General features: G+C 71.2%; 50 protein-coding genes, 1 tRNA gene, 1 pseudogene and 1 riboswitch (1 of these 53 cut by a window edge). Of the genes and pseudogenes, 26 read left to right on the plus strand and 26 right to left on the minus strand.

Annotation, left to right across the window (positions count from 1 at the left end; translation table 11 throughout):
• The 3 genes from EAO73_RS24045 to EAO73_RS24055 all read left to right on the plus strand — a co-directional run.
• Nucleotides 1-1745: the 3' portion of an ATP-binding protein gene (locus EAO73_RS24045; RefSeq protein WP_147973658.1), read on the plus strand. 889 nt of this gene lie to the left of the window's left edge; 1745 of the gene's 2634 nt are visible here — the last part of the coding sequence; the start codon falls outside the window, past its left edge; the stop codon is at nt 1743-1745.
• 52 nt (nt 1746-1797) lie between these two features.
• Nucleotides 1798-1871 (plus strand) — tRNA-Pro (locus EAO73_RS24050).
• Nucleotides 1872-1974: 103 nt separating this feature from the next.
• Nucleotides 1975-2607: a DUF2461 family protein gene (locus tag EAO73_RS24055; protein WP_147973659.1), complete on the plus strand. Its 633-nt coding sequence runs from the start codon at nt 1975-1977 to the stop codon at nt 2605-2607.
• 97 nt (nt 2608-2704) lie between these two features.
• Here EAO73_RS24055 and EAO73_RS24060 read toward each other — a convergent pair whose 3' ends face one another.
• The 5 genes from EAO73_RS24060 to EAO73_RS24080 form a co-directional block, all read right to left on the minus strand.
• Entirely contained in the window at nt 2705-3313 is a 609-nt protein-coding gene (locus tag EAO73_RS24060; RefSeq protein WP_147973660.1) for a hypothetical protein, read from the minus strand.
• Nucleotides 3314-3751: 438 nt separating this feature from the next.
• On the minus strand, nt 3752-5449 hold the full coding sequence (locus tag EAO73_RS24065; protein ID WP_224756425.1) for an ABC transporter family substrate-binding protein: 1698 nt from the start codon (nt 5447-5449) through the stop codon (nt 3752-3754).
• A gap of 25 nt (nt 5450-5474) precedes the next feature.
• Entirely contained in the window at nt 5475-7601 is a 2127-nt protein-coding gene (locus EAO73_RS24070) for an ABC transporter ATP-binding protein (RefSeq protein WP_147973661.1), read from the minus strand.
• Nucleotides 7598-8545, minus strand: a complete 948-nt coding sequence (locus EAO73_RS24075; RefSeq protein ID WP_147973662.1) for an ABC transporter permease — start codon at nt 8543-8545, stop codon at nt 7598-7600. The genes EAO73_RS24070 and EAO73_RS24075 overlap by 4 nt, the downstream gene beginning before the upstream one ends.
• Nucleotide 8546: 1 nt before the next feature.
• The gene (locus EAO73_RS24080) at nt 8547-9530 is read right to left on the minus strand and encodes an ABC transporter permease (protein WP_147973663.1); all 984 of its coding nucleotides are present in this window, start codon (nt 9528-9530) and stop codon (nt 8547-8549) included.
• A 774-nt stretch (nt 9531-10304) separates the two neighbouring features.
• Here EAO73_RS24080 and EAO73_RS24085 point away from each other — a divergent pair.
• Nucleotides 10305-11897 (plus strand): TROVE domain-containing protein, encoded by a 1593-nt coding sequence (locus EAO73_RS24085; protein ID WP_147973664.1) that lies wholly within the window; start codon nt 10305-10307, stop codon nt 11895-11897.
• Between the two features lies 1 nt (nt 11898).
• Here EAO73_RS24085 and EAO73_RS24090 read toward each other — a convergent pair whose 3' ends face one another.
• The 3 genes from EAO73_RS24090 to EAO73_RS24100 all read right to left on the minus strand — a co-directional run bounded on the left by EAO73_RS24090 (nt 11899) and on the right by EAO73_RS24100 (nt 15616).
• Entirely contained in the window at nt 11899-13281 is a 1383-nt protein-coding gene (locus EAO73_RS24090; RefSeq protein WP_147973665.1) for a purine-cytosine permease family protein, read from the minus strand.
• Nucleotides 13272-13366: riboswitch (TPP riboswitch) on the minus strand. (Overlaps the previous gene by 10 nt.)
• 55 nt (nt 13367-13421) lie before the next feature.
• Nucleotides 13422-14390, minus strand: a complete 969-nt coding sequence (locus EAO73_RS24095; protein ID WP_147973666.1) for a formylglycine-generating enzyme family protein — start codon at nt 14388-14390, stop codon at nt 13422-13424.
• Complete coding sequence (locus tag EAO73_RS24100; protein ID WP_147973667.1) at nt 14387-15616, minus strand: ROK family transcriptional regulator; 1230 nt, start codon at nt 15614-15616, stop codon at nt 14387-14389. The genes EAO73_RS24095 and EAO73_RS24100 overlap by 4 nt, the downstream gene beginning before the upstream one ends.
• Nucleotides 15617-15820: 204 nt before the next feature.
• On the opposite strand from EAO73_RS24100, the gene EAO73_RS24105 reads away from it, so the two are divergent.
• The 6 genes from EAO73_RS24105 (at nt 15821) to EAO73_RS24130 (ending at nt 25368) form a co-directional block, all read left to right on the plus strand.
• Nucleotides 15821-17308, plus strand: a complete 1488-nt coding sequence (locus tag EAO73_RS24105) for a sulfatase-like hydrolase/transferase (protein ID WP_147973668.1) — start codon at nt 15821-15823, stop codon at nt 17306-17308.
• A complete protein-coding gene (locus tag EAO73_RS24110) occupies nt 17305-18156 on the plus strand; it encodes an ABC transporter permease (RefSeq protein WP_147973669.1) in 852 nt (283 codons plus the stop codon). The genes EAO73_RS24105 and EAO73_RS24110 overlap by 4 nt, the downstream gene beginning before the upstream one ends.
• A gap of 3 nt (nt 18157-18159) precedes the next feature.
• The gene (locus tag EAO73_RS24115) at nt 18160-18942 is read left to right on the plus strand and encodes an ABC transporter ATP-binding protein (RefSeq protein ID WP_147973670.1); all 783 of its coding nucleotides are present in this window, start codon (nt 18160-18162) and stop codon (nt 18940-18942) included.
• Nucleotides 18939-19967 carry an aliphatic sulfonate ABC transporter substrate-binding protein gene (locus EAO73_RS24120; protein ID WP_147973671.1) on the plus strand — a complete coding sequence of 343 codons (1029 nt, stop codon included), beginning with the start codon at nt 18939-18941 and terminating at the stop codon, nt 19965-19967. Before EAO73_RS24115 ends, EAO73_RS24120 begins: the two co-directional genes overlap by 4 nt.
• Nucleotides 19964-22216 carry a DUF4838 domain-containing protein gene (locus EAO73_RS24125; RefSeq protein ID WP_147973672.1) on the plus strand — a complete coding sequence of 751 codons (2253 nt, stop codon included), beginning with the start codon at nt 19964-19966 and terminating at the stop codon, nt 22214-22216. Before EAO73_RS24120 ends, EAO73_RS24125 begins: the two co-directional genes overlap by 4 nt.
• Nucleotides 22217-22317: 101 nt before the next feature.
• The gene (locus tag EAO73_RS24130; RefSeq protein ID WP_147973673.1) at nt 22318-25368 is read left to right on the plus strand and encodes a beta-galactosidase; all 3051 of its coding nucleotides are present in this window, start codon (nt 22318-22320) and stop codon (nt 25366-25368) included.
• A gap of 46 nt (nt 25369-25414) precedes the next feature.
• On the opposite strand, the gene EAO73_RS24135 is transcribed toward EAO73_RS24130, so the two are convergent.
• From EAO73_RS24135 to EAO73_RS24155, 5 genes are all read right to left on the minus strand, one after another.
• Nucleotides 25415-25909: an FBP domain-containing protein gene (locus EAO73_RS24135; RefSeq protein ID WP_147973674.1), complete on the minus strand. Its 495-nt coding sequence runs from the start codon at nt 25907-25909 to the stop codon at nt 25415-25417.
• Nucleotides 25910-25959: 50 nt separating this feature from the next.
• On the minus strand, nt 25960-26466 hold the full coding sequence (locus EAO73_RS24140) for a nucleotide triphosphate diphosphatase NUDT15 (RefSeq protein WP_147973675.1): 507 nt from the start codon (nt 26464-26466) through the stop codon (nt 25960-25962).
• Nucleotides 26467-26574: 108 nt separating this feature from the next.
• Nucleotides 26575-27474 (minus strand): hypothetical protein, encoded by a 900-nt coding sequence (locus tag EAO73_RS24145; protein WP_147973676.1) that lies wholly within the window; start codon nt 27472-27474, stop codon nt 26575-26577.
• On the minus strand, nt 27471-28478 hold the full coding sequence (locus EAO73_RS24150) for an SPFH domain-containing protein (RefSeq protein ID WP_147973677.1): 1008 nt from the start codon (nt 28476-28478) through the stop codon (nt 27471-27473). Before EAO73_RS24150 ends, EAO73_RS24145 begins: the two co-directional genes overlap by 4 nt.
• Before the next feature lie 206 nt (nt 28479-28684).
• Nucleotides 28685-29314 carry a TetR/AcrR family transcriptional regulator gene (locus EAO73_RS24155; RefSeq protein WP_147973678.1) on the minus strand — a complete coding sequence of 210 codons (630 nt, stop codon included), beginning with the start codon at nt 29312-29314 and terminating at the stop codon, nt 28685-28687.
• A 153-nt stretch (nt 29315-29467) separates the two neighbouring features.
• Here EAO73_RS24155 and EAO73_RS24160 point away from each other — a divergent pair, with 153 nt between their 5' ends.
• A complete protein-coding gene (locus EAO73_RS24160; RefSeq protein WP_147973679.1) occupies nt 29468-30286 on the plus strand; it encodes a phosphatase PAP2 family protein in 819 nt (272 codons plus the stop codon).
• Nucleotides 30283-31218 carry a hypothetical protein gene (locus EAO73_RS24165; protein WP_147973680.1) on the plus strand — a complete coding sequence of 312 codons (936 nt, stop codon included), beginning with the start codon at nt 30283-30285 and terminating at the stop codon, nt 31216-31218. The genes EAO73_RS24160 and EAO73_RS24165 overlap by 4 nt, the downstream gene beginning before the upstream one ends.
• A gap of 10 nt (nt 31219-31228) precedes the next feature.
• Here EAO73_RS24165 and EAO73_RS24170 read toward each other — a convergent pair whose 3' ends face one another.
• Nucleotides 31229-31759 carry a PadR family transcriptional regulator gene (locus tag EAO73_RS24170; protein WP_147973681.1) on the minus strand — a complete coding sequence of 177 codons (531 nt, stop codon included), beginning with the start codon at nt 31757-31759 and terminating at the stop codon, nt 31229-31231.
• A 51-nt stretch (nt 31760-31810) separates the two neighbouring features.
• Entirely contained in the window at nt 31811-33826 is a 2016-nt protein-coding gene (locus tag EAO73_RS24175; RefSeq protein WP_147973682.1) for an NADPH-dependent 2,4-dienoyl-CoA reductase, read from the minus strand.
• Between the two features lie 237 nt (nt 33827-34063).
• On the opposite strand from EAO73_RS24175, the gene EAO73_RS24180 reads away from it, so the two are divergent.
• Complete coding sequence (locus tag EAO73_RS24180) at nt 34064-34588, plus strand: DoxX family protein (RefSeq protein ID WP_147973683.1); 525 nt, start codon at nt 34064-34066, stop codon at nt 34586-34588.
• A gap of 75 nt (nt 34589-34663) precedes the next feature.
• Here EAO73_RS24180 and EAO73_RS24185 read toward each other — a convergent pair whose 3' ends face one another.
• Entirely contained in the window at nt 34664-36298 is a 1635-nt protein-coding gene (locus EAO73_RS24185) for an FAD-dependent oxidoreductase (protein WP_147973684.1), read from the minus strand.
• 21 nt (nt 36299-36319) lie between these two features.
• Nucleotides 36320-37234, minus strand: coding sequence for an AurF N-oxygenase family protein (locus EAO73_RS24190; protein WP_132901436.1), 915 nt, complete (start codon nt 37232-37234; stop codon nt 36320-36322).
• A 432-nt stretch (nt 37235-37666) separates the two neighbouring features.
• Between EAO73_RS24190 and EAO73_RS24195 the strand changes: the two genes are divergently transcribed.
• From EAO73_RS24195 to EAO73_RS24215, 5 genes are all read left to right on the plus strand, one after another.
• Complete coding sequence (locus tag EAO73_RS24195; protein WP_147973685.1) at nt 37667-39214, plus strand: polysaccharide lyase family 1 protein; 1548 nt, start codon at nt 37667-37669, stop codon at nt 39212-39214.
• Nucleotides 39215-39435: 221 nt separating this feature from the next.
• Nucleotides 39436-39849 carry a phage holin family protein gene (locus EAO73_RS24200; protein ID WP_147973686.1) on the plus strand — a complete coding sequence of 138 codons (414 nt, stop codon included), beginning with the start codon at nt 39436-39438 and terminating at the stop codon, nt 39847-39849.
• Nucleotides 39846-40313, plus strand: coding sequence for a DUF3618 domain-containing protein (locus tag EAO73_RS24205; protein WP_147973687.1), 468 nt, complete (start codon nt 39846-39848; stop codon nt 40311-40313). The genes EAO73_RS24200 and EAO73_RS24205 overlap by 4 nt, the downstream gene beginning before the upstream one ends.
• Nucleotides 40310-40576 (plus strand): DUF4235 domain-containing protein, encoded by a 267-nt coding sequence (locus EAO73_RS24210; RefSeq protein ID WP_147973688.1) that lies wholly within the window; start codon nt 40310-40312, stop codon nt 40574-40576. Before EAO73_RS24205 ends, EAO73_RS24210 begins: the two co-directional genes overlap by 4 nt.
• 159 nt (nt 40577-40735) lie before the next feature.
• Nucleotides 40736-40981, plus strand: coding sequence for a DUF6480 family protein (locus EAO73_RS24215; protein WP_147973689.1), 246 nt, complete (start codon nt 40736-40738; stop codon nt 40979-40981).
• 55 nt (nt 40982-41036) lie between these two features.
• Here the strand turns inward: EAO73_RS24215 and EAO73_RS24220 are convergent, their stop codons facing one another.
• The 5 genes from EAO73_RS24220 to EAO73_RS24240 all read right to left on the minus strand — a co-directional run bounded on the left by EAO73_RS24220 (nt 41037) and on the right by EAO73_RS24240 (nt 44470).
• Nucleotides 41037-41693 carry a hypothetical protein gene (locus tag EAO73_RS24220; protein ID WP_224756427.1) on the minus strand — a complete coding sequence of 219 codons (657 nt, stop codon included), beginning with the start codon at nt 41691-41693 and terminating at the stop codon, nt 41037-41039.
• Nucleotides 41694-41871: 178 nt separating this feature from the next.
• Nucleotides 41872-42165 carry a DUF1330 domain-containing protein gene (locus tag EAO73_RS24225; RefSeq protein ID WP_147973691.1) on the minus strand — a complete coding sequence of 98 codons (294 nt, stop codon included), beginning with the start codon at nt 42163-42165 and terminating at the stop codon, nt 41872-41874.
• A gap of 35 nt (nt 42166-42200) precedes the next feature.
• The gene (locus tag EAO73_RS24230) at nt 42201-43634 is read right to left on the minus strand and encodes an MFS transporter (RefSeq protein WP_147973692.1); all 1434 of its coding nucleotides are present in this window, start codon (nt 43632-43634) and stop codon (nt 42201-42203) included.
• The gene (locus EAO73_RS24235; RefSeq protein ID WP_224756428.1) at nt 43631-44089 is read right to left on the minus strand and encodes a MarR family winged helix-turn-helix transcriptional regulator; all 459 of its coding nucleotides are present in this window, start codon (nt 44087-44089) and stop codon (nt 43631-43633) included. The genes EAO73_RS24230 and EAO73_RS24235 overlap by 4 nt, the downstream gene beginning before the upstream one ends.
• 66 nt (nt 44090-44155) lie before the next feature.
• On the minus strand, nt 44156-44470 hold the full coding sequence (locus tag EAO73_RS24240) for a hypothetical protein (protein WP_147973693.1): 315 nt from the start codon (nt 44468-44470) through the stop codon (nt 44156-44158).
• Nucleotides 44471-44691: 221 nt separating this feature from the next.
• On the opposite strand from EAO73_RS24240, the pseudogene EAO73_RS24245 reads away from it, so the two are divergent.
• Nucleotides 44692-44829 (plus strand): annotated as a pseudogene (locus tag EAO73_RS24245) (RICIN domain-containing protein); the annotation flags it as partial.
• Between the two features lie 90 nt (nt 44830-44919).
• Here EAO73_RS24245 and EAO73_RS24250 read toward each other — a convergent pair.
• Together EAO73_RS24250 and EAO73_RS24255 are read right to left on the minus strand one after the other, a co-directional pair.
• The gene (locus EAO73_RS24250) at nt 44920-46380 is read right to left on the minus strand and encodes a catalase (protein ID WP_147973694.1); all 1461 of its coding nucleotides are present in this window, start codon (nt 46378-46380) and stop codon (nt 44920-44922) included.
• A 507-nt stretch (nt 46381-46887) separates the two neighbouring features.
• Nucleotides 46888-48360, minus strand: a complete 1473-nt coding sequence (locus EAO73_RS24255) for a non-reducing end alpha-L-arabinofuranosidase family hydrolase (RefSeq protein WP_147973695.1) — start codon at nt 48358-48360, stop codon at nt 46888-46890.
• A gap of 303 nt (nt 48361-48663) precedes the next feature.
• Here EAO73_RS24255 and EAO73_RS24260 point away from each other — a divergent pair, with 303 nt between their 5' ends.
• Together EAO73_RS24260 and EAO73_RS24265 are read left to right on the plus strand one after the other, a co-directional pair.
• A complete protein-coding gene (locus EAO73_RS24260; RefSeq protein ID WP_147973696.1) occupies nt 48664-50109 on the plus strand; it encodes an endo-1,4-beta-xylanase in 1446 nt (481 codons plus the stop codon).
• A 317-nt stretch (nt 50110-50426) separates the two neighbouring features.
• Nucleotides 50427-50786: a fructosamine kinase family protein gene (locus EAO73_RS24265; protein ID WP_224756429.1), complete on the plus strand. Its 360-nt coding sequence runs from the start codon at nt 50427-50429 to the stop codon at nt 50784-50786.
• A 145-nt stretch (nt 50787-50931) separates the two neighbouring features.
• Here the strand turns inward: EAO73_RS24265 and EAO73_RS24270 are convergent, their stop codons facing one another.
• Nucleotides 50932-51882 carry a helix-turn-helix transcriptional regulator gene (locus tag EAO73_RS24270; RefSeq protein ID WP_147973697.1) on the minus strand — a complete coding sequence of 317 codons (951 nt, stop codon included), beginning with the start codon at nt 51880-51882 and terminating at the stop codon, nt 50932-50934.
• A gap of 283 nt (nt 51883-52165) precedes the next feature.
• Here EAO73_RS24270 and EAO73_RS24275 point away from each other — a divergent pair, with 283 nt between their 5' ends.
• On the plus strand, nt 52166-52516 hold the full coding sequence (locus EAO73_RS24275; protein WP_147973698.1) for an STAS domain-containing protein: 351 nt from the start codon (nt 52166-52168) through the stop codon (nt 52514-52516).
• 13 nt (nt 52517-52529) lie between these two features.
• Here EAO73_RS24275 and EAO73_RS24280 read toward each other — a convergent pair whose 3' ends face one another.
• Nucleotides 52530-52946, minus strand: a complete 417-nt coding sequence (locus EAO73_RS24280; RefSeq protein WP_147973699.1) for an ATP-binding protein — start codon at nt 52944-52946, stop codon at nt 52530-52532.
• 401 nt (nt 52947-53347) lie between these two features.
• Between EAO73_RS24280 and EAO73_RS37150 the strand changes: the two genes are divergently transcribed.
• From EAO73_RS37150 to EAO73_RS24300, 4 genes are all read left to right on the plus strand, one after another.
• On the plus strand, nt 53348-54169 hold the full coding sequence (locus tag EAO73_RS37150; RefSeq protein ID WP_147973700.1) for an SAVMC3_10250 family protein: 822 nt from the start codon (nt 53348-53350) through the stop codon (nt 54167-54169).
• A gap of 790 nt (nt 54170-54959) precedes the next feature.
• Nucleotides 54960-55385, plus strand: coding sequence for an aspartate 1-decarboxylase (gene panD, locus EAO73_RS24290; protein ID WP_147973701.1), 426 nt, complete (start codon nt 54960-54962; stop codon nt 55383-55385).
• Between the two features lie 30 nt (nt 55386-55415).
• Nucleotides 55416-55769: a GNAT family N-acetyltransferase gene (locus tag EAO73_RS24295; protein WP_147973702.1), complete on the plus strand. Its 354-nt coding sequence runs from the start codon at nt 55416-55418 to the stop codon at nt 55767-55769.
• Nucleotides 55770-55789: 20 nt separating this feature from the next.
• A complete protein-coding gene (locus tag EAO73_RS24300) occupies nt 55790-56428 on the plus strand; it encodes an aspartate/glutamate racemase family protein (RefSeq protein ID WP_147973703.1) in 639 nt (212 codons plus the stop codon).
• Nucleotides 56429-56628 lie beyond the last annotated feature (200 nt).

Here is a 56628-nt window from a genome sequence, read left to right on the forward strand (position 1 = left end):
CCGCCGTCCTCGGCACCGACATCTCCCAGGACCTCGCCGCGACCCTGGCCGGGATGAGTTCCGCCGAGGCGGCGGACTGCACCGCCCGGCTGCGCGAGGCCCGTATCGTCAGCGGCTTCGACCCGCTGGAGTTCGTGCACCCGCTGATCGCCTCGGCCTTTTACCGCTCCATCCCGCCCGCGACCCGCACCGCCATGCACGGGCGGGCCGCCTGGGCCATCACCAACGCCGGGCTCGGCCCCGCCGCGGCCTCCCGCCACCTGCTCGAAGTGCACCCGGACGACGACCAGGAACTCGTCCAGCAACTGCGGGCCGCCGCCAAGCAGCACCTCGCCGTCGGCGCGCCCGAGGCCGCCCGGCGCTGCCTGGAGCGCGCGCTCGACGAGCCGCCGCGCCACGACGTGCGCGCCACCCTGCTGTACGAACTGGGCTGCGCGACGCTGCTCAGCTCCCCGGCGACCACCGTGCAGCACCTGCGGGCCGCCCTGGACATGCCCGGCCTCGCCGACGAGCTGCGGGTCGACGCCACGTTCCGGCTCGCCGCCGCGCTGTCCCACAACAACCAGCTCAAGGAGGCGGCCCTGGCCCTCGCGGCCGAGGCCGAACGCACGGCGCCGGGGCCTGGCCTGATGCGGCTGCAGGCCGCCCACTTCCTCTGGGAGGGCATGCAGGCCACCGAGGAGGACGGACCGGGGCGCTCGCGCCGGCTGGCCGCCAACGCCGACCATCTCACCGGCCGGGACAACGCCGAACGCGCCCTGCTCACCCTGCGCGCATTCGACGCCATGCTCCGCGGCGAGAACGCCGAGGTCATCGTCGACCTCTGCGAGCGCGCCCTCGTCGACGGCCACCCCGCGCGCGGACTCGGCTGGACCGACGCCGAATGGGGCTTTGAGCTCCCCACCCTGCTCGGCATCACCTACGCCTTCACGGACCGGCTCGACCGGGCCGAGGAGCTCTTCGGCGAAGCCGTCCGCGCCTTCGAGATCTCCGGCTGGAGCGGCGCCCACCTGGCGTTCGCCCACACCCTGCTCGGCCTGGTCCACCGCCGCCGGGGCCGTCTCGCCGAGGCGGAGGGCTTCCTGCGCGAGGGACTGCGCCTCGCGGACCGCGTCGGCAGCGGACTCCCCGTCCACTGGGACGCGGCCTGCCTGCTCATCGACACCCTGCTGGCCAGGGGCCGGGTCCCCGAGGCCCGCAAGGTCGCAGACCAGTACGACTTCGGTCTGCCGTACCCGAGTGCCATGGTGCTGCCGGACGCGCCGTGCGTCCGGGGCCGCCTGCTCCTGGCCGAAGGCCGTACGAAGGAAGCCGTCACCGAGCTGGAGGCCGCCGGGCGGTCGCTGGAACCGCGCGGCAGGTTCAACGGCATCTGGGGCCCCTGGGCCGGCGACCTGGCACGCGCCCTGGCCGACGAGGACCCGGGCCGCGCCGCCCAGCTCGCCAACACCGCCCGGGTCCACGCGGAGCGGTTCGGCACGGAGACCGCCATAGGCGAGGCTCTGCGCTGCGTGGCCCTCTTCGCCCCGCAGGAGGAGGCCGTACACCTCCTGGGCGAGGCGGTCCGCCACCTGGAGGCGTCGCCCTCCGGCTACGAGTTCGCCCAGGCGCTCGTCGACTACGGCATCGCCATCCGCTCGCCCCGCGAACTGGCCAGGGCGCACAAACTGGCCACGGCCTGCGGTGCGGAAGGACTGGCCGCCCGCGCCCAGCAGGCACGCGCGTCGATCCGGTCCACCGAGTGAGGTAATGTTTGTCCTGCAGCCGCCGCCCGGCCCGACCGGGTGGAAGTGGCAGCGGGACGTGGCGCAGCTTGGTAGCGCACTTGACTGGGGGTCAAGGGGTCGCAGGTTCAAATCCTGTCGTCCCGACTGGAGACAGTCGCAGATCAGGGCCGGTATCGGAGACATCCGAGACCGGCCCTCGGTCGTTCCCGCGCGCCGGCCGGGCATCCCGCGCCGCTATTCTCGGTGCATGCGTGGACAGTTCACCGGCTGGCCCGAACAGGCCCTGGACGTGTTGTGGCAGCTCCAGGGCGAACCGGGCGCAGCGACCAGGGAGCGCTGCCGCGCGGACCGCGAACGCCTGGTCCGGCAGCCGATGATCGACCTGCTCAACGACGTCGCGGACAGCGATCCCCGGTACGAGGACTTCTCCGTCTGGCACTACCGCACCGGCTCCTGGTGGTGGCAGAACCAGAGCGCGGTGATCCGGCTCGGCCGCAAGGTCGAGATCGGTCTCCGGTTCTCCCTGGACGGCCTGCGGATCCAGGGAGCCTGGTGGTATCCCGACCCCGGCCAGGTGGATGCGTTCCGCAGGGCCGTGGCGTCCGAGGGGAGCGGCCGCGAACTGTCCGCGCTGGTCGAGGAGGTGCGGCGCAAGGGCTACGACGTCTCCGGGGACGTGATGAAGCGCCCGCCGCGCGGCTATCCGGCGGACCACGCCCGTGCGGAACTGCTGCGCCACCGTTCGCTGATCGCGGCCCGTTCACTCGGCTGCGAGGAGTGGCTGCACACTCCTGAAGCGGTCGGGCACGTACGGTCGGCCGCCGCCGACCTGGACGCTCTGCTGAGCTGGCTGGCCCGCCATGTCGGGCGGGCCGCCTGATGTCATGCCCCGCTGCCGGCCGACGTGGAGCGGCCGTACACCGGTGCGCCCGGGACCGTGGTCCCGGGCGCGGTGCGAGGAGGCGTCGGAGGATGCCTCAGACGCTCCAGATCTCCTTGATCGTCTTCACTTCGCCCTTGCCGTTGAGGGTGATCTCGTACACGTTGCCGAAGCAGCCGAAGGGCGGCTCCACCTTCGGGTAGTCCGTGGCACCGGCCTCCATGGCGTGGCAGCGGTCGATGTGCAGCGCCAGCTGTTCGTGGTCGACCTTCTTCCACTGGCCGGGGCCGTCCATCAGGGCCAGCCGGGCGTCGACGCTCTCGGGGAGCACGTAGTGCTTGGTCGGGTCGGTCTCGTCGGCCCCGTAGATCCAGTCGTTGGGCGTGCAGTGGGGCTTGGCCACCGCGGCCTCGAAGCCGGCCGCGTCACGCATCAACGTGATCTTCACCCGGGTGTGTCCGGCGGGCAGGACCGGGGGCTTGCCGCAGTCCCCGCCCTGTCCGTCGTCGTCGACGTCGTCGGTGGGTCCGTCGCTCGCGGTTCCGCCGGAGGCCGGTGCCCCGGAAGCCGTTGCCGACGGCGAGGCGCTGCTGTCGGAACCGCCGGTCGCGCCTTCGGCGCCGGTGTCCTCCGGGCCGCAGGCGGCGATGCCGCTCAGAGCGGCGAGCAGCGCGATCGCGCTGAGGGCGCGGCGAGTTGAAGTCATGTTCTTTGCCCCGTTTGAGATGGTTCAGTGAAGTGATCATGCGAGGTCCCAGGTCCCGGGAAGGGACTGGTGCTGTCGCATGGTGGGTGGGACGAGCATCGTCGCTCGGCGGACGTAGCGGCGCCGGACCCGCGTGGGCGGATCAACTGCATGACGGTGTCGCTCGCTGCCCCAGCGATGAGGATGCCAAGGGTCCGCGCGGAGAAGTCGGCATCGCGCGCAGGATTTCTTGACAGTGCGCGCAGTCATCCGGGGCACGCTCTTCGGCCGGGGCGGGACCGTCACACGCGCCCTGTGCTGTCCCTCGCTCCGCGCAGACACAGCGCTGCCCCGACAGGGACCGTCAGCATGCGCTGACGGCCTGCCGGGGCAGTACGTCCCGAGAGCGGGACGGGGCCCCGGGGTTCCGCGTCGGTGCAGCGGAACCCCGGGAGGGTGCTACTTCTGCCAGCCGATGAGCTCGGGGGCGCCCATGTTGCCGTAGTTGCCGTAGAACTGGGCGGCGCCGAAGTTGGCGAGGCCCTTCTTCACGGCCCAGATGGTGGGGCCGTTGTGGAGCGGCATGATGCCGTAGGTCTCCATGGCCTTCTTCTCGACCGCGTTACCAGCCTTGACCTGCTCGTCCAGGGTCGGCAGGTTGGTGACGGCCTTGGTCTCCTCGTCCAGGCTCTTCGGGACCGAGCGCGAGACGTTCAGCGTCGAGTCGGAGCAGTACATCTGGCAGATGTAGAGCATGCCGTTCGGGTCGCTGGAGATGAAGCCCATGCCGAAGATGTCGAAGGCGCGCTTGGTGAACACCTTGTTGAAGTCGGCGGACGGGTGCGCCTCGATGTTCACCTTGACGCCGATGTTCTTCATCATCTGGGCGATCGCGGTGGCACGGGCCTTGACGGTGGAGCTGTCACCGATGGTCGGGAAGCTCAGCTCCAGCTTCTTGCCGTCCTTGGCGCGGATGCCGTCCGAGCCGGCCTTCCAGCCAGCGGCGTCCAGCTCCTTCTTCGCGTTGTCGGCGTTGAACTTCACCAGGTCGCCGAAGGTGTCCTGGTACCCCTTCTGGAACGGGAAGAGGGTGAAGGAGCCGGGCAGGGGCTCGGTGTAGCCCATCCCCTGGAAGGTGATCTTCGCGAGCTGGGAGCGGTCGATGCCCTCCATCACGGCCTTGCGGACCGCGAGGTCCTTCAGCTGCGGCGAGGTGCTGTTGAAGACGAGGAGGTTGTTCGAGGTGGTCGTGCCGCGGCGCAGCTCGGTGCCCTTCACGCCCTTCACCTGGTTGAGCTCCTCGGCGTTGGCCGCCGAGACCCCGTCGATCTGGCCGTTCTTGAACGCGTTGATGCTGGCGCTCGATTCCATCTGGACGAAGGTGAGCTCGTCCAGGTGTGCCTTCTCGCCCCACCACTTCGGGTTGGGCTTGTAGGTGACGGTGCCACCCTTGGCGTCGAACTTGGCGATGGTGTACGGACCGGCGCCCCACTCGGCGTGCGGCTTGCTCACGTATGCCTTGTTGAAGTCCGCGGCCTTGGCGATGTGCGGGTTGACCAGCTGGTAGAAGAGGGACTTCCAGTAGACGAAGCTGCCCTTGTAGGTGACGACCGCCTGCTTGGCGTCCTTGCCCTGCTTCACACCGGTGATGCTGGAGTAACCGTCGGTCGAACCGACGTTGTACGCCTTGTCCTTGCCGTTCTGCGCGTTCCAGGTGTCACGGAACGCGGTCCAGTCGATGTCCTGGCCGTCGTTCCACTTGGCCTTCGGGTTGATGGTGTACGTGACCTGGGTGTTGCCACCCACCGTCTCCTGCTTGACGTCGGTCAGGTAGTCCTTGTTGAAGGTGATGTTGCCCTTCGGGTCATTGAAGGACAGCTGCGGCATGTAGAACCAGGCCAGCTTCGACGTGTACAGCGACCCGTCACCATTCAGCGGGTTCAGCTGGTCGGGGATCTCCACGATGGGGAGCGTCAGCTTGCCGCCCTGCTTCAGGTTGCTCGCAGGCTGCGGGTTGTACGAGGTCAGGACGTCCTTCTCCGCGGTGGCGCCCTTCGACTTCGGCTCCTTGGAGTCGTTGGAGTCGCTGCTGCACCCGGTGAGGACGAGAGACGAGGCGGCGGCGAGCACCACCAGGCTCAGAGAGATCTTTCTCATGACGGCCTTGGCCTTTCTGGCTGGGTTAGTTGTCGACAGACGTGGTCGTGCCCGCGAAGTGGCATGCGTCGCGGTGGTCCGGGTCGCCCCTGTCGGTGAGCAGGGGGGTGACCCCGCGACACCGTTCCTTCTGGGGCTCCGACAGCGTGGTGTGGAGTGGGCACCTGGAGACGAACCGGCAGCCCGGCGTCTCGTCGGTGGGACTGGGAAGGTCGCCCTCCAGGAGGACGCGTTCCCGCGTGCGCTCCGCCACCGGGTCGGGCAGCGGGATCGCGGAGAGGAGTGCCTGTGTGTACGGGTGCCTGGGGTTGTCGAAGACGGCGTCAGTGGCGCCGATCTCGACGATCCGGCCCAGGTACATCACCGCCACCCGGTCGGAGATGTGGCACACCACCGACAGGTCGTGGGCGACGAAGAGGTAGGACAGGCCCAGCTCGGCCTTGAGGTCGTTGAGCAGGTTGATGACACCGGCCTGTACCGACACGTCGAGCGCCGACACCGGCTCGTCGAGGACCAGCAGCTGGGGTTTGGTGGAGAGCGCCCGCGCGATGCCGATGCGCTGCCGCTGCCCGCCCGAGAAGGCCGAGGGGAAGCGGTCGCGGTGCTCGGGGTCGAGCCCCACCAGCTCCATGAGATCCGCGACCTTGGTGGTGAGCACCTTCTTGTCGCGTTCGCCGATCGCGCGCAGGGGCTCCGCGAGGATGTCGAAGACCGTCATGCGGGGGTCGAGCGCGCCCATGGGGTCCTGGAACACCATCTGGATGCCGCGGCGGACGGCGTTGATGTCCTGCTTCCGCTTCAGGCCGGCCGTGTCCTGGCCGCAGACCGAGATGCTGCCCTGCTCCGGCGGCTTCAGCCCCATGATCTCCAGCAGGGTGGTGGTCTTGCCGCACCCCGACTCGCCGACCAGCCCGAGCGTCTCGCCCTCGCGGATGTCCAGGTCGATGCCGTTGACGGCGAAGACCGTGCCCACCTTGCGCTTGAGCAGGCCGCCCTTGGTCAGGGGGAAGGTCTTGGTGACCCCGGAGAGCTCCAGGACCTTGGGACGGTCCTCACGGGGGACCTCCGCGGCGCGGTCCTCCCGCACGGCGGGGACGGGGAAGATCGGCTCGCCGCCGATGGCGCCGTCCTCGATCTCCCCGGCGCGCCGGCAGGCGGCGGTGTGCGTGGCACCGGTGCCGGCCCCGCCGATGGTCAGCAGCAGCGGCTCGGCCTCCCGGCAGGCGTCCTCGACCGCGGGGCAGCGCGCCGCGAAGGGACAGGCGTCGGGCAGGTTCACCAGCAGCGGGGGAGTGCCCGGAACCGGGGTCAGGGCCTCCCGGTCGCGGTCGTCCAGGCGGGGGATCGCGCCCATCAGACCGATGGTGTACGGCATCCGGGGCTGCGCGAAGAGCTCGTCCACCCCGGCGTGTTCGACGGGGCGTCCGGCGTACATCACCATGACGTCGTCGGCGGAGCCGGCCACCACCCCGAGGTCGTGGGTGATCATGATGACCGCGGCGCCGGTCTCCCGCTGGGCCGTCTTGAGGACGTCCAGGATCTGCGCCTGCACGGTGACGTCCAGGGCGGTCGTCGGTTCGTCGGCGATGATCAGGTCGGGGTCGTTCGCGATGGCCATGGCGATCACGGCCCGCTGGCGCATACCGCCCGAGAACTCGTGCGGGAATCCCTTGGCCCGGCGGTCCGGGTTGGGGATGCCGACCAGGTCGAGCAGCTCGACGGCCCGCTTCCAGGCGGCCGCGGACGAGATGTCCTGGTGGATCTGGAGGGACTCGACGATCTGGGCACCGATGCTGAAGATCGGGGTGAGCGACGAGAGCGGGTCCTGGAAGATCATGCCGATCTGCCGGCCGCGGACCTTGGACATCCTGCGGTCGTCCAGGTCGAGGAGGTTCTTCCCGTCGAGCATGATCTCGCCGGTGACCGACGCGTACTCGGGAAGCAGCCCCATGACGGCCATCGACGTGACGGACTTGCCGGAACCCGACTCGCCCACGATGCCGAGGGTCTTGCCGCGGTGCAGGTCGAAGGAGACACCGCGTACGGCGTCCACCCGGCCGGCCTCCGAGGGGAAGGCGACCTTCAGGTCACGCACGGACAGCAGGGCCCGCTGCGTGCCGGGCTCGTTAGTGACAGCGCGCTGCTCGATCATGCGCGGCCTCCAGACTGCGATGTGGGGTCCAGGGCGTCGCGCAGACCGTCACCGATGAGGGCCATGGCCACGGTGAGCAGGACCACCAGGGCCGCCGGCATGTAGAACAGCCAGGGAGCGGTGGACAGGGTGTTCTGCCCGTCGGCCAGCATGGAGCCGAGGGACACGTCGGGCTGCTTGACGCCGAACCCGATGAAGGAGAGTGCCGTCTCGGACTGCACGGTCGAGGCGACACCGAGGGTGAACGTCACGATCAGCAGGGAGCCGATGTTGGGCACCAGGTGGCGGACGATGGTCCGGAGCGCGCCGACGCCCATGAAGCGGGCCGCCATCACGTACTCGCGCTCGCGCAGGGACGTGGCCAGGGACCAGATAACCCGGGCGGTCAGCATCCAGCCGAACAGCGTGAGCACCACGACCAGGATCTTCCACTCACCGCGGTAGTGCGTACCGACCAGCGCGATGATGAGGAACGAGGGCAGGATGAGCAGGAAGTGCACGAAGCCGAGCATCGCTCGCTCGATCTTGCCGCCGAAGTAGGCGGCGGTGGTACCGAACAGACCGGCGATGGCCGTGGTCAGGAGCGACACGGTCACGGCGATGATCAGCGACCTGCCGAGGCCGTGCACGAGCTGGGCGTAGACGTCGTTGCCCGCGCTGTTGGTGCCCAGGAGGTGGCCGTCGACCCCGGGGGCGACGGAGAGGGCGGCGAAGTCCGCCTCCTCGTAGTTCCAGTGGGTCAGGTACCGGCCGAACACGGAGAAGAGCACCAGCAGGACGAACAGGATCATTCCGCCGAGCGCGGGCTTGTTGCGCGCGAAGCGGCGCACGTAGAGCCTGGTCGGGGACAGGCGCTTGCCGCCGGTCGTACCGGGCTCCAGGACTTCGGCGATCTCCGGGGCCTCTTCGGGGGCGGTTCCGGCGCCGGGCATGTTGATGGCCACGTCAGCTCACCCTGATCCTGGGGTCGAGGGCCACGACGACGAGGTCGGCCAGGATCGCGCCGATGGCCGTCATGAGGGCGCCGAAGGCCGCGACGGCGACGGCACCGTGCACATCGTTCGTGCTGATGGTCTTGGTGAAGTACTCACCCATGCCGTGCCACGCGAAGACCGTTTCCGTGATGACCGCGCCGGTGAAGAGGGCGGGCATCGCGAAGGCGACCTGGGTGGCGACGGGAATGATCGAAGTCCGCAGTCCGTGCCGGTAGATGGCCTGCTTCCGGGTCAGCCCCTTGGACCGTGCGGTGCGCACGTAGTCGGAGTTGATGTTGTCCAGCAGCAGTGAGCGCTGCAACAGGTGGTATCCGGCGTACGAGATGAAGGTCAGCGAAATCGTGGGAAGGATCGCGTGCATCACTCTCGACCCCAGAACCGGCCAGAACCCGGCGACTTCGGGGCTCTGTGCTCCGGCGACGGGCAGCAGCGTGTTGCCGAGGGACTGGTTGAGCCAGATGGCCGCGAGCACCACGCCCAGCGAGGCCACGGCGGAGGGCGTGTTGAAGGAGATCACGGAGATGCCCTGCCACACGCGGTCGCCGGCCTTGTACTGGCGCGAGGCGGTGTACACACCCAGCCCGACGCCGATGACGATGGACAGGATCGTCGAGGCGATGACCAGCTGGCCGCTGACGAAGATCCGGTAGGCGACCTGGTCGTTGACACTGCCCCCGGTCGGCGACTGACCCCAGTCGAAATGGGTCACGATCCCGGAGATCCAGTCCCACCACCGATCCATGATCGGTTTGTCCGGATTGAGATTGAATTGCGCCAGTGATCGGTTGATCTGAGCTGGAGTTCGAGGCGGTCGCAACGCGGTGTAGTTCGACGCGGGCTTAAGAAATGCATTGGCGAGGAAGTACGTCAGGTTGGTTGCGACTGCGATCATCAAAAACCAGCCGACTGCTTTGCGGGCGATATAACGCAGCACTGTGAGCCGACCTTTCTTCAAAGTGGGGCCCGCAGATCCGGTGGGTGACTGGACGCTTGGCCGCGTTGACCGGGCACCGGGTTGCGAGCGCTCGGACAGGACGTGCGGACTCTCGGGGTCAGAAAATGGGTGGTGCGAAGGCATCCCGATGAGGGAGGCTGCTGTGTGCCGGCGGTGCTGCACGGGCAGATGGAGCAGGTGTGGGCAGAGCGCCGGGCATGAAGCGACAACCTTGCGTCGGAATGAGCCGATTCGTAGCGGCTGCCCGATTCGGCAGCGCCTGTGCTGACGATTCCAACTGCCCGTGATCACGTCAAGGTTGGCCAGGTCGCGATACGGTTAAGTCGAAGCCGCATACCGGACATCCGGCGCATAAATTCTCAACGCCGTGGTGGACGCGCGGAGAGTGGCGGTGCGCCCGATCGCCATAAGGTGCATAGGCCACCTTCCTCGCGCATGCTCCCTATTTCGGGCCTGTCGCTCGGGTTCACGCCCCTTCCCGGCCCGCTCGGCCACCCGCTCGCGCAGCGGCAGTTGCGCATCTCTGCGTGCCGGACCGTAATTCGCTGGTGCGCCCGCCGGCGGCTCTTGTACGTTGTCATCGCGCCCGCGCCCGGCGATGCGCCCGGCTGCGGCTACTTCCTTCTGACACTCCAAGTGATGCCGCCGCCCAGATTTCTGATCCCGTCGGGCGCGTGCGCCTTCCAAGTTCCTTGAATCCGGGGGGATTCCCTGTCTTTTCACGCTCGACGCGTCTCCAAGGTCTGGTCCGAGATGCTGGTGGCCCCGCATGTCTCGGCCGGCGCCCGCCGGCTCGCCGCCACCCGGCCCGTGCCCGGTTCGACCGTACGGAACCCCCGTACGTACGAGGGCGGTCCGGCCTACGTCCGGGAGCCCCGCGAGGAACTCTTCCTCCTCGCCGTCGCTCACTTCGTCTCCCAGGACACCTTCTACGAGAGCGGCGCGTACCGCGAAGACCGGTACACCGCCCTCGTCGCCCGGCTCGCGGTCGAGCACCCCGCGTGGACGGCCGGCCTGCTGCGCTGGCTGCGCGCCGAGGGCAACATGCGCACCGCGTCCCTGACCGGCGCCGCCGCGTACGTACGCGCACGGCTCGCGGCCGGGAGCTGCGAGGGTCCCTCCAACCGGTCCGTCGTCGACTCGGTGCTCCAGCGCGCCGACGAGCCCGGCGAACTGCTCGCGCACTGGACCGCCACGTACGGGCGCGCGATCCCCCAGCCCGTGAAGCGGGGCGTCGCCGATGCCGTACGCAGGCTCTACACCTCCCGCTCCCTGCTGAAGTACGACACCCCGTCCAAGGGCTTCCGCTTCGGTGACGTGCTCAACCTGGTGCACGCCTCGCCCGACCCGGCCAAGCCCTGGCAGGGGCCGCTCTTCCGTTACGCCCTGGACCGCCGCCACCACCCGGAGCGGGCCGAGGCCCCGGCCGGCGACCGGCTGCTGACCGCCCAGCGGGCGCTGCTGGGCACCCCGGCGGACGAACGGCGGGCCCTGATCACCGGGCCCGGCGGCGCGGAACGCCTCGCCGAGGCCGGCCTGACCTGGGAATCCGTTGCGGGCTGGCTGCACGGGCCCATGGACGCCGCCGTCTGGGAGGCGCTGATCCCCGTCATGGGGCCCATGGCGCTCCTGCGGAACCTGCGCAACTTCGACGAGGCGGGGATCGCGGACGCGGTCGCAAAGCGGGTCGCCGCGCGCATCGCCGACCCCGAGGAGGTGGCCCGCTCCCGGCAGTTCCCGTTCCGCTACCTCGCCGCCCACCAGCACGCCGGGCCGCGCTGGGCCGACGCGCTGGAAGCGGCACTGGGCCACAGCCTGGGGAACGTGCCGGCCCTGCCCGGCCGGACGCTGGTCCTGGTCGACCGGTCCGACTCGATGTTCTGGGACACCTTCTCCGAGCGGTCCACGCTCAGCCGGGCCGACGCGGCCGCCGTGTTCGGCACCGCGCTGGCCCTGCGCGCCGAGCAGGCGGACCTGGTGGAGTTCGGCTGGCGCAGCACCCCCGTGCCGTACGCGTCCGGCGAACCGGTCCTCGACGTGCTGAAGCGGTTCCACAGGCTCGGCGGCACCGACACCACGAAGGCGCTGCGCACCCACTACCGGGACCACGACCGGGTGCTGGTCGTCACCGACGAACAGGCCCTGCCCTACGGGCCCCAGGGGCCCGACCCGGTGCCGCGCCGGGTCCCGGTCCACACCTGGAACCTCGCCGGATACCGGCCGGCCCACGGCCCCACCGGCCCGAACCGGCACACCTTCGGCGGCCTCACCGACGCGGCGTTCCGGATGGCCGTCCTCATCGAGAACGGCCGCCGGGCCGCCTGGCCGTGGGCCGCCGGGGAATGAGTCAGCGGGCCCGGCGCATCCGCAGCGGGGCGTAGACCACCAGAGCCGCGAGGAAGGCGACCCCGTACGCCAGGTCCGCCCCGTGCAGCGCCTCGGCCACCGGGCCCACGTACAGGCCGGTGCTCATGAACGGCACCGCCGCCGCGAAGGCCGCGGCGAAGGCGGCGAGCGCCGGCCACCACGGGCGCGGGCGCGCGTGCTCGGCGGCGAGGTCGACGGGCGCGCCGCGCCGGGCCCTGGCGCGCACCAGCCAGTCCACGGACACGATCGCCACGAAGCCGGGGATCCAGTAGCCGACGAGGAGCAGCACGTTCTGGAAGCGGGCCGTCGTGTCCGCCGCGTGCATCCACAGCACCAGCGGGAAGCCCAGGGCGGCGGCGAGTGCCGCGGCGACCGGGCGGGGTACGCGTACACCCATGGTCTGCAACGCCAGCGAACCGCTGTAGTCGTTCATCGCGTTGCTGCACAGCGCCGCCAGGGCCACCGCGAGCAGCCCGAACGCCCCGAGCACGCCCCCGCCGAGCAAGGTGTCGACGCCACGCGCGGTCTGGTCCGTGAAGACCGAGGCGCCCCACAGCCCGATCGTCTGGACCGCCACGAAGGAGGCACTGATCCCGCCCAGCGTGCACCAGAACATCCGCGGCCGGGACGTCTCGCGCGGCAGATAGCGGCTGAAGTCACTGGCGTACGGGGCCCAGGACAGCGCCAGACTCAGCGCGATGGTGCAGGTCAGGACGAAGGCACCGGCCCGGTCCGCGCCGTGCACGGAACCGCTGGTCACCGGGTCGACACCGTCCAGGAGCTTGGTCGCGAGGACAGCGAAGGCGGCGGCCAGGGCGAACGTCATCACGGTCTGGAGCCGGTGGATCACCTCGTAGCCCAGCACACCGAGCGCGCCCTGCGCGGCCATCATGACGAGGACCCCCAGCCAGAAGGGCCAGCCGCACAGCTGCGCCAGCGCGTCCCCGCCGAACAGCCCGATCAGCGCGTCCCAGGCGATCGACGACAGCCACTGGAGCGCACCCGGCAGCACCACCCCCGGGCCGAACGCCAGCCGTGCGAGCGGCAGTTGTCCGGACCCGGTCCGACTGCCCCAGGTGCCGAGATACGCGGTGGGCGCGGCGCCGATCAGGGTGCCGAGCACGACGGCGGCCAGGGCGGTCGCGAAGTCCAGGCCCAGCGCGATGCCGACGGTGCCGGTGAAGACACCGGTCATGGTCAGGTTGGGTGCGAACCAGACGGTGAACAGCCGTCCGGGGCCGCCGTAGCGCCGGTCCTCGGGAACCGGGGCTATCCCGTGCGCCTCGACGCGCAGATCGCCGGGCGCGGTGGGCATGCGCCCGCCGAAAGCGGCGCGCTCGTCCCGGGCATGCGACAACGACATGAAGACATCCCTCCGCCAGTGCTAACTGGTTCAGGTTCGACGGGTGTGATCTCAGCCCCTGCGCGGGGCACCCCGTGTCCGGTGTGGCGGCCAGGATAGCCGGAGGGATGTGCCGACCGGACCGGGGGTCCGCCGCGTACTCAGAGCCGAAGCGCGCAGCGGAAACCGCCGTGACCTGTGCTGCTGTCGGGAGTGTTGGACGTACGGGCGGCTACCCGGTAGCGGTTGCAGTACGAGCGGTGGCACAGGTGCGAGCCGCCGCGCAGCACCCGGTTGCCGCCCTCGGCCGGCCCGGCCGGATCGAGCCGCGTCTCCGGGCGGTCCGGTACGTGCCAGTGGGCGCTGAACCGGTCGGCGCACCACTCCCACACGTTGCCCGAGACGTTGTACAGGCCATAGCCGTTGGGGGCGTACGCCTTCACGGGCGCGGTGCCCGCGTAGCCGTCCTCCCGGGTGTTGCGGACCGGGAAGTCGCCCTGCCAGATGTTGCAGCGGTGCCGGCCCTTCGGGGTCAGCTCGTCGCCCCAGGGGAAGCGGGCCCGGACCAGCCCGCCCCGCGCCGCCTTCTCCCACTCGGCCTCGGTGGGCAGCCGCTTCCCGGCCCAGCGGGCGTAGGCGGTGGCGTCGTTCCACGACACATGGACCACCGGGTGGTCCCGGCGGTCGCCGATCGTGGTGCCGGGCCCCTCGGGCGCCCGCCAGCAGGCCCCGGCCACCGCGCTCCACCAGGGCGCGCCCGGAACCGTCCCCGGGAGTACGGCGTGGCGCGCCTCGCGGGGGACGAAGGCGCCGAACACGTAGGACCAGCCGATGAGTTCGGCCTCGGTGCGGTAGCCGGTGGCCTTGACGAAGCGGGCGAAACCAGCGTTGGTCACACAGGCCACGTCGATCCGGAACGGGGCGAGCACGACCTCCCGCACGGGCCCCTCCCCGTCGGCGGGGAACGCGTCCGCGTCGGCGCCCCCCATCAGGAACGGCCCGCCGGGCACGACCACGGTGCCGCGCAGCAGGTCGGCGGTGCTCCACTCGGGCACGGCGAAGTCGGCCGGGGGAGCGGTGGTGGCGGTGGCGGCGGCGCTCTCGCGGCCCGGCCCGCAGCAGGCGCTCATCGGGATGTCCCCTCGTTGTCGGCGGCGGCTTCCGGCGCCGGGCGGTCGAGCAGTTCGGCCAGGTCCTGGCCCGTGGTGCGCAGCAGCAGCGCCACACCGCCGAGGGCGGCGGCGTCGCCGCCAAGGGTGGAGCCGCGCACCTCGATGGAGCGCGGGGCGGACGGCAGCGAAAGCGTGGCGATCTGTTCCCTGATCGGGGCGAGGACGAGGTCGTCGAGCACGGCCGGCTCCCCGTAGACGACGACGCACTCCGGATCGACCTGTGCGGCGAGCGCGGCGAGCACCCGGCCGGCGGCGACGGCCGCGCCGCGCAGGACGTCGGCCACCTCCGGCCGGCCGCCGGCGGCGAGGGCGATCAGCTCGTCGGCGTCCCGGACGCCCACGCCGCGCTCGGTGCAGGCGGCGAGCAGGGCCGGGACGGAGATCAGCCCCTCCAGGCAGCCCCGGCCCCCGCAGTGGCAGGGCTTGCCCTCGGGGTCGCAGCTGGTGTGCCCGATCTCGCCGGCCGCGCCGTGGGCGCCGTGCACCAGCGAGCCGTTGACGACGAGTCCGCCGCCGACGCCCTGGGACCAGCGCAGGTAGACAGCGTTTTCGAAGCCTCGTGCCGCCCCCCAGGTGACCTCGGCGAGCGCGGCCAGCCGGGAGTTGTTGTCGGTGAGCACGGGGGCGCCGAAATGCCGGCCGAGTTCCGCGGCGACGTGCCCGGCGAACGGCGTCATCGCGTGACGGTCGGCGGACGCCGGATTCTGCACGAAGCCGGGAAGGCCGAGGCCGATGCCCTGGACCGGGGCGAGGCTGATGCTCTCGCGCCGCACCAGCTCTTCGACGGCGCGGATCGCCTGCGCGGCCCGTTCGGCGGCCTGGCTGTCCGCCGGGACCGGGGCGCTGTACCGGCCGACGATCTCGTGGGCGCAGTTGGCGACGACCACGTGGATGTGGTGGCGCTGGAGGTCGATGCCGATCAGTTCGGCGCCGCGCGAGTTGAGCGAGATCTCCAGGGCCGGCCGGCCGCGCCCCCTCGGCTGCTCGGGGTCGGGGGCCGGCTGCTCCACGACGGCGTTGCGTTCCAGCAGGTCGGACACGATGGCGAACAGGGTCGTACGGGACAGCCCGACCCGGTCCTTGAGCTCGCCCCGGCTGAGCGCCCCCGACCTGCGCAGCTCGCCGAGCACGGCGGCTTCATTGGCTCTGCGCAGGCGCTGGAGGGCATCGGTGCGTTCGGTCATGGACGCATGGTCGATCGGTCAAGGGCTTTCTGTCAACGCGCCGGACGAATTCACACAATGTTTATTCCGGAGGGTTGACGTAAAAAAGTGGGTCTCCCTACAGTTCCCGTCAATCGCCGGAGCCGGAACGCGTCGAGCACCCCGCACCCGCCCGCCCGGCTCCCGTCACCACCCCTGAGCACGACCACCGAAAGGGCGGCCCGAGTGGCTCCGCGCAACGTCCTGTTCCTGATGACCGACCAGCACCGGACCGACACCCTGGGCTGTTACGGCAACCCGCTCGTCGAGACCCCCGCCCTGGACGCCCTCGCGGCCGAGGGCACCCGCTTCGACCGCTTCTACACCCCGACCGCGATCTGCACCCCCGCCCGCGCCTCCCTGGCCACCGGCCTCCACCCGTTCCGCCACGGCATGCTCAACAACCCCGAGCGCAACGGCGGCAGCAAGGACGAGCTGTCCGACGAAAACCCCATGCTGTGGCGTCAGCTGACGGACCAGGGGTACGCCGTCGGGCACGTCGGAAAATGGCACATCGGCCGCGAGCGCGGCCCCGAGTTCTACGGCCTGGACGGCGAACACCTGCCCGGCGCACTCAACCCCGTCCACCACCCCTCCTACGAGAAGTGGCTCGACGAGAACGGCTTCCCGCCGTTCGCGGTGCGCGAGCCCGTCTTCGGGACCGCCGCCAACGGCACCGGGCGCGGCCACCTCATCGCCGGCCGTCTCCAGCAGCCCGCCGAGGCCACCGTCGAGGCGTACCTCACCGACCGTACCCTCGCCCTGCTGGACCGCTACGCCGCGGACCGGAAGGCGACCGGCAGGCCGTTCATGCTCTCCTGCCACTGGTACGGCCCACACCTGCCGTACCTGATCCCCGACGCCTACTACGACCTGTACGACCCCGACGACGTACCGCTGCCCGCCTCCATGGCCGAGACCTTCGCCGGGAAGCCCGAGGTGCAGCGCCAGTACAGCGCGTACTGGTCCTCCGACGCCTTCGACGCCGCCGCCTGGCGCAAGCTCATCGCCGTCTACTGGGGCTACGTCACGATGATCGACCACCAGGTCGGACGCATCGTCGACGCGCTCAGGGGCCACGGACTGTGGGACGACACCGCGGTCTTCTTCACCGCCGACCACGGCGAGTTCACGGGCGCCCACCGGCTCAACGACAAGGGCCCGGCGATGTACGAGGACATCTACCGCATCCCCGGCATCGCCCGCGTCCCCGGCGCCCCCGCCCAGGTCAACGACGACTTCGCCACCCTCGTCGACCTCAACCCGACCATCCTGGAACTCGCCGGCGCGCCCGTGCCCGACCTCTGCGACGGCACCAGCCTGCTGCCCCTGCTCCACGGCGGGAGGGCCGACGCCACCCGCGACCAGGTCGTCACCGAATTCCACGGCCACCACTTCCCGTACTCCCAGCGCATGATCCGCGACCGGCGCCACAAGCTGGTCCACAACCCGGAGAGCGTGCACGAGCTGTACGACCTGGAGGCCGACCCGCACGAGCTGCGCAACGTCTACGAGGCGCCCGCCTACGCGGAGGTCCGCCGCGACCTCACCGTCCGGCTCTACCGCGAGCTGCTTCGCCGCGGCGACCCCGCCTACACCTGGATGAGCTACATGGCCGACATCGGCGGCGGCCGGGCGGCCGACGTCGACGGGGTCGCGGAGGAAGTGGCATGAACGTGCAGGACAAACCCCGCGCACCGCACCGGGCGAAACCCCCGGGCCCGCGGGCCGTTCCCGAACGCGCCGCCAGGACGCCGAAGAAGAGGCGCGGCACCGGCCGGCTCACCTCCGTACTCCTCGGCCTCGCCTCTGCCGCGCTCGGACTCCTCGCCTGGACCGCCCTCGCCGGCAGCGGCATCAACGGCTTCCCCGGACCCGTCGTCGTGGCCCGCCGGGCGGGTGAACTCATCGCGGACGGCACGCTCTTCGAGGACGCGGGCGCCAGCCTGAAGCGCGTTCTCACCGGCTACGTGCTCGGCGTCGCCCTCGCGATCCCCGTCGGCTTCGTCATGGGCTGGTACCCGCTCGTCCGCCGGCTCATGGAGCCCTGGCTCCAGTTCTTCCGCATGGTGCCGCCGCTCGCGATCATCCCGCTCGCCATCGTGCTCATGGGCATCGACGAGACCCCGAAGATCTTCGTGATCTTCCTGGCCGCGTTCCTGTCCTGCGTCGTCTCCACCTTCCAGGGCGTCGTCGCCGTCGACGTCACCCTCGTCAACGCGGCCCGCGTCCTCGGCGCCCGCGACCCCCAGGTCTTCCTCGGCGTCGTCGTGCCCGCGTCCACCCCGTTCATCCTGGTCGGCATGCGCATCGGTCTCGGCGCCTCCTGGGCGACCGTGGTCGCCGCCGAACTCATCGCAGCCCAGGGCGGACTCGGCTACCGGATGCAGCAGGCGCAGGTCTACTACGACCTGCCGACCATCTTCGTCCAGCTCATCGCGATCGGCGCGATCGGACTCGCCATGGACCGGCTGCTCCTCCTCGCCGAGCGCCGGCTCACCCACTGGCAGGAACGGCGGTAACCCATGCCCAGCATCAACTTCCACGACGTGACGAAGGACTTTGCGGTCAAGGACGGCGGCTTCCTCGCCCTGGACCATGTGAATCTGGACATCGAGGACGGCGAGTTCGTCACCGTCGTCGGCCCCTCCGGCTGCGGCAAGAGCACCCTGATGAACATCGCCGCGGGACTCCTCGACGCCACCGGCGGCGAAGTCCTCGTCGACGGAGCACCCGTCAGCGGCCCCGCACCCGAACGCGGCGTCATCTTCCAGCAGTACGCCCTCTTCCCCTGGATGACCGTCGCCGCCAACGTCGAGTACGGCCTCAAGGTCGCCGGGGTCAGGAAGCAGGAACGCCGCCGCCGGGCCCGCGAGGTCATCGAGCTCGTCGGCCTCACCGACTTCGCCGACGCCCTGCCCAAGACCCTCTCCGGCGGCATGAAACAGCGCTGCGCCATCGCCCGCGCCTACGCCGTGAATCCCAAGGTGCTCCTGATGGACGAGCCCTTCGGCGCCCTCGACTCGCTCACCCGGGTCCGCATGCAGGAATCGCTCCTGGACACCTGGGGCCGCGACCGGCGCACCGTCATGTTCATCACCCACGACGTCGACGAGGCGGTCTTCCTCGCCAACCGCGTCGTCGTCATGGCGGCCCGCCCCGGCCGCGTCCACACCGTCATCCCGGTCACGCTGCCCTACCCGCGCACCGAGGAACACCGCCTGTCGCCGGAGTTCGCCGCACTGCGCGCCCAAGTGTGGCACGCCGTGCACCACCAGCCCGCCCCGCTCGAAGGAATCGCGTCATGAAGCCGATCCGTGCCGCCCGCCGCCGCGCGGCGGGCCTGTTCCTCGCCCTGGCACTTGTCGCCACCGCGGCCGGCTGCGGAGACGACTCCTCGTCCGACGCGGCCGGCGGCCCGGCGAAGGTGACCTTCGGGTACATCGCCGACTACAGCGGTGCCGCCGCCCTCGCGGTCGCCCGGAAGCAGGGCCTCTGGAAGAAGGCCGGAGTCACCCCCGAACTCAAGGTCTTCACCAACGGACCCCTCCAGGTCCAGGCCCTGGGCACCGGCGACCTGGACTTCGGCTACCTCGGCCCCGGCGCCCTCTGGCTGCCCGCCTCCGGCCGCGCCTCCATCGTCTCCGTCAACATGCTTGGCCTCGCCGACCGGGTCATCGCCCGCCCCGGCTCCGGAATCGACAGGCCCGCCGACCTCAAGGGCAAGAAGGTGGCCGTCGCCGAGGGCACCTCCGGCGACATGATCCTCAACCTCGCGCTCGCCGGGGCCGGGCTGGAGCCCGACGACATCACCAAGGTCGCCATGGACGCCTCGACCGTCGTCACGGCGTTCTCCTCCGGCCAGGTCGACGCGGCCGCCACCTGGTACCCGCTGATCGACACCATGAAGAAGAAGGTCCCGGACCTCAAGGAGATCAGCCGCACCGAGGACTACTACCCGAAGCTCACCTTCCCGAATGTCTTCGTCACCCAGCCGAAGCTGGCCTCCTCCGACCCCGCGCTCGTCAAGAAGGTGACCGGGGTCCTCAAGGCGGCCGGTGACTGGATCGCGGCCCACCCCGAGGAATCGGAGTCGGTCACCGCCGACTTCCTGAAGCTGCCGGCCGGGCAGCTCAAGGGCTCCACGAAGTACGTGAAGATCCTGCCCTCCGACGAGCTGACGAAGCTCACCCGGGACGGCACGGTCGACGGCTGGTTCGACGAACTGGCCGCCACCTTCCACCGGATGGGCAAGCTGCCCGACCCGGGCAAGGCCCAGGACTACTACCTCGGCGACCTCTATGCCGCAGCCCGAAAGGCGGACCGCTCATGAACGACTCGCCGCACCACCACACCACCGCGTCCGACGGGGTGGGACGACGCGGCTTCCTCGTCGGAGCCGCAGGGCTCGCCGGGGCCGCCCTCCTGGCCGGGACCACCACCACGGGGGCCGTCGCGGCCGGCGGACCGCTCCGGGTCACCTCCGGCGGCCGGGCCCGCGCCTCCATCCTGTGGTGGGGCGACGGCAGCGCCGCGTTTGCCGCCGCCGAGCTGCGCGACTACCTCCGCGCGATCACAGGCGTCCGCCTCCCGCTGCGCACCGCCCCCGCACCCGCCGGCCCGCCCGAGGGCGTCACCGGCCTGGTCGCCCTGCACACCGGCACCGGCGGCGGCCGCATCCCCGCAGACCGCCTCGCCGACGCCGGACGGGAACTCTCCGGCGCCCTCGAGGACTCCTTCACCCTGCTCGGTGACGACACCTGCCTCCTGCTGACGGGGCACGGCGACCGGGCCCCGCTGTACGCGGTGTACGCCCTCCTGGAACGCGCCGGCGTCCGCTTCTTCGCCCCCGCCTTCCCCGCGTACGAGGGCCACCACGAACACGTACCGCACACCCGCGACCTCGCCCTGCCGCCCGTACGCCACACCGACCGGCCCGCCACCGGGCTGCGGCGGCAGTACGCCGAGGAGGGGTTCAGCCACACCGCCGCCAGCCTGCCGCCGCTGCTCGACTGGATGGCCAAGAACCGGCTCAACACCTTCGTGTACCCGACCGACTACCTGGGCCTCGGCGTCACCGCGTACGACAAGGTGCGCGGCGTACTGGCCCGCGAGGCCGGCCGGCGCGGCCTGCGGATCGAGACCGGCGGCCACGGCTACGACAGCTTCCTGCCCAGGGCCGACTATCCGCAGTACTACGAGTCGGGCGGCCCGGTGTTCGACCTCTACAACCCCGAGGCGCTCGACGCCTACGTGGCCAAGGTCGTCGCCTTCCTCCGGGAGCGCCCGGAGATCACGGTCTTCGACTGCTGGCCCCCGGACGTCGGCGCCTTCCAGAAGCCGGTCCTCGACCGGTACGGCACCGCCTCCAACGCCGAGTCGGTCGTCGTCAACGAACTGGCCCGGGTGCTGCGCCGGGAGCTGCCCGGCGTCCGCGTCGAGCGCATCGCGTACGCGTCCACCGTGCGCCCGCCCGACGCGGAGCACGCGAGCGACCCCGACGTCATCGTGGACTTCGCCGCCTACTCCCGTACCTACGACGGCCACCTCGGCGACCCGGCCGTCAAGCCCAACGTCCCCTTCGCGGACGCGCTGCGCGCCTGGCGGGCCACGCACACCGGGCCGCTCGCCATGTACGAGTACTACCGGCGCTACCGCTGGCGCAGCCTGCCCGTGCACCCGCTGACCACCATCGCGGGCGACCTCGTGTTCGAGGCGGGGCTCGGTCTCGACGGGATCGGCATGTACAGCGAACCCGGCGACTGGATCACGTACGAACACGTGCAGAGCCTGGTCGCCGCGCTGGCCTGGGACGGCTCGCTGGACGGGGAGGCGTTCCTCGACGGCTATCTGCACGCCCGCTTCGGCGAGGGCGCGGTGCCCGCGATGCGCCGCTACTACGACCTGACCCGGCCGGACCCGGACACGCACACCCCCGCCGCGCTCACCACCGTGTACGGACAGGCGCGTGCGGCGCTGGGGGAGGCGGCCGGACAGGTGACGGACGCGGCGCCCCGCACGGTCCTGGACCGGCTGACCCGCAACGCCGACCTCGCGCTGGCCGACATGCGCGTCGGCCTGGCACCGGCCGGCAGCGCCGAACTCGACGCCGCGCGCCGGGAGTACCGCGCGCTGGTCCACCGCAACCGGTTCAACGGGATCTGCCTGCCGAACATGCAGGCGTGGTGGCGCTGGAACGGCCCGCAGAGCCAGGCCCCGTACGACGACGCGACGATCCGGCAGGCCGTCGTCGACACCTACGCGAGCCCCGCCGCCGGGTTCGGCGACCCGGGGGCCGTCGTGCTGGAACGCGGCGGCGACACCGTGCGGCTCGACGTGGAGGCCCAGGACGTCGACTTCACCGGCCACACCGTGCTCTGGACGGCCACCGCGCCGGACGGCGTCCGCGTCGAGCCGTCCCACGGCACGCTGCGGGTGCGCGGCACGCGCGGCGACGCCCAGCGGGTCGGGGTCGGCGCGACGGCGGACGCGGCGCCCGGCACCGGCCTGATCACTCTGGAGTTCCGGCTCGCGGACGGCACACCCCTCGTGGCGTCCCAGGTGGTGACCGACATCCGCTGACCGCCACCCGAACACCGGCAGCCCTCGACCCGCACGGCCCAGCACGACCGGCTCCACGGACCACGGAAACGCACCATGAGCACACCAGCGAAAGGGCGTCCATGACCCACCACCCCCACCGGCCACGCACGCGGTCGCGTCTCTTACGGCGGCGCGCGGTCGTCGCCTCTCTGGCCACCGGACTCGCACTGTCCCTGTTCTCCCCGCACCCGGTCTCCGCGCACCCCGCGCGGCAGGCCGGGCCGGCGGCGGCCGAGGCCACCACGCACCGCTTCCCGGGCAACGACCACCGCCCGCACACGGTCACCTGGGACGAGAAGTCGCTCAGGATCGACGGCGAGCGGCTGGTCGTGTGGTCCGGCGAGTTCCACTACTGGCGGCTGCCCAGCCCCGGCCAGTGGCGCGACGTCCTGCAGAAGCTCAAGGCGTCCGGCTTCAACGCCGTCTCGCTCTACTTCTTCTGGGGCTACCACTCCTCGAAGCCCGGCTCGTACGACTTCAGCGGCGTCCGCGACATCGACCGGCTGCTGACCATGGCCGAACAGGAGGGCCTCTACGTCATCGCCCGCCCCGGCCCGTACATCAACGCCGAAGTGAGCATGGGCGGGCTTCCCCCGTACATGAACACCTACGGCGGCGAGCAGCGCACCGCCGACCCGCAGAACCTCGCGGCCGACCTGGAGTGGCTCAAGGCCGTCAACGGCATCATCGGGCGGCACCAGATCACCGACGGGGGCGGCAGCGTCATCGCCTACCAGGTGGAGAACGAGCAGATCGACAACTCGGCCGCGCACATCGACTACATCGAGAAGCTGCAGAGCGCCGTCGTCGGCCAGGGCGTCACCGTGCCGCTGTTCCACAACGACTACGGCAACGGCCACGGCTGGAACGCCCCCGGCGGCCCCGGCGGTTCCAAGCTCGGCCTCTACGCTTTCGACACCTATCCGCTGGGCTTCGACTGCGCGGGTGCCCGGAAGAAGCTGAAGGACTACGAGTCCCGGGTGCGCGGCTACTCGCCCGGCACCCCGGTCTTCGTCGCGGAGGGGCAGGGCGGCGCGTTCACCGCGTGGGGCCGCGACTTCCAGACGAGCGAGTGCGCGAAGTTCGCCGACGAGGCGTTCACCCGCCAGTTCGCCGTGCACAACCTCGCCAATGGGGCCACCCTCTCCAACACCTACATGGAGTACGGCGGCACCAACTGGGGCTGGACCGGCGACCCCGGCTCCGGCTTCACCTCCTACGACTACGGGGCGGCGATCGCCGAGAACCGCGCGATCACCCCGAAGCTCGCCGTGCAGAAGGAGTTCGGCTACCTCCAGAGCGCCGTCCGGCCGATCGCCTCCGCCGTGCCCGACACCGCCCCCGAGGCCGCCGTCACGGGCGGCGGCCCGGTCACGGCCCAGCAGCGCCGCTCCACCGAGCAGGCGGACGAGACCTCGGTTTCGGGCAACGGCATGCGGCTCATCACGCTGCGCCACCCCGACTCCAACGACACCACGACCAGCCGTGTCACCTTCCCCCTGGCATGGGGCGCCGGCGCCGCGTACGCGCGCGTCCCGCAGAAGCCGGACACCGCCGTCACGGTGGCCGGGAGGGATGCCACCACCCTCGTGGCGGACTACGCCTTCGACACGCACCGACTTGTCTATTCCACCTCGCAATTGCTCACCCGGCTGACCGCCGGACGCGATCTGCTCGTCCTCGACGGCGCGAGGGGCACGGACGGCGAAACCGTCCTGCGGTACGCGAAGCGGCCCCGGGTCACCACCGTGGACGGCGACCCGGTGGAGACCACCTGGGACCCCGTACGCAAGGACCTGCGGCTGAACTACGCGCACGGCGCCGCCAGGACCGTACGCATCACGGGCGGGGGCAGCCGGGACCTCACCGTCCTGATCGGCGACCGGGAAGCCGTGGCGACGATCTGGCAGCTCGACGCGAGCGGCGGCCAGGTCCTGGTCACCGGCCCGGAACTCGCCCGCACCGCCCGGGTGTCGGGGAGCCGGCTCGACCTCACCGGGGACACCCGTGAGGCCGGCCCGGTGCGGATCTTCGCGCCCGCCGGGGTGAGGACCCTGACCTGGAACGGCCGGACCGTAACGGTGCGGCGCGACGCCGCCGGGGCGCTCACCGGCCGGCTGCCGGGCCCGGCCGACGTCCAGGTGCCCGCCCTGGACACCTGGCGCACCTCCGCCTCCGACCCCGAGCGCACCGCGGACTTCGACGACTCCACGTGGGTCCGGGCGGACCGCACCACCGCCGCCAACACCCGGCACGGGCCCGGCGCGGCCTCCGGAGTCGTCCTGGACACGGACGAGTACGGCTTCCACGAGGGCGACACCTGGTACCGGGGCCACTACACGCCCACCGAGGCGGGCAGCACGGTCGACGTGACGGCCAGGACGGGGACCGCCGGCCACGCCCTGGTCTGGCTCGACGGCCACTACCTGGGCGCGCAGGGCGACGGCAGCTCCACGTACACCGTCCCCGCGGGCCTGGCCGAACCCGGCAGGCCCGCCGTACTGGCGATCCTGGTACGGAACATGGGCCAGTACGAGGACTGGAGCTCCGACGGCCGCTCCAAGGGCGGACGCGGTCTGGCCGATGTCGGCATCGCCGGCGCCGGGAAGACCGAGTGGCGGATCCAGGGCGCCGAGGGCGGCGACCGGCCCGCCGACACCGCACGCGGGCTCTACAACAACGGCGGCCTGTACGGGGAACGCCTCGGCTGGCACCTGCCGGGTGCGCCGGACGCGTCATGGGCGCGCACCGCCTCGCTCAAGAGCGACCGGCCGGGCGTGCGGTGGTACCGCACCACGGCCCGGCTCGACCTGCCCGACGGCGCCGACACCGCGCTCGGACTGCGCATCGAGGACGCCGGGGGACGGACGGACAAGTACCGCGTCCAGATCTTCGTCAACGGCTGGAACACCGGGCAGTACGTCAACAACGTGGGCCCGCAGCAGGAGTTCGTCATCCCGTCCGGCTTCCTGGATCCGCACGGCGAGAACACCGTCGCGCTCGCGGTCACCGCGGAGCAGAGCGGCGTGGGCCCGGACTCGGTGCGGCTGGTGAACCAGGGCACCGTGCTCGGGGGCGTCGGCGGCGGGCAGAACGCGGCTCCCGACTACGCGGACGTGTTCCCGCGGTGACGGACGGACGCGCGCCCCGGAGGTCCGCCGGGGCGCGCGTCCGCGCTCAGCTGAAAAGCTTCGTCACGAACCCGGAGAGGTTCGCCACCGTACGGGCGATCTGCTCCTCGGTGGTCAGGCTCTCCTTGAAGCGGGCGCCGGAGTCCACCGCCTTCTTCCCGCGCACGTACAGCGAGCAGGCCAGGTCGGTGCACATGTACAGGCCGACCGAATTGCCCTCGCGCCCGGCGGGACCGGTCTTGCGGGCGGTCATCAGGGAGACCCCGCTGCCCGGGTGCGTGGTCAGGCAGAGCGAGCACATGCTCCGGTGCAGGAAGCCGCGCTGCTGGGACGGGAAGCGCAGCGAGATCCCGGTGAGCTCGCCCGCGTGCTCGGTGACGATGTAGCTGCGTCCCGGCGCTGACAGGTCGCGCCAGCCCAGGAAGTCGAGGTCGTCCCAGGGCAGCTCCTCGAAGTCCCTGGGCAGCGGCAGACGCTTGGCTTCCCCCTTGGAGCAATTCACGAACGATGAGCGGATGTCCTGCTCGGTCACGGCCTTCATACCCACGAAACTAACGCCGCCTATGGATCCTAGGCAAACGATTAATTCGCTTAGGGCTTCACCTGGGGATCCTCGGTCGCGAGGGCGAGCCGGTGCACAGGCGGATGCGGGATGCGGAGGTCCGGACGCCAGGTCGCGAGAATCTGCGCCGACGGGTCGAAGAGCGGCGCGGGGAGCGCGTCGGGCGGAGTCCATTCCCAGGTGCTGATCAGCTGCGGCTCGGTCACCCGCGCGGTGCCGGAGTCCACCCGCACCAGGGCGGCCATCGTCACACGGTTGATCCCGCCGAGGGCGTCGTGCAGCATCGCGAAGACGGTGACCTCGTCCTCGGGGACCGTCAGCCCGGTCTCCTCGCGCAGCTCGCGCACGGCCGCCGCCGCCACGGACTCGGGCAGCGGGTCGACCTTGCCGCCGGGCAGCTCCCAGGTGCCGCTGTGGTGCCGGCCGAGCAGCACCCGGCCCCGCGCGTCCTGCACGATCACCCCGACCCCCAGTGCCGCCTGGGCCTTGGGAGGTTGAGTGTTGCGGGAGGGGGCGTGGGGGTTCTCGGTGGCCATGGTGCTCCTCTGTGCGGGGGCGGTCCGGTTCGGGCGTCGAGCCTACGGGGACGCCGGGCCCGGCCCCGCCGGACAGGCGCTACGGGGGCGCCGCCTGCGCGGCCGCGCTCACACCGCCAGCCGCAGCGAGGTCTCCGAGACGCCCAGCCGTACGCTCTGCCCCCACGTCAGCTCCAGCGCGTCCGTCTCCATGCCGTCGCCGAACACCACCACCCGGTCCGACTCCACGGTCAGCCGCAGCCCCTGCCCGGGTCCCAGCTCGCCCGAGACGAACGAGGTGCCCGTCGACGGCGACGGCCACGCCTCCCGGACGAACCAGAGCAGCCGGGGATCGGCGGGTCCGGGCAGCGCGAGGGCGCTGCGGCGCTCCTGCCACAGCGAGCGCAGCCAGCCGGTGGCCCCGGTGCCCGTGCCGACCAGGACGCCGGAGGACGCCTGCGGCTCGGCGGGGGAGTCCACCGCGTCGGGCCCCAGCCGGTAGCGCGCCGTCTGGTGGCCGGGCGGGCCGAGGTAGATCTCGTTGAGGGCGAGCAGCCGCTGTGTGTCGTCGGCCACCGCCTCCACCATCGTCAGCGCGTCGGCCCGCCCGCCGGGCGCCACGGCCGCCCGCATGAGCGCCCCCGCGTCGGCCGGCCGGTGGCGCACCAGGACGCCGGGGTTGCGGCCCGGGTCGGTGTCGATGCCGACGACCGGCTGGCCGGAGAGGTACTTCGCGGCGTTGGCGACCAGGCCGTCCTGCCCGACGACCACCACCACGTCCTCGGGCGCGAACAGGAACCGGTCCAGGTCCGCCCGCTCCACCCGGCAGTGGCGCCACTGGAGCGGCACGACCGCCGCCACATCCGCCAGCGCCTGCCGGGTCCGCTCGTGCCTGCGGGCCACCTCGTCGATGGACCGGCCGCGCGCGGCGAGGACGAACGCGGCCTGGCCGTGCGTGCCGTGCCGGGCGAGCAGTTCCTCGTACTCGGTGGTGCGGTGGACCAGCACCGCCCTCGGGGCGAGGCTCACGCCCCGGCCTCCGGCCGGCCGAGCTTGCTGAGCAGGCCGGTGAGGACGTCCGGCGACAGGGTGAGGCTGTCGATGTGCGGCAGATTCTCTGCGAGCCGGGTGGCCGCCAGCGCGTGCAGGGTCGCGGCCTCCACCTCGCCGTGCGCCCGCAGCCAGGCCGCCTGGGCCTCGGCGCGCGCCGCGCCCACCGCGCGAGCCGCCTCGGCCTCGGCCCCGGCCAGCCGCACCGTGCGGGCGGCCTCCGCCTCGGCGCGCACCCCGTCGGCCGCGGCGCCCTCCTCGGCCTCGCGGCGGGCGTTGGTGCCGCGCTGCTCGACGAGCTGTTCCTCGCGCCGGGCGAGCTCGATCTGGCTGGCGAGCTCGTTCTCGGCGATGGTCCGCTCGCGCTCGACGGCCACGGCGCGCCGTTCGTACGTGGCCCGGTCGGCCTCCTGCTGGATCTGCTCGCGGGCGGGGGTGCGCAGGGCGCGCTCCACCTCGGCCTCGGGGCGGATGGCGACGACGCGCACGGCGACCACGTCGATGCCGGTGGCGGGCAGCCTGGGCTCGGCGGCGAGACCGGCCGCCACCCGCTCGCGGACGGCGGCGACCCCGTCGACCAAGGCGGTGGCCAGCGGGGTGCGGGCCAGGACGTCCAGGGTGTGCTGCTGGGCGGTCTCGGTGAGGAGGGTGGCGATCTGTTCGAGGGGTGCGCCGCGCCAGGCGCCGGTGTCCGGGTCGACGGAGAAGTCCAGGCGGGCGGCGGCCTCGGCCGGGTCGCTGATGCGGTAGGTCACGGTGGCCTGCACCGTGACGTCCTGGAAGTCGGAGGTGCGTGCGTGGAATGCCATGGCCAGCTCGCGGTCGTTGACCGGCACCTCGGAGAGTGCGGCGCTCAGCGACCGGTACCAGAAGCTCAGCCCGGTCCCGTCGTGGGCGAGCCGGCCGCGCTTGTGGTGGCGGATGTGCGCGGTGGGTGCCGAGCGCAGATGGCGCCAGCCGAAGCGGCGGGTGATGTCGGCCATGGGGACCCCCTCGATTTATTTTCGTCAAGAGGACGATAAAGGAGTCAGGTCTTATCGTCAAGAGGACGAATAAAGAGGGATCCGGGTACGCGAACGGCCGGTGACTTCGGAGAAGTCACCGGCCGGCCGGGTTGCGCGCCGCCCCCGTCCCCACGGTGCGGCGCGGGCGGGTCGTCGTCATCCGCTGGGACGACGGCCCACGTCTGTCAGGACCCGGACGCCGGGGCGTCCAGGCCGAGTGCGGGAAGGACCGCGCCCTCCACGAAACGGACGAGGTAGCTCTCGTCCGCGTACGCCCCCGCGAGCATCGGCCGGGCGCGCATCACGCCGAGCAGCTGCGCGGAGACGAACTCCGCCGCCGGGTTGTCCGCCGCCACCTCGCCGCGCTCCACGCCGCGCCGTACGAGCGCGTCGATCGCCGCCAGCTCGGGCAGGATCAGTGACTCGCGCAGGGCGCACAGCAGCTCCGGGCTCTGGAGTGCCGCGTGGCTCAGCGCCAGCATCAGGGACGTGTCACGCCCCGAACCCTCACCGATCGCCCGCGCCGCCTCCAGCAGGTCGCCCGCCAGTGATCCGGTGTCGATCTTCCGCAGGGCGCCGCGCCGGGTGCCGTTCAGGGCGGCCACCACCAGCTCGGGCTTCGACCCCCACTGGCGGTAGAGCGTGGACTTGCCGCAGCGGGAGCGGGCGGCGACCCCCTCCATGGTCAGCGACTCGTAGCCGCTCTCCCTCAGCGTGTCGAGCACGGCGGTGTAGAGCTCCTGGGCCCGCTCCGGCGTGATCTTCGACCGGCGCTGCGCGGGCGGCTGCTCCTGCTCGGTCTGCTGCGGCGACATGTGCCTTCCCTCTCTGCGGCTCTGCGACGAGGTCCATCGATACGCCAGTGTACCGATACGCGAGTGTTCCGATACGCCTCCGTATCGGTACACTGGCGTATCGATAAGGGCGGAGAGCCGCCGCCAGCCGCATCGTCAGCAAAGGGGCACCGGGTGAAGTACGCCGGTAACAAGCCCGTAGACCCGCAGTCCCCGGACACCACTGCCCGCCCGCCCCTGGTCCGCGAGCTCCTTCTCGTCGCCGGGCTCTTCCTGGTCTACAAGCTCGGCCGCCAGGCCGCCAACGGTCACATGGACGAGGCGTTCCGCAACGGCGACCGCGTCTGGGACCTGGAGCGCGCCGTGCACCTGCCCGGCGAGGGCATCGTGCAGCGGCTGCTCCTGCACGACGACACGCTGATCCACCTGGCGAACACCTACTACGCGACCGTGCACTTCCCGGCCACGGTGCTCTTCCTCGCCTGGCTCTACTGGCGCCGGCCCCGCCACTACGTGTGGTCCCGCCGCGTCCTCGCCGTGCTCACCGGTGCCGCGCTCGCCCTGCACCTGCTCTTCCCGCTCGCCCCGCCGCGGCTGCTCGCCGCCGCCCATCTCGTCGACACCGGCCGGGTCTACGGACCGTCGGTGTACGGGGCCCGGCCGGCCGCCGACTCCATGGCCAACCAGTTCGCCGCGATGCCCTCGCTGCACTTCGGCTGGGCCGTCATGGTCGGCGTCGGCCTCGTCGTCGCCACCCGTTCCCGCTGGCGCTGGCTGTGGCTGCTGCACCCGGCGATCACCCTGTTCGTCATCGTCGGCACCGCCAACCACTACTGGCTCGACTCCATCGTGGTGGCCGCCCTGCTCGCGGTGATCCTCGTGGCTCTGCCGCTGCGGCGCGCCGAACCCGTCCGCCCGCCGCTGCCGTGGCCGTCCGTCGTGCCCCAGCGGGAGCACTCCGCGGTGTACGCCCCCTCCGGGGCCCGCCGGTGAACGCCACCCTGGCAGCCGTCGCGCTGTCCCTCGTCTCCGCCGCCGCGTACGCCGCCGCCGCGGTGGCCCAGGCCCGGCTGGCCGAACGCACCGCACCCGGCACCGGAACGCTCCGGATGCTCGGGCGCGGCGCCTGGTGGTGCGCGGTCGGCATGAACGCGGGCGGGGCGCTGCTGCACGTGGCCGCCCTGAAGTACGGGCCGCTCACCCTCGTCCAGCCGCTCGGCGCACTGACCCTGGTGGCGGCGGTCCCGCTGGGCGCCCGTGCCGCCGGTCGCCGGGTCACCCTCACCGAGTGGCGCGGCACCCTGCTCACGCTGCTCGGCCTCGGCGCCCTGCTCCTGACGGCGGGCGGATCCGCCCCGCACGAGACGCTCACCCTGCCCGAGGCGCTGGCCGTGGGCGCGGGGACCATGGCCCTCGTCGCCGGCCTCAGCCGCCCCGGCGCCCGCCCCGGACTCCGGCACGCGGCGGCGTCCGGCATCACCTCGGGTGTCGCCTCCGCGCTCACCCAGACCCTGACCGTCGCGGCCACCGACCACACGGGACCGCTGCTCAGCGCCCGCCTGGTGGTCGTCGCCCTGCTCGTGTCCGCCTTCGCGATGGGCGGCCTGCTGCTCTCCCAGACCGCCTACCGGGGCGGACTCGGGGCGCCGCTCGCCGTCGTCACCCTCGCCAACCCGGTCGCCGCCGCGGTCATCGGCCTCGCGCTGCTGGGGGAGCGGTTCCAGGGCGGCCCGGCCGGTCTTGTCCCGGCACTGCTCGGCACCGCGGCGGCCGTCAGGGGCGTGATCCTTCTCAGCCGGGCCCAGGCTCGGACCGCCCCCGCCGTGGCCGGGGCCCCGCCGGCCACCCCGTCGCGGGTGGTCATCAGCAGCCCCCGTCCGACGCGCCGGGAACAGCGGCGCCGGGTCGGGGCGGGGCGCCACTGAGGCGCGGGCGTCACGCCGGGGGGTCCGCCAGTGCGCGGGTGATCCACCCGATCCAGAAGTTCTCCAGGTCGATGCCACCGCGCAGTACCAGATGCCGCAGCCGGTCCTCGGGCGCGTCCCGCTCCGGCGGGAAGTCCCGGGTCTCGATCTCCAGGTACTCGGCGAGCTGCCGCCGGTGCAGCTCCAGATGGCGGCGCAGCTCCGCGTCCAGCCCCGGCGCCCCGACCACCGCCGCCGCCCGCATCCGCAGCAGCAGCGGATCGCGTACCTGCTTGGGGTCCTCCTGCCGGGCCACCCAGGCGGACAGCGCCTCGCGGCCCGCCGGCAGCACCTCGTACTCCTTCTTCTGCCCCCGGGCCGGCTGCGCCGAGGGCAGCGCCCTGATCTGCCCGGCCTGCTCCAGCTTGCCCAGCTCGCGGTAGATCTGCTGGTGCGTGGCCGACCAGAAGTAGCCGATCGACCGGTCGAACCTACGGGTCAGTTCGAGGCCCGACGAGGGCTTCTCCAGCAGGGCGGTGAGGATCGCGTACGGCAGTGACATGGGGTGCATCCTAGGGACGGCCGGGCGGCCCGCAGCCGCCCGGCGTCCGGGTCAGAGCGAGCCGGCGAGTTCCGTGCCCTGGCGGATCGCGCGCTTGGCGTCCAGCTCGGCCGCGACGTCGGCGCCGCCGATCAGGTGCGCGCTACGGCCCGCGGCGAGCAGTTCCTCGTACAGGTCCCGGCGCGGTTCCTGGCCGGCGCACAGCACGATCGTGTCGACCGGCAGTACGTGCCGCTCGTCGCCGACCGTGATGTGCAGGCCCTCGTCGTCGATCCGGTCGTACGTGACGCCCGCGGTCATCGTGACCCCGCGGTGGCGCAGTTCGGTGCGGTGGATCCAGCCGGTCGTCTTGCCGAGGCCCGCGCCGACCTTGCTGGTCTTGCGCTGGAGCAGATGGACGGTACGGGCGGTTTTCGGGCGCTCCGGTGCGGCGAGGCCGCCGCGTTCCCGGTACTCGGTGTCGACGCCCCACTGCCGGAAGAAGACCTCCGGGTCCAGGCTCGCGGCCTCGCCGCCGTCCGTCAGGAACTCCGCCACGTCGAAGCCGATCCCGCCCGCCCCGACGAGCGCGACCCGGTCGCCGACCGGCGCCCCGTGGCGCAGCACGTCGAGGTAGCTGACGACGCTGGGGTGATCGACCCCGGGGATCGGAGGGGTGCGGGGCGTGACACCGGTGGCGAGGACCACCTCGTCGAAGCCTTCGAGGTCCCCGGCGCCGACCGGAGTGCCGAGCCGCAGGGCGACCTTCTCCTCCGCGAGCCGGGTGCGGAAGTAGCGCAGCGTCTCGTTGAACTCCCCCTTGCCCGGCACCCGGCGGGCCACGTTCAGCTGCCCGCCGATCTCGTCGGCCGCGTCGAACAGCGTGACCTCGTGGCCGCGTTCGGCGGCTGTGACCGCGCAGGCGAGTCCGGCGGGCCCGGCGCCGACGACGGCGACGCGCTTGCGGGTGCGGGTCGGCGACAGGACGAGTTCCGTCTCGTGGCAGGCGCGCGGATTGACCAGGCAGGAAGTGACCTTGCCGCTGAAGATGTGGTCCAGGCACGCCTGGTTGCAGCCGATGCAGGTGTTGATCGCGTCGGCGCGGCCGGCCGCCGCCTTCGCCACGAAGTCCGGGTCGGCCAGGAACGGCCGGGCCATCGACACCATGTCCGCGCGGCCCGACGCGAGGACCTGTTCGGCGGTCTCCGGTGTGTTGATGCGGTTGCTCGTCACCAGCGGTACGGAGACGGCCCCGCGCACCTTCTCGGTGACCCAGGTGAAGGCGGCCCGGGGAACCGAGGTCGCGATGGTGGGGATGCGGGCCTCGTGCCAGCCGATGCCCGTGTTGATGATCGTCGCGCCGGCCGCCTCGATCTCCCGGGCCAGGTGCACGACCTCCTCCAGGGACGAGCCGCCGGGCACCAGGTCCAGCATCGACAGCCGGTAGATGATGATGAAGTCGCTGCCGACCCGCTCGCGGACCCGGCGGACGATCTCGACGGGGAACCGGATGCGGTTCTCGTACGAGCCGCCCCAGCGGTCCTCGCGGTGGTTGGTCGCCGAGGCGATGAACTCGTTGATCAGATAGCCCTCGGAGCCCATGATCTCGACGCCGTCGTACCCCGCGCTCCGCGCCAGCGCCGCCGCCGTGACGAAGTCCTCGATCGTCTCCTCGACCTCGTCGTCGGTCAGGGCGTGCGGGGTGAACCCGCTGATCGGTGCCTGGAGCGCGCTCGGTGCCACCAGGCCCGGGTGATGCGCGTACCGGCCGAAGTGCAGGATCTGCAGGGCGATCCGGCCGCCCGCCTCGTGCACCGCCGAGGTCACCAGGGCGTGCTCCGCCGCCTCCGCCTCGGTCGTCATCTTCGCCCCGCCGGGGAACGAACAGCCCCGCTCGTTGGGCGCGATGCCGCCGGTGACCATGAGGCCGACGCCGCCCCGGGCACGCTCGGCGTAGAAGGCCGCCATGCGCTCGAAGCCGTTCTCGACCTCCTCCAGGCCGACGTGCATCGACCCCATCAGCACCCTGTTCGGCAGGGTGGTGAACCCGAGGTCGAGCGGGCTCAGAAGGTGCGGATACGGGCTCATGCGGCGGCTCCTCGCTGTGGCGTCGCCCCAGTTCTAGACCACCGCCGCGCCATTGTGCAACAAGTTGCACAATGGCGTTCGTCGCACTGTGTCACGGCTCACGCCCCGGCCCCCGGGTCGCCCGGATGGAGCAGCACCACGGTCCGCGTGTTCCGGGGGGCGCGGAGAGTGGTGTCGTACGGAACCGAGGGGCCCGCGTCGTCCGGGCGGGGCCCCGGAACACCACCGGAGACCTTCATGGGCTGTGTCAACCGTCACGATCTCGGTCTGCTCGTCCTGCGCGCCGGCACCGGCGCGGTGCTCGCCGCGCACGGCGCCCAGAAGCTCTTCGGCTGGTTCGGCGGCGGGGGAGTCGAGGGGACCACCGCCGCCATGGAGGCGATGGGCTTCCATCCGCCGAAGCACAGTGCGCTCGCCGCCGGGCTCGGTGAGGCGGGCGGCGGCGTGCTGCTCGCCCTGGGCCTGGCCACGCCGGCCGCCGGTGCGGCGGCTGCCGGTGCGATGGCGGGCGCGGTGGCCGTCCACGCACCCGCGGGCTTCTTCGCGCAGGGCGGCGGATACGAGTACCCGGCCTTCCTCGGCTTCACCGCCGCAGCGATCGGCCTGACCGGCCCGGGGCGCTACTCGGTCGACCATGCCACCGGCCACGCGTTCAACCAGCCCTGGATGGTCGCGCTCGCCTTCGCCGGCAGCGCGGCGGCGGCGGCCGCCGTGGTCGGCAAACGGTCCCGGGCTCGGATGCCGGAGCCGGAGGAGTTCTGAGGGTGCGGTGCCGGAAAGGGGGTGGCCCGCGACGGCCTTCAGGCGTCACGGGCCACACGGGGGCCGCGCATCGGCTCAGCGGCGCCCCTTCGATGCCGCGACCAGTTCCGGGACCGTGCCGAACTTGACCCTCGGCCGTCCGCCGTCCCGGCCGCGTGCCCGCTCGGCCCGGTCGATGGCGGCCAGGCCGCGCGCGTCGACCACCTGACGGATGCGGCCCCGGACCAGGCGGGCGAACGCCTTGGCCGGGTGGGAGGGGGAGGGGAGCGCACCGGCCACCGCGTCCGCGAGCAGCGTGCCCACGGTCTCCGCCGCGCAGGTGCGGTTCGCGCCGATGCCCCCCGAGGGGCCCCGCTTGATCCAGCCGACGACATACGTGCCGGTCAGGCCGGCCACCCGGCCGCCCTCGTGCGGGACGGTGCCGCTCGCCTCGTCGAAGGGCAGGCCGGGAACCGCCCGGCCCCGGTACCCGATGGCCCGCAGGAACAGCTGCGCCGGGATCTCCGCCTCGCCGCCGTCCGCCGTGACCCGTACGCCCGCCACATCGTCCCCGCCGCGGATCTCCACGGGCGCCGAGTGGAAGCGGAACACGATGCGCCGCCCCTCGGCCGGAGAGCGCGACCAGTCGACGCGCTCCCGGCGTACCTCGTGCAGCACGGCCGCCGTGCTGCCCGGCGCCGCCTCCTCGATCGCGGGGCCGATGCGCGGATCGTGGTCGTCCACCACCAGCTCCACGCCCGGCAGATGCTTCAGCGCCAGCAGCTCGGACGAGGTGCACGCGGCGTCCTCCGGGCCGCGCCGGCCGAGCAGGACGACCTCGCGCACCGCCGAACCCCGCAGGGCCGCGAGCGCGTGGTCGGCGATGTCGGTGCCCGCGAGCCCGGCCGGGTCCGCGACGAGGATGCGCGCCACGTCGAGCGCCACGTTGCCGTTCCCGGCGACGACCACCCGCTCGGCCCGGGACAGGTCCACGGACTCCGGTGCCACCTCGGGGTGCGCGTTGTACCAGGAGACGAACGAGGTGGCCGCGATGCTGGACGGCAGGTCCTCGCCCGGGATGGAGAGCCGGCGGTCGGCGCCCGCCCCGACCGCGTAGATCACCGCGTCGTGGTGTGCCGCCAGCTCCTCGGCGGACAGGTCCTTGCCCACCTCGACCCCGAGGTGCATCCGTACCCGGGGATGGGAGTGGAACCGTGCGAAGGTCTCACCCACGCCTTTCGTGCCCGGGTGGTCCGGCGCCACCCCGTACCGGACGAGGCCGCCTGCCACCGGCAGCCGGTCGACCAGGGTCACCTCGGCGTTGGTGTGCAGCAGCAGATCCTCGGCGGCGTACATCCCGGCGGGCCCGGTCCCGACGACCGCCACCCGGATCGGCGCGAAGTCCGACGGCAGGCTCCGCTCGAAGGAAGGGGCGCCCCAGGCATGGAAGTTGGGCCCGGCAGCGGGCTCCGGCTCCCGGTCCGCGTAGTACGCCGCGTTGATGGCGGCGTACTCCTTGCGCGCCCCGAAGAGGCTGTCCACCGGGAAGATCGCGTCCACCGGGCAGGCGTCGGCGCAGGCCCCGCAGTCGATGCAGGTCTGCGGGTCGACGTACAGCATCTCCGTACTGCCGAAGTCCTGCTCCTGTGGCGTCGGGTGGATGCAGTTGACGGGGCACACGGCGACACAGGTGGCATCGCTGCAGCAGGTCTGGGTGATGGCGTAGGTCATGGCTCGGGCTCTCGGCTCGGGTCAGATCAGGTCGGCGCGCTTGTAGAAGAACAGGGCCGGCTTCGTCAGCAGACGGGCCGAGGCCAGGAACTCCATCAGCCCCGAACAGCTCGACCGCATCAGGGACTTGTGGTGCTCGTTGGTCTTCGCCTCGGCCCGCGCCCGCGCGGCGTCCAGGCCGGCGTTCGCGTACACGTCGCGGTTCACCATGCTGGTGACGATGTAGTACGAGGCGATGGCGACGACGAGCGCGTTGAGGTGGCGGCGCACCGGGCCCGCGCCGCGCAGGCGCTTGCGGGTCTCGTCGCGGGCGAACTTCATGTGGCGCGACTCCTCCACCACATGGATGTTGTTGATCGTGCGGACGAACGGCGCGACACGCTCGTCGCGCATCCAGTCGCGCTGCATCACGTCGAGCACCTCCTCCGCCACGAGGATCGCCGCGTACGCCGCCTCGCCGAAGGCGAGGGTCTTGAAGGCGCGGCCCAGTTCGAGCACCGGGCGGCGCGGCCGGTACGCCGGTGCGCCGAGCTTCGCCGCGCCCCGGGCGAACATGATCGAGTGCCGGCACTCGTCGGCGACCTCGGTCAGGGCCCACTGGAAGCGCGGGTCGGTCGGGTCCTTGGCGTACATGTCCCGCAGCACCATCTGCTGGAGGATCATCTCGAACCAGATGCCGGTACTGGCGACGGACGCGGCCTCCTGACGGGTCAGCGCCTTGCGCTGAGCCTCCGTCAGTTCGCCCCAGTACGCGGTGGCGTAGAGCGTGCTCCACTCGGGGCTCGCCCCGTGGTGGTCCGTGTCCAGGGGGGTGTCCCAGTCCACTTCGGTGGCCGGGTCGTACGAGAGCTTCGCGGACGAATCGAGCAGGCGCCGGGCGACGTCCTGCTCGGCGGCCCGGTCCTGGTCCTCCGGCCGAACGGTGCTGCTTGCCATGCTGCGGCTCCTTGACTGAGAGATCGACCCGGCGCCGTCCGGCCCCCATCCCGTGTCACCCGATGAGATCGCCTGCCGTCGAGCGCCGCCCTCGCTTGTTAGACGTCGCGTCTAGCAAGCTGTTAGACGGAAGGTATAGCAAGAGGCGCGCGGGAACTACCCCCGCGTAGGAAATTCCCACGTTCTCTCCACGGCGGGGAGGGTGTCCGTCGCCCGTCCGTGAGTGGGGCTTGTGTCCAGCCGGCTGTCCGGCCGGGCGGGCGTCTCGCGGTCGTTACGACCCGATTGCGCAGTGAACGGCCTAGAATTGACGTGGTCAAATCAAGAAAGCGCCGTCTTTTCGTGTTCACATCCTTGTACGCCGGCCTCGCCGAATCTATCCTCACCATCCAGAAAGCGCTTTCCATCTCTCTTCGACGAATGGGAACGAACATGAGGCGACCAGTCGCACTGCGACTCTCCGCGGCACTGTCCACGATGGCCCTGGCGGCCGCGACCGGGGCGGTCCTGACGATGCCCGAGGCCTCGGCCGCGGTGGCGGGCGGCGCCACCGGCTTCGCGAGCCAGAACGGCGGAACCACCGGCGGCGCGGGCGGGCAGACCGTACGGGCCACCACCGGGACGCAGATCCACGAGGCCCTGTGCGGCCGGGCCAGCAGCAGCACCCCGATCACCATCGAGGTCGAGGGCACCATCAACCACGCCAACACCGCCAAGGTGTCCGGCGACAGCTGCAACACGGCGGCCGGTGTCATCGAGCTCAAGCAGATCAGCAACGTCACGCTCGTCGGCGTCGGCAGCGGGGCCGTCTTCGACCAACTGGGCATCCACATCCGCCAGTCCAGCAACATCATCATCCAGAACGTGACGGTCAAGAACGTCAAGAAGTCCGGTTCGCCCACCTCGAACGGCGGCGACGCCATCGGCATGGAGAGCGACGTCCGCAACGTCTGGGTCGACCACGCCACCCTGGAGGCGTCCGGCGGCGAGGACGACGGGTTCGACGGCCTCTTCGACATGAAGGACAACACCCAGTACGTGACGCTGTCCTACAGCATCCTGCGCAACTCCGGCCGGGGCGGCCTCATCGGCTCCAGCGAGACCCAGCTCGACAACGGCTACGTCACGTTCCACCACAACCTGTACGAGAACGTCGACTCCCGCACACCGCTGCTGCGCGGCGGCGTCGCCCACATCTACAACAACTACTACATGAAGCTGAACAAGTCCGGCATCAACTCCCGGGCCGGAGCCCACGCCAAGGTGGACAACAACTACTTCAAGGACTCCAAGGACGTCCTCGGCACCTTCTACACGGACACCACCGGCTACTGGCAGGTGAGCGGCAACACCTTCGACAACGTCACCTGGTCCTCGCCCGGCACCGAGAACCACCCGGCCGGACCCGACCCGAAGTCCAACACCACCGTCAGCATCCCCTACGCGTACACCCTCGACGCCGCCTCCTGCGTGCCCTCCCTCGTGACCGGCACGGCCGGCGCCGGCAAGGGGCTGAAGGTCTCCGACGGCGACTGCTCCACCACCACACCGACCCCCGACCCGACCGACCCCACGCCGAACCCGACCGACCCCACCGACCCGACCACGCCCGGCGGCACCAACCTCAGCCTCGGCGCCGGCGCCGACGGCTCCAGCAAGGCGAGCGGAACGAGCTACGGCAACGTGCGCGACGGCGACCTCGGCACCTACTGGTCCCCGGCCGGCTCGACCGGCTCCGTCTCCGTCAAGTGGCCCTCCGCCACCAGCGTCTCCGCCGTCACCATCCGCGAGGCCGCGGGCGCCCAGGGCGTGATCGGCTCCTGGCGGCTGCTCAACGCCGACACCGGCGCGGTCCTCAAGACCGGCAGCGGGGCGGGCAGCGTCACCATCCCGGCCACCTCCCTGCGCAAGCTCACCTTCGAGATCACCGGCGCCAGTGGCACGCCGAAGGTCGCGGAGTTCGAGACGTACGCCGGATAGCGGCGCGACCACGGCCAGGCGGCCCGGTCCGGGAGCACCGACCTCCCGGACCGGGCTGCCGCATGTGCGGGTGGAGCGAGGGCCCCGAAACCACAGGCGACATCGGACGGTACCCCGGCGATCACTGGGTACGCGTGCCGGGACCGACACACGCGCTGCTGCGCCGGACGGATGGGCGCGGCCAGTGATTCGGACGATCGACGAAGGCAAGGTGACCTCGTATGAGCACGATGGAGCGTCAGGCCCACGCCACCGATGAGCCGGTGAACGTGCTGGTCTCGCGTGCCTCGCGGCAGATCTCGGAACTGGTTCGGGAGGAGATGCGGCTCGCCCGGGTGGAAATGACCCGGAAGGGCAAGCGGTACGGCAGGGGTGGCGGCCTCTTCGGCGCCGCCGGCCTGCTGGGCTTCCTGACGGCCCAGGCCGCGGTGGTGACGTGCATCGCCGCCCTCGCGTCGGTCCTGCCGGTGTGGGCGGCGGCTCTCGTCGTCACGGCGGTGCTGGCGGCCGCTGCCGCCGTCGCCGCCCTCGCGGGAAAGCGGCAGATCACCGAGGCCGGGCCGCCCGTGCCCGGACAGGCCGTCGACAGCGTCAAGGCTGATGTGGCAGAGATCAAGGAAAAGGCACACCGATGAGCGACACCCACCGGACGGACAACGAGAACCCCACACCCGAGGATCTGCGCAGGCAGGTCGAGCACACCCGTGACGAGCTCGGGATGACCGTCGAGGCGCTGGCCGCCAAGGCCGACGTCAAGGCGCAGGCGAAGGAGAGGACGGCCGCTGTGAAGCAGCAGACCGCGGAGAAGGCCGCCCTGGCCACCGGCCAGGTGCGCGACAAGGCGGCCCAGGTCGCCCGGAAGCTGAAGGAACACACGCCCGAACCCGTGCTGGAGAAGACGGCCCAGGCCGCCGCCCAGGTACGCGAGAGCGCGGCGAAGGCCGGACAGTACGCGGCGGACAAGGCGCCCGAACCGCTGCGCGAGACGGCCGGCCAGGCCGCCACCGCGGCACGCGCCAACCGCACCCCGCTGCTCGCGGCCGGTGCCCTGATCGCCGCCGTCCTGCTGATCCGCCGCACCCGGAGCCACCGCCGGTGAACGCGGCCAAGATCGCGTACAAGCCGGTCGGGCTCGTGCTCGGCGCCGCAGGCGGCATGCTCGCGGGCATGGCGTTCAAGCAGGTCTGGAAGGTCATCGAGGGCGAGGGCGACGCCCCGGACGCCATGGACGAGGACCGCCGCTGGAAGGAGATCCTGCTGGCGGCGGCCGTCCAGGGCGCGATCTTCGCCGTGGTCAAGGCGGCGATAGAGCGTTCGGGCGCCGTGACCACTCGCCGTCTGACCGGCACCTGGCCCGGCTGAGACGGCGGAGACGGAGGGGGCCGGCGCCCGTGACGGCGCGGCGGCCCCCTCCGCTGCGCACGGCCGTCACCGTCGGCCGGCCGCGACCGGCTCACCGGGGACGGGCGCGGGCGGGCTGCGGGCCTGCGAACCCCGCGGTCATCGGGGAACGTGGAGCACATGACTCCTTCGCAGAACCCGGACCCCGACCCGGACCCCCGCGAGACCCCAGGACGGGCGCGCGGCGGCGGAGTGCCGCCCGGTGAGACCCCGCCCCCCGAGAGCGGCTTGTCGGGGACGGGCCCCCGGGACACCACGTACAACCCGCCGAAGGGCTGGGCTAAGGCGCCGATGGCACTGATCATCGTCGTCACGCTGCTCATCGCGGCGTTCTTCCTGGTCTACGCGATCATCCTGCTGCTCTGACGCGGCGGGACGGACGACCCGAACGGCGCAACCGCCGGGAGCGGGGCGGGCCGGCTCAGGAGTTGTCGACGATCTGGTACAGGTAGATCAGCTGGTGCTCGTCGTCCGGCAGCGAGTTCGGGTCGCCGTCGGGCACATCCGTCCGGAAGTAGAACTGCGGCGCCTCGGGGCCGTTGAGCTGCCCGTTGTCCTGCATGGCGGCCATCCGGTCGAGGAACAGGTCGACCGAGGGCGTCTTCGTCCCGATGTCCTTCGCGAGCGCGCCGCCCAGCACCACCTTCAGGTGCTCCGTGTCGATCCGTACCTGCGTCGTCGACCCCCGTGCGCTGGTCGGCCGGAACGTGAAGCCCGAACCGTCGCACTCGTACATGCCGAACACCAGGCCCATCACCGTCGGGCTCTCGCCGCCCCAGCTGACGGACGCCGCCGAGCCGTACGGTCCCTGGCCGCCGTGCTCGCACACCGAGCCCTCCGGAGGCGTCTGGCGGTCCGCGAACTTCCACCCGCCGTTGCCGCTGCCGCCGGTCTCGGTCTCCTTCGGCGTCGCCTTCCCCGTCGGCTCGGCGGCCGGCTTCGACGCCGTGTCCGAGGGCCCCGACGCACTCGCGGACGGACTCGCCGCACCGCCGGCGTTCTCGTCGCTCCCGCCCGGCTCGCACGCCGTGGTCGCCAGGGCCGCCGCGACGGCCAGCCCCAGGGCGTACAGCCTCATGTTCCTGTGCATCAGATCCCCCGATGTTCCGCACGTGGTGATGTGCATGACCAATGAATGGCGCATGGGCAGTGTGTGCCCGGACCCCGGTGTTCCGCGCCGCCCGTTCCGTACCGTTACGGAGCGGGGACACGGGCGCAGCAATCGCGGCAGCCGCGAAGGGCCCCGACGGGGACGGTCAGTCGGTGCCTTCGACGATACGGAAGTCGCGCTCGACGCCGTCGGAGAGGGCGGCCAGCGCCTCCTGGTAGGCCGCACTCTCGCGCGCAGCGACCGCCTGCTCGAAGCTGTCGAACTCGATCAGGACCGTGCGCTCGGCGATTCCGGCGTCATGCGCCGTGACCCGGCCGCCACGGACGAGGACCCGGCCGCCCCCGGCCCTGACGGCCGGAGCGGCCAGACTGTTGTAGGCAGCCAGCTTCTCGGGGTCGGAAATCGTGCGGTAGACGCTGACCCAGTAGCCCTTGGGCATGGAACCTCCAGTGTGTGGTAACGCGTGCGTACGACTTACAGGTTGGTCTCGGACGGGCGTCTGCGGGCGAGGAAGAGGCCGGTCAGCGTCGTGACCATCATGGCGCCGATGCCGATCAGCGCCGCCGTGGTGTAGGCGCTGTCGTCGGGGAACAGCCGGCCGGGGGCGGTGCCCGTGGCGAGGACCAGACCGCCGATGGCGCTCCCCAGGGAGTAACCGACGCTGCGGACGACGTAGTTGAAGCTCATGGCGCTCGACGTCTCGCTCCTGGGCGTGACGGCCAGGATGACGCCGGGCATCGCGGCCGAGAAGCCGCCGACGCCGAAGCCGAGCACGCCCATCGCCGTGAACAGTTCGGCCAGGTCCGACCGGGCCGCCGCGAACAGGGCGAACCCGCCGCCGACCACGACGGCACTGCCGGCCAGGAGCAGGGGGTCGGCGACCCGCCTGCGGAGCCGAGGCGTGAGCTTGCCGGCGACGAACCCCAGCACCGAGAACGGGATGAGGACCAGCCCGGCGACGAAGGTCGTCAGCCCGAAGCCGTAGCCGGCGCCGTGAGGTGTCTGCGCGTACCGGGTGACGAGCGTGAGCAAGAGGTACATGCCGATCCCGCCGACGAACATGGCGAGGTTCGCCCCGGCGACCGCCGGATGCCGCACCGCCCGCACATCGACCAGGGGCGTCGCGCCGCGCAGTTCGACGGCGACCCAGGCGCAGAGCAGCACCACCGCGGCGACGGCGAGCCCCGACACCACGGTGAGGTGACGGCTCCACAGATTCCGTTCGCCGGCGAGGAACAGCACCAGGAGCAGCGCGGCGGCCAGGAGTACGGCGCCCGCCACGTCCACATGCGCGGAGCGGCCTTCCGGGGCTTCGGGCATGGAGCGCCACGCGGTGAGCAGGGCGGCGGCGGTGACGACCAGACCGAGGCCGTAGGCGGCCCGTACCCCGCCGAGTTCGGCGAGGAGTGCGGTCAGCGGGTAGCCGACGCCGGCCCCGATGATCGAGACCACCGAGATCAGGGCGATCACGGACGCGCTCCGCTCCTCGGGGAGGTGGTCCCGGGCCACGCCCATCATCAGCGCCGTCAGCCCGAGCCCGACGCCCTGGGCCGCCCGGCCTGCCAGCAGCCAGGCGAACGGCAGGGGCAGCACGGTCAGCGCGCTGCCGGCGACGACTACCGCCAGCGTGGCGAGGATCGTCGCCCGCCGGTGCGGACCTGCTCCGAGCCGCCCCAGGACCGGCGTGGCGACCGCGCCGCTGAGCAGGGCGACGGTCAGCGTCCACTGCGCGCTGCCGAGCGGGACGTGGAACGAGGTCGCCACGCCGGTGATGAGCGGCGCCCCGAGGCTGCCGACCGCCGCCACGACCAGAGCGATGAACATCAGGGCGGGGATCAGCAGCCGCCCCTCGGGGCGCGCCTCTGGGAACGCCTGCACCGCGACGCCGTCGACCGGCTGCCGGGTCACCGCTTCGGCCCGTCGTGGTCCTGGCTTTCGAGCTCCGCCAGATGCGTCAGCGCCGGCAGGGCCGCCACCAGCGCCTCGACCTCGTCGGCGGTCAGCTCGCCGATCAACCGCTCGAACGCATGGACGCCCGCCTGGTGCCGCGTCCGGACATAGGAGGCGCCGGCCTCGGTCAGGTACACCAGCGTGACCCGTCTGTCGGACGCGTCACCGCGCCGTTCGACCAGGCCGGACTCCTCCATCACCCGGACCAGGGCGGTCATCGCCGGCTGGGTGACGCCCTCGACCGCGGCCAGATCGGTGATACGACGGGGGCCGGTCCGGTCCAGGGTGGCGAGGGTGGCGGCGGACGTCAGGCTCATGTCCCGGGGCAGGCGCTTCACGGCCCTGGTGGCCAGGCCGTAGAGGGTTGCCCCGATGGCGGCGGACGCGCCGGCGGCGGTGTCGTGACGACTCATGCCAGAAGTATAGCGTGTTTATATTCATAGCTTATGTAAATGCCCCGGCTGCCGCGAACACCTCGGTCAGTCCTCGGCGTTAGGCAGCCGCCAGCCGAAGGGCATCAGATCCTGCTCCCAGGAGGGAGATCCGGCCAACGCGCCAGCGGCCTCGGGTACGCGCAGAAGGCAGCGGTGGCGCAGCAGTTCGCGGCGTTCACCTGAGGTGAGGAGCCTCTCCGCGTGGCCGAGATTGGCCGGGTGGTCGGCATGCAGGGTCGTACTGCCGTCGATCGGGCTGTTACCCGTCACATTGAGGCGGTCACCGGCCGGGGTCCGGTGGTCGAGGCGGAAGCCCGTACGCCACTGGGAGTTGCTGCCCCAGCCCTGGGACAGGTCCACCGTCGGCCGGTGGCGGCGCCGGAAGGCCCAGTAGAGCGGTGAGCGGTCGGCGACGCCGCGCCGGGCGTGCCCGACGCCTGCGCGGATGCGGCGTCCTGGGCGCGTCGGCCGCACTGGTCGCACCGTCCGACGCACACGCCGCCGAGAACACGCTCCGGGTCGCGGCGGCGCAGAGCGGCCGCTGCTTCGGCACCGCCATCGCCTCGGGCAAGCTCGCCAGCCTCAACTCGGACGGCTCCATCACCGGTGTGCAGTCGGGGCTCTGCCTCGACGCCGTCGGCACCGGCACCGCCAACGGCACCCAGAACCAGCTCCACTCCTGCTCCAACGGCAGCAACCAGCGCTGGACCCGAACCTGAGGGATCGGGCGGACACCGGAGAGGCCGCAACCGATGACGGACTCGGTTGCGGCCTCTCCGGCTGCCTGCGTCGCGGATCTGCCCCGGACTCTACGAGTCCCGCTTGGCGCGGACGCCCTCGGCGATACGGGCACCCACCGCCGGATCGATGTTGGTCCAGTACGTGAACGCGCGCTCCAGGACCGGTTCGCTCACCCCGTCGAGGAGGTGGCCGACGACGTTGTCGACGAGGCGGTCGCGCGCCGCGTCGTCCAGGATCTCGCGCACCAGGGTGCCGGGCTGTCCCCAGTCGTCGTCCTCCGGATGCGAGACATAGGCGGACCGGGTGATCTCGCCGTCGACACCCCAGCTGGGCGGGGTGCCGTACCGCTCCGTGTCGGCGGCGGGCCCGCCCTTGGAGTTCGGCGCGTAGACCGGGTCCGACGTCTTCCGGTAGGCCATCGCGCCGTCCTTGGAGTACGTGTGGACGTCGACGACCGGCGCGTTCACCGGCAGTTGCTGGTAGTTGGTGCCGATGCGGGCGCGGTGGGCGTCCGCGTACGAGAAGAGCCGGCCCAGCAGCATCCGGTCCGGGCTCGGGCCGATGCCGGGCACGAAGTTGTTCGGCTGGAAGGCGGCCTGCTCGATCTGGGCGTGGTTGTCGGTCGGGTTGCGGTCCAGCGTCATGCGGCCCACCGGGATGAGCGGGTAGTCGCCGTGCGGCCAGACCTTGGTGAGGTCGAACGGGTTGAAGCGGTACGTCGCCGCGTCCTCGAACGGCATGACCTGCACATGCAGCGTCCACGAGGGGAAGTCCCCGTCCCGGATGTGCTCGAACAGGTCCCGCATATGGAAGTCCGAGTCGGCGCCGGCCATTCGGTCGGCCTCCTCCTGGGGGAAGAACTCGATGCCCTGGTCGGTCTTGAAGTGATACTTCACCCAGAACCGCTCGCCGGACGCGTTGATCCACATGTACGTGTGGGAGGTGTACCCGTTCATATGACGCCAGGTACGCGGGATACCCCGGTCGCCCATCAGCCATGTCACCTGGTGCGCGGACTCGGGGGAGAGGGTCCAGAAGTCCCACTGCATGTCGTGGTCGCGCAGATTGTTGTCTGCGCGGCGCTTCTGGGACCGGATGAAGTGCTGGAACTTCATCGGGTCCTTCACGAAGAAGACCGGCGTGTTGTTGCCGACCATGTCGTAGTTGCCCTCGGACGTGTAGAACTTCACCGCGAAGCCCCGGGGGTCCCGCCAGGTGTCCGGGCTGCCCCGTTCCCCGGCCACGGTGGAGAACCGGGCGACCAGGTCGGTGCGGACCCCCGGCTGGAACAGCGCCGCCTTGGTGTAGCGGCTGACGTCATGGGTGACCTCGAAGTGCCCGAACGCGCCACTGCCCTTGGCGTGCGGCTGGCGCTCCGGGATCCGCTCGCGGTTGAACTGCGCCATCTGCTCGATCAGGTAGGCGTCCTGAAGCAGGACGGGTCCGCCCGGGCCCGCGGTGAGCGAGTGTTCGTCGCTCTCCACCGGGGCCCCGGAATCGGTGGTCGTCGCCGGTCGGCTCTCGGTCATCGCGGCCTGCCTTTCGTACTCGCGTCGTCGCGCCTGCCTACCCTCAGCCTTCTCGACAGCAGCCGCCACTTGAAACATCACGCTCGGTCACCTCCGCCCTTGTGGAGCGCTTCCACAGGGGCGGAGAGTGACGGGGCGCCCGGGGCAACCAGGTGAACGACTCCGTGTCCCGCAGACCCTTCACCGGGCAGGGCTGCCGAGTCCGCCGGACAGCGTCGGCGCCGGCCGCGGAGCCGACGAGGGCCGCACACAGCCCCCGGACTCGCCGCGCCGCCGGCGTCCCCGCTCGGCACGCACGCCGTGGTGGCCTGGGTGGTCGCGGCGGCCGGCCACAGGGCGTACAGCTTCGTGTGCAGTGTGTTTCCGGCCCCGGGGGTTCCGCCCCGCCCGCTCCGGGCCGTCACGGAGCGCGGACAGGCGCGGAACGAAAGGCCCCGCCCCCCTGGGGGAGGCGGGGCTGAGGTGCGGCCGGCGGCGTACGGGATGCCGGCGGCACCTGTCGCGTCGTCAGCGCCGCAGTGTCAGCAGGCCCGGACGGTAGGGCAGCAGACCGTAGTCACCTCCGGAGCTGGGGCTGCGGCCCTGGTAGAGCAACTGCAGGTTGCAGGGGTCGACGGTCATGGTCTGGTCGGGGCCGGTGCGGATGAGTTCGCCGTGGCTGATGTCGTTGGTCCAGGTGGCGCCGCTGTTGGCCTTGCCGGCGAAGGGGTTGCTCTCGGCCGCGGCCTGCGGCGTCCACGACCCGTTCAGGCTGGTGGAGGTGAAGGAGCGGAAGTAGCGGCCCTGGGAACCGATCGCCTCGACGATCATGAGGTAACGATTCTGGCCCTGCAGCTTGTAGATCTGCGGGGCTTCGAACAGGTTGTTCGTCGTGTCGCTCATGACCACGGTCGAAGACGACCCGAAGCTGCCCGGGAAGTTTCCGATCGGCATGCTCGCCCGGTAGATCTTGCCGTTGTCACCGGCGAAGAACAGGTACATGTTCGTCCCGTCACCGATGAGCGTCTGGTCGATGGGGCCCGTTCCGGAGCCGCTGATGCTTCCGGAGAAGAGCGTCTGCGGGGCCGACCAGCCGTTGGCGTTGGCCGGGTCGTTCGACGTGCGGTACGAGAAGGCGGTCGCGCCCCACTGGTAGGTGAGCACCCAGATGTTCTTCGGCGCGAAGTAGAACAGCGTGGGCGCAACGGTCGCGGAGGACATTGCGTTCTGCCCGGCCGACGCCATGGCCGGCCAGTCGGTGAACAGGCTGAAGTTCATGGACCCCCAGCTCGACCCCAGGTCGTGCGTCGTGGCGTAGACGAGCTGCTTCCCGTTGTACGGGACGACGGTGAAGTCCTTCAGCGAGGCCCAGCCCGACCTGGGCTGCGCCAGCGCGCCCGTGGAGCTCCAGCTGTACGTGGACGGGAGTTCGCACGTACCGGTGCCGGGGTTCTCGTCGCCGACCTTCACCAGTTTCCACTGCTGGTTGGTGCCGCCCCAGTCGTCGTACTGGACGATGTTCGCGTTGTCGGCGGTGGAGCCGCCCTGTACTTCGAGGGCCTTGCCGCTGTGGCGCGAGATGAGCCGCACGTAGCCGTCACTGCTGTCGGCCAGCCGCCACTGCTGGTTGGTGGCGTTCAGATCGGTCCACTGGACGATCGACCCGCCGTTCGCGGTCGACCAGTTGTAGACGTCCAGCACCTTTGCCGAGTGGCGGGACTTGACGCGGTAGTAGCCGTCGCCGGAATCGACGAACTGCCACTGCTGCTGGGCCTGATCGTTCCGGGTCCACTGGGTGAGGCGGGCGCCGTCGGAAGTCGCCAGGTTGTAGAGGTCCAGGGCCTTGCCGCTCCCGCGGTTGACCAGGACGTACGAGGCGTTGGAATCGACGGTCGCCGCGGCGGCGGGCTGGGCGCCGAGGACGGTGGCGATGAGCAACAGGGGTGCGAGGGCGGCGAGCAGACGCCCTGGGCGAAGGCGGAACGGTGGTCGAAGCCGCATCGGGGAGACCTCCAGAGTGCGGGGTGCGGGGGCAGAGGCACCGTCGAAATGTTTCGAGTGAAAGCCGGTGCGTGGGGCCACAAGTTAGAAATGTTAACGCTCACAGTCAAGGTTCTCGACAGATTGTTTCCGGGAGAAGCGTGTACCGGCGACATCGAAATATTTCGATCGAAGAACGGAAACATTCTCGGTGGGAAGTGTTGACGAGTCACGGTCAAAGCCTCAATCATCCGTGTCTGTGCGGGCCACGGGGTCCGCCGAGCTTCTGCCCTTCCGAGATTCCCCTACCGAGGAGGCACAGCCATGGGCTCCTACGCCCTTCCGAGATCCGCTCTCAGCCGACCGCTCCGCGCCTTGCTGCCGGCGCTGCTCGTCGGCGTCCTGGGCGCTTCCGCCGCGCTGGTCGCACCGCCGAGCGCACACGCCGCGGAGAGCACGCTCGGGGCCGCGGCGGCACAGAGCGGCCGCTACTTCGGTACCGCCATCGCCTCGGGGAAGCTCGGGGACTCGGCGTACACGTCGATCGCGAGCCGCGAGTTCAACATGGTGACGGCCGAGAACGAGATGAAGATCGACGCGACCGAGCCGCAGCGGGGCCAGTTCAACTTCAGCAGCGCCGACCGCGTATACAACTGGGCGGTACAGAACGGCAAGCAGGTGCGCGGCCACACCCTGGCCTGGTACTCGCAGCAGCCCGGCTGGATGCAGAGCCTGAGCGGCAGTTCGCTGCGTCAGGCGATGATCGACCACATCAACGGCGTGATGGCCCATTACAAGGGCAAGATCGCTCAGTGGGACGTGGTGAACGAGGCGTTCGCGGACGGCAATTCGGGCGGCCGTCGCGACTCCAACCTGCAGCGCACCGGCAACGACTGGATCGAGGTCGCCTTCCGCACCGCGCGCGCCGCCGATCCTTCCGCCAAGCTCTGCTACAACGACTACAACATCGAGAACTGGAACTGGGCCAAGACCCAGGGCGTGTACAACATGGTCAAGGACTTCAAGTCGCGCGGCGTGCCTATCGACTGCGTCGGCTTCCAGTCCCACTTCAACAGCGGCAGCCCGTACGACAGCAACTTCCGAACCACGCTGCAGAACTTCGCCGCCCTCGGCGTGGACGTGGCCATCACGGAGCTCGACATCCAGGGTGCCTCGGCCTCGACCTACGCCGCCGTGACCAACGACTGTCTGGCCGTCTCGCGCTGCCTCGGCATCACCGTCTGGGGCGTACGCGACAGCGACTCCTGGCGATCGGGTGACACTCCGCTGCTGTTCAACAACGACGGCAGCAAGAAGGCGGCGTACACCTCCGTCCTGAACGCCCTCAACGGCGGCTCGACCACGCCGCCCGACCCCGGCGGCAACGGCGGCGGGCAGCTCAAGGGCGTCGGCTCGGGCCGTTGCGTGGACGTGCCCAACTCCAGCACATCGGACGGCACCGCAGTCCAGCTGTACGACTGCCACAGCGCCACCAACCAGCAGTGGCAGCAGACCTCCGCCGGGGAGCTGCGGGTCTACGGCAACAAGTGCCTGGATGCCGCCGGCACCGGCAACGGTGCCAAGGTCCAGATCTACAGCTGCTGGGGCGCCGACAACCAGAAGTGGCGGCTGAACTCCGACGGGTCCATCGTCGGCGTGCAGTCGGGCCTCTGCCTCGACGCGGTGGGAGCCGGCACCGCCAACGGCACCCAGCTCCAGCTCTACACCTGCTCCAACGGCAGCAACCAGCGCTGGACCCTGTCGTCCTGACACGGTCCCGCACCGGCCTCCCCCTACGAGGAATCCGCTGAGAGCCCGGGGGCCACCGCCGTCACGGCGGTGGCCCCCGGTGGCGCGGACCTCCGTCCCCGCTTCCGGAGCGATCCCCGCCCGGCACCTTGAAGGGAACCGCTTCAGTGCAGACCTACGACAACCCGGTGATCATCGGTGTTCGTGAAAGCGTTCGGCGAGTCACCGGCGGACGATGTCCTCGCCGCAGAGGCAGAAGGGCTCGCCGTGCTGCGCGAGGTGGGCGGCATCACTACGCCCGAGGTCCTATGTGCGGACCGCGACGCGCTCGCCTGTCCGTGCTGCGGCCCCGACGTGACACCGAAGTCTGGGAGCAACTCGCGCAGGCGCTCGCCCGTCAGCACACCGCCACGCGGCACCCCGGCCCCGACGGGCGCCCCGCGCTGATCGATCCCGCGGTGTCGTACACGTGGGCGGAAGTCGATCTGGCCCATCTCTGGACGACAGCGCCTCCGCCCGAGGCACATGTGTTCTTCGAGGTGTACGCGGAACTGGCCGGGCTCGACCGCGATTGGCGTGCCCGGATGCCGATCCTGCAACTGCGGCAACACCTCGCGGTCATCGCGCAGTTCTCCCCGGACTGGGGTACCGCGGACCTCGTACGAGCCGCGCTCGCGCCGTTCCGGCGGCTGTCCTGAGCCGGCCGGGGCGGAGCGGAGTGACGCCCGCGTCGCCTGAACGCCGGTCGCGAGGAGAAGGGGCGGTGCGCCGGCGGCTGGACGACTCGCCCCGTTGCGGGTGTCTCTCGTCGCCGGTGCGACTGCGCGAAGCCCGGCCGCCTGCTCAGCCGCGGGCGCGGAGAGTCGCGCCAGGGGTCACGCCGTACAGCCCGCGGTAGGCGGCTGCGAAGCGGCCGACATGTGCGAAGCCCCAACGGGCGGCGATCCGGGTCACGCTGGACGTGGCGGGGTCGGCGGTCCGCAGATCGTCGTGCGCGCGAGTCAGGCGCACGCGGCGCAGGTAGGCGAGGGGGCTCATGCCGGCGTGCCGGCTGAAGGCGTACTGCACGGCGCGCGGGGTGACGAAGGCGGCGGCCGCGATCTCGGACAGGCCGACGGCGCGGTGGGCGTTCTCCTCGATGAACGCTTTCGCCCGGCGCAAGGTGTCCGCATTGCCGTCCCTGCCGTCGATGCGGTGGTGCCCCTCCTGCTGCGCCGTGCTGGGGAAAGCAGTCAGGGCAACAGCGGCCAGATGCTGTGTGGCGGTGGCCACGACGAGGGGATCCGGGGCAGGGGCCGTCAGGACCTGGTCACGCAGGAACGCGACGGTGCTGCCGAAGCGGCGGTTGGCGTCTGCGTCGAGCGCCCGGTGACCGGTGAAGCGGACCGGTCCGGCCGGAGTGCGGGCGCCGACAGTGGCGGCCTGGTCGAGCACCGACGGATCGAACATGGTGATGGTGTAGCGCGCGGAGTGCAGAGCGCCGGTGTAGGGCCGGTCGGGAAGAGCGATGAGGAAACTCTCGCCCGGACCGTAGACGTCGTCGCGGCCGTCGGTGGTGTCCACCATGCTGCCGCTGTGCACGGTGATCAAGCAGACCCGGCCCAGTGGCTCGGCGTCGTAGGACATGGTGTAGCCGAAGGCCAGGCGGTCGACGGTCAGGCCCTCGGCAGCCGTCCGCACGATGCGCGTCCGGGTGTCGTGGGGGCGGCCGCCGATGCGCATCGGTGTGTACGCCCGCGACAGGAACTCCTCCGTCGCGGTCAGGCTGCCGCTGTCGAAACGCTCCGTCTCCACCTTCGTCTCCCGCCCGGCCTTCGGTGCGACGGCCCGCCTCATCGTACGGCGCCGTCCGGCCCGCTTCACGGCGTTGCGGAGTCGGTGCGGACCCGCGGATGCGCCGGTCCCGGAGGCCGCGGAGTTCACGAAGGACGAAAAGCGAAACGCCGGAGCCTCTGCCGCGAAGGATGGGCCGGAAGTACGGAGACGTGCGTATGTGGGATGAGGGTGGGGGCATGGGACGGACCGGGTGGCCCACTCCAGGGGTCGCCGGGACGGCTTGCACCGGAGGGGGCCCGCAGTGCTCACACATCACACGACTCGGCACCCCGGCGAGTGCGCCGAGATTTCGGTGGACCAGGACGCGAGAGCAGACCGCTGGGTGCTGTACGCGCGGGGGACGTTCGACGCGGTCACCACCAGCCTCCTGACGCAGGTGCTGGACCGGGCCCGGCGAGCGCGGGTTTCTCACATCGTGGTCGACTGTTCCGCCGTCACGTTCGCGGACGTCGCCTTCTTGCGTGCGCTCCTCGGTCACTTCCGCGACCCACTGCTCGTGGTGGACGAACCATCCCCGGTCGTGCGCCGTCTTCTGGAAGTCACCGACTCCACCGGTCTCCTTCTGAGCGGGAGCGGCCCGGGGGAGACCTGAGCGGTGCGGCGCCCTAGGTGAGAGGTACAGCGACGTCGATTCGTTTACCGGTGTCGGTCGAGACCACCGACAGGCGCTTCGCCAGTCGATTGACCATGGGCCAGCCAAAACCACCCGCGGTGAAGTCTCCCGGCGCGCGCAAGCGGAGGACAGGAGGAGCGGTGCTCCTGTCGGCGACCGACATGACGAGTTCGTCGCCCTCGATCCATGCGGAGAAATTCGTGAGTCCGCCTCCGTGCCGGTAGGCATTGGTGACCAGCTCCGAAGTCACCAACAGGGCGTCCGCCCAGACGACGTCGTCCCGGCTCTCCCCGTCACCGGTGAAGAAGCGGGTGCGCAGGAGGGAGTCGACCTTGTCGCGCGCTTCGGCCGGGTTCGAAGGGATCTCGGAGCCGACGGCGGCGGGAGCCCCGACAAGCTCTTCGGTCACGCTCTCACCACCGCCCGTCAGCCGTTACGTCGTCGTGCACCCGCCTGCCCACTGATCGAGGACTTATACCGACGTGCGGCTGTCGGCGGGACTTTCCGGACACGGCCCAGGCGCACCGCTACGAAACACAGGCAGTCCGCCTGCCGCGAGTCGAGCGCTCATGTCACGCAGCAGCCCCTGGCCCGACCCGCCGGCCGCGGTGAGCATTTCCTCGAAGATCCGCAGACGACGGAGGGGCCACGTCACCTCGGTCGTGGACTCCAGTAGGGTCCTACGAGCCGGCCGGCCGTCCGGATTTCTCTGCTGTGCGGGTTGCTCCTCTGCTGGAGGCGACCACGCACCCATTCCGAATCGATCGGTATGCTCGTGATGCTGCTGATCGGTCGAGTTGCGAGGGTCGCATGCGGGACCTGCTCTATCTTTCACAACCGAAACTCCGGCATTTCCATGGTGGTCCGGAGAGTCCCCTCGGGAGCCGTTCCTTCGAGGTTGAGACGACGGCGTTCGGTGTCGGGGGCCGCGTTGCAGTCGGGGAGTCCGGCTCGGCCGGTTCCGGTGAGTCCGAGGGTCCCGATCTGGAAACGGCGATCACGCATCTCGCGAAGACATGCACGGCGCACACGGCGGTCCCGGCCTCGTGTCGTTCCGTAGGAGCGTATGAGTGGATGGAGTTCTCGGGCCCGTTTCACCGAGGCCCCCGCCTCCGGGACTGGGGTCTGCACGACAAGGGGGTGTACACCTTCACGTCGCACGAGAACCCCTTGCTGTGCCCCGGGTTCACAGGAGAATCCGAGTGTTCTGGCGTCGAGGTGTTGCTCTGCGGGTCTGCGCGGCATGTCATCGGGGAGGAAGACCAACCCCGGACTCGGATGGGATCCGGATCGGACTGGCTGCACGACATGGCTGCCGAGTTGGTGGGCATGGAGGAACGTGGTGAGACAGCTCTTCCCGAATCCCTGGCACGCACTCCGCGAGGAGTGCAGGAGTACGCGGCCAGAGTGGCCCACGACATGATGGTCTCTTGGCGACAAGGACCCGTTCACGTGCACGGCCACGCCCGAGTCCTGTGCAATTTCGAAGCGGTGGACGGGCAGCACCGGCTGATCGTGGCGACCCCATTGTACGTTGAGATTGCCCCACCTCCGCGGGAGGGCGCCTTGGTGCCGCAACCCGCGCGGCGCCGATGGCCCCGGAAGTTCCGGGTCTACCCGCCGGCGCGTTGATTCGGATCCTGTGCCACCCGCCCGTGCCCGCTCGCCATCGAGCGCCAGTCAGCGCCCGGGTCACGCCCCCGGAAGGCCCGCGGTCCGCTGCGAGACGACGGCACAGCGCCGCGAACGGGACGACGGCGCGAGACGGGCAATTCCCGGACGCCGCGAATGCCGTTGTGAAACCCAGGAGTGTCTTCGGCCGGATCTGCCGTATGGCACGACGGGTACCGCTCCTCGAAGTCGGCCACATCGACAACCATGCTGCAGGTGGACGCGACTACCCCAGCGCGATCATTGCCCTCTGCCCTGCCAACAAGACTCGTGGCGCAGACCGGGATGAGCTGAAGGAGCGGCTCCGGACGGTGGCTCCGCGGCGTCACCCAAGCGCTGCGCGGCAAGGGCCGGGATGAAGCCGGCTACCCGGGGCCCGCGCACCTCCGACAGCTGAAAGCCACGACGTGTCTCCCGGTAAGCCATCAGGGTGACCGCGCCCCCGCGATGGTCCCCTCGGGAGCAGGAGCTCGTGGGCATCAGGCTTCGGGGCGCTCATGGTGTGACGGCGATCACGAGGGCTCCCGGCGGGGGGCTACGTAAGATTGCGTGGGCGCCGGGATGGGGGGCGGGGGAGCGTGCGGGCAACCCCGAACGTCGCCTGATGAGGCGCCAGGAAGCGGCAAGCGGTCAGCATGAGTCCTGAAGAACCTGAAGAATGCTGCCCGGACATGCTACTCGTTGTAGAGTGGCCAACCAGCCCTTGACCTGCGGATACGCAGGCAGGGAGCCTGAGCCCAGGAGTACCTCGATGATACGAACGATGTTCAAGTCCAAGATTCACCGTGCCACCGTCACCCAGGCCGACCTGCACTACGTGGGTTCGGTCACCATCGACGCCGAGTTGATGGAGGCCGCGGATCTGCTGCCCGGTGAGCTGGTGCACATCGTGGACATCGACAACGGTGCCCGGCTGGAGACGTACGTCATCGAGGGCGAGCGCGGTTCCGGTGTGATCGGGATCAACGGTGCGGCCGCCCACCTCGTGCACCCGGGTGACCTGGTCATCCTCATCAGCTATGCCCAGGTCGAGGATGCCGAGGCGCGCGCCCTCGTCCCGCGTATCGTGCACGTCGACGCGGACAACCGCATCGTCGCACTCGGTGCCGACGCCTCCGCGCCCGTGCCGGGCAGTGACACCGAGCGCAGCCCGCACGCGGTGCCCGCGGCGCGCTGAGGCGGCTCGTCCAGCAAGGGAGCAATCCGCATGGCAGAGCAGACCGGGCCCGAGATCCGTGACGACCGGGCGGCCGGCCGGCTGTCCGCGTTCGAGGACGGCGAGGCCGTCGGGGTCATCGCGTACTTCGTGATGGACGGTGAGCCCGCCGGGCTTGTCGCCGTCCACACCGTCGTCGAGCCCGGACACGAGGGCAAGGGCATCGGAGGTGCCCTGGTCAGGGAGTTCTACGCCATGGCGGGGCGCGAGGGAGTGCCGGTCGTTCCGCTGTGCCCGTACGCCGCCAAGTGGGCCTCGCGCCATCCCGACGAGGCCCCCGAGGCGCCGGACGCCCTGGTTGAGCGCGCCAAGACACAGCTCGCCTCGCACCCCGAGCTGTACTGAGCCGGAAGGACGTGTCCGCCGTGACGCTCGCGCTGCTGCACACCTCGCCGGTCCATGTCCCGGTCTTCGACGCTCTGCGCGACGCCGACCACCCGGGGACCGTCCTGCGTCATCTCGTACACGAGGAGCTGCTGACCAGGGCGGCGGAGCTGGGGCCCGAGGCGGTGGGGGACGACGTGGAGTCGCTGATCGCGGGGCTCGCCGCCGAAGGGGCGGACGCCGTGCTCTGCACCTGTTCGACGATCGGTGCCGTGGCCGAGTCCGCCGGGGTCGCCCTCGGCATCCCGGTCCTGCGCGTCGACCGGCCCATGGCCGCGGCGGCCGTCCGTGCGGGACGGGTCACCGTCCTGGCCGCCCTCGCCTCCACCCTGGAGCCGACCCGCGCGCTTCTCGCCGAGGAGGCGGGTGTGGCCGGCCTGCCCGGAGCGGATGTACGCACCGTGCTGGTGGAGGGGGCCTGGGAACGCTTCGTGGCCGGTGACCAGGAGGGCTTCCTGGACCTTGTGGCCGCCGCTGCCGACGCGGTGGGCGACGCGGACGTCATCGTGCTCGCCCAGGGCTCCATGGCGGGTGCGGCCGAGCGCACGACGACCGCGATCCAGGTGCTGTCCAGCCCCCGCCGCGGGCTGGCCGCCGCGGTGGCGGCGGCGGGGCGCTGAAGGGGCGGTCGGAGCGCTGAGTGACGGCCGTCGCCGGGCGGGCCCGGCTGTCGCCCGAACCGGTCGTCCGGGCGGCGTTCCTTCGTTCGTACGTGTGGGCTCGCCGGGCGCGGGCAGCCGCTCCGGGAGACGGTGGAAGAGAGATCCACCCCGATCGTTGGGAGCCCGAGATGACTCATCCGTTCCCCGACCCCGTGCCG

It is taken from the genome of Streptomyces sp. col6 (genome assembly GCF_008042035.1).
In the GTDB taxonomy this organism is placed as follows: Bacteria; Actinomycetota; Actinomycetes; order Streptomycetales; family Streptomycetaceae; genus Streptomyces.

Excerpts from the sequence above, each read along its gene's own strand:
- EAO73_RS24175 (WP_147973682.1), bottom strand. The coding sequence starts at position 33,826 with ATGAGCCCGTATCCGCACCTTCTGAGCCCGCTCGACCTCGGGTTCACC.
- EAO73_RS24070 (WP_147973661.1), bottom strand. The coding sequence starts at position 7,601 with ATGATCGAGCAGCGCGCTGTCACTAACGAGCCCGGCACGCAGCGGGCC.
- EAO73_RS24065 (WP_224756425.1), bottom strand. The coding sequence starts at position 5,449 with ATGAGAAAGATCTCTCTGAGCCTGGTGGTGCTCGCCGCCGCCTCGTCT.
- EAO73_RS24115 (WP_147973670.1), top strand. The coding sequence starts at position 18,160 with ATGCCCAGCATCAACTTCCACGACGTGACGAAGGACTTTGCGGTCAAG.
- EAO73_RS24215 (WP_147973689.1), top strand. The coding sequence starts at position 40,736 with ATGACTCCTTCGCAGAACCCGGACCCCGACCCGGACCCCCGCGAGACC.
- EAO73_RS24295 (WP_147973702.1), top strand. The coding sequence starts at position 55,416 with ATGGCAGAGCAGACCGGGCCCGAGATCCGTGACGACCGGGCGGCCGGC.
- panD (WP_147973701.1), top strand. The coding sequence starts at position 54,960 with ATGATACGAACGATGTTCAAGTCCAAGATTCACCGTGCCACCGTCACC.
- EAO73_RS24220 (WP_224756427.1), bottom strand. The coding sequence starts at position 41,693 with ATGAGGCTGTACGCCCTGGGGCTGGCCGTCGCGGCGGCCCTGGCGACC.
- EAO73_RS37150 (WP_147973700.1), top strand. The coding sequence starts at position 53,348 with ATGCGGGACCTGCTCTATCTTTCACAACCGAAACTCCGGCATTTCCAT.
- EAO73_RS24225 (WP_147973691.1), bottom strand. The coding sequence starts at position 42,165 with ATGCCCAAGGGCTACTGGGTCAGCGTCTACCGCACGATTTCCGACCCC.
- EAO73_RS24100 (WP_147973667.1), bottom strand. The coding sequence starts at position 15,616 with ATGACCGAACGCACCGATGCCCTCCAGCGCCTGCGCAGAGCCAATGAA.
- EAO73_RS24060 (WP_147973660.1), bottom strand. The coding sequence starts at position 3,313 with ATGACTTCAACTCGCCGCGCCCTCAGCGCGATCGCGCTGCTCGCCGCT.
- EAO73_RS24185 (WP_147973684.1), bottom strand. The coding sequence starts at position 36,298 with ATGACCTACGCCATCACCCAGACCTGCTGCAGCGATGCCACCTGTGTC.
- EAO73_RS24235 (WP_224756428.1), bottom strand. The coding sequence starts at position 44,089 with ATGAGTCGTCACGACACCGCCGCCGGCGCGTCCGCCGCCATCGGGGCA.
- EAO73_RS24180 (WP_147973683.1), top strand. The coding sequence starts at position 34,064 with ATGGGCTGTGTCAACCGTCACGATCTCGGTCTGCTCGTCCTGCGCGCC.
- EAO73_RS24150 (WP_147973677.1), bottom strand. The coding sequence starts at position 28,478 with ATGGCCGACATCACCCGCCGCTTCGGCTGGCGCCATCTGCGCTCGGCA.
- EAO73_RS24140 (WP_147973675.1), bottom strand. The coding sequence starts at position 26,466 with ATGGCCACCGAGAACCCCCACGCCCCCTCCCGCAACACTCAACCTCCC.
- EAO73_RS24155 (WP_147973678.1), bottom strand. The coding sequence starts at position 29,314 with ATGTCGCCGCAGCAGACCGAGCAGGAGCAGCCGCCCGCGCAGCGCCGG.
- EAO73_RS24130 (WP_147973673.1), top strand. The coding sequence starts at position 22,318 with ATGACCCACCACCCCCACCGGCCACGCACGCGGTCGCGTCTCTTACGG.
- EAO73_RS24120 (WP_147973671.1), top strand. The coding sequence starts at position 18,939 with ATGAAGCCGATCCGTGCCGCCCGCCGCCGCGCGGCGGGCCTGTTCCTC.
- EAO73_RS24250 (WP_147973694.1), bottom strand. The coding sequence starts at position 46,380 with ATGACCGAGAGCCGACCGGCGACGACCACCGATTCCGGGGCCCCGGTG.
- EAO73_RS24195 (WP_147973685.1), top strand. The coding sequence starts at position 37,667 with ATGAGGCGACCAGTCGCACTGCGACTCTCCGCGGCACTGTCCACGATG.
- EAO73_RS24200 (WP_147973686.1), top strand. The coding sequence starts at position 39,436 with ATGAGCACGATGGAGCGTCAGGCCCACGCCACCGATGAGCCGGTGAAC.
- EAO73_RS24095 (WP_147973666.1), bottom strand. The coding sequence starts at position 14,390 with ATGAGCGCCTGCTGCGGGCCGGGCCGCGAGAGCGCCGCCGCCACCGCC.
- EAO73_RS24055 (WP_147973659.1), top strand. The coding sequence starts at position 1,975 with ATGCGTGGACAGTTCACCGGCTGGCCCGAACAGGCCCTGGACGTGTTG.
- EAO73_RS24170 (WP_147973681.1), bottom strand. The coding sequence starts at position 31,759 with ATGTCACTGCCGTACGCGATCCTCACCGCCCTGCTGGAGAAGCCCTCG.
- EAO73_RS24110 (WP_147973669.1), top strand. The coding sequence starts at position 17,305 with ATGAACGTGCAGGACAAACCCCGCGCACCGCACCGGGCGAAACCCCCG.
- EAO73_RS24190 (WP_132901436.1), bottom strand. The coding sequence starts at position 37,234 with ATGGCAAGCAGCACCGTTCGGCCGGAGGACCAGGACCGGGCCGCCGAG.
- EAO73_RS24260 (WP_147973696.1), top strand. The coding sequence starts at position 48,664 with ATGGGCTCCTACGCCCTTCCGAGATCCGCTCTCAGCCGACCGCTCCGC.
- EAO73_RS24255 (WP_147973695.1), bottom strand. The coding sequence starts at position 48,360 with ATGCGGCTTCGACCACCGTTCCGCCTTCGCCCAGGGCGTCTGCTCGCC.
- EAO73_RS24085 (WP_147973664.1), top strand. The coding sequence starts at position 10,305 with ATGCTGGTGGCCCCGCATGTCTCGGCCGGCGCCCGCCGGCTCGCCGCC.
- EAO73_RS24205 (WP_147973687.1), top strand. The coding sequence starts at position 39,846 with ATGAGCGACACCCACCGGACGGACAACGAGAACCCCACACCCGAGGAT.
- EAO73_RS24090 (WP_147973665.1), bottom strand. The coding sequence starts at position 13,281 with ATGTCGTTGTCGCATGCCCGGGACGAGCGCGCCGCTTTCGGCGGGCGC.
- EAO73_RS24135 (WP_147973674.1), bottom strand. The coding sequence starts at position 25,909 with ATGAAGGCCGTGACCGAGCAGGACATCCGCTCATCGTTCGTGAATTGC.
- EAO73_RS24125 (WP_147973672.1), top strand. The coding sequence starts at position 19,964 with ATGAACGACTCGCCGCACCACCACACCACCGCGTCCGACGGGGTGGGA.